The sequence below is a fragment of the Comamonas sp. MYb396 genome, assembly GCF_037479555.1.
In the GTDB taxonomy this organism is placed as follows: domain Bacteria; phylum Pseudomonadota; class Gammaproteobacteria; order Burkholderiales; family Burkholderiaceae_C; genus Comamonas.
This window is the reverse complement of sequence record NZ_JBBGYU010000014.1, coordinates 1-55,964: the sequence shown is the minus strand read 5'-3', so window position 1 is coordinate 55,964 and position 55,964 is coordinate 1. Positions and strand designations below refer to the sequence as shown.

The following is a 55,964-nucleotide window of genomic DNA, read 5'->3' as shown; positions in this document are numbered from 1 at the left end:
ATGCTCCTTGCCGCTCAGCGGGGCTGCGCCTTAGCGCTTGGCCAGCCAGGTGCTGTAAAAGCTCGGGCGCCCCACCGCTTCAAAGCCCACCTCACGCACCCAGGGGGCTGCGGCAAAGGCCTGCGGCTCTTCAAAAATGGGGATCACATAGGCCTGGTCGATCAGGTAGTTCTGCACCTCGGCCGTCAGCGCCAGGCGCTTTTGGGCATCGGTCTGCGCGGCAATCGCCTCCAGCAAGCCATTGAGCTGCGGATCGACAAAGCCCTTGACCTTCTGGCTCACGCCGCCTTGCTGCAGCAGCACATTGCGGTTGGTCGGGTAGTAGTTGCTCTTGATCACATCGGGATCGGCGCGGCCCACCATGCCGGGCGCGACGGGGGTTTTTTCCGGGTCCAGGTTGTCGACGACGCGCACGCCGGCATCGCCGCTCAGCACCTGCAGCTTGACCCCCAGCTTGCCCCACTGCTGGGCCACCAGTTGCAGGGTTTCCTTGTTCTGCGGCTGGGGCAGCGAGTCATAGGCGGCCAGCACCAGCGCGCGGCCGTCCTTTTGGCGGATGCCATCGGGTCCGGGCGTCCAGCCGGCGCTGTCGAGCAGCTGCTGCGCCTTTTGCGGGTCATAGGCCAGCTTGCCCGCCAGGTTGACATAGCCCTGCGCGCTGGCGGCAATCACCGAGGTGGCCTGCGGGTAGTTGTGCGAGAACAGCGTTTGCACGACCTCCTGGGTATTGGTGGCATGCAGCAGCGCCTGGCGCACCTTCAGATCGGCGACCAGCGCGTTGTCGGGGCGGAAGACAATGCTGTTGTTCACGCCCCTTGTGGACGGCGCGTAGATGACAAACTTCTGCTCTTCCACCCGCTTTTCGTCATAGGCCTGCACCTGGCGGATCACACCGGCCTGGCCCGACAGCAGCGCGCCAATGCGCACGCTGTCCTCCGGCGTCACGATAAAGCGCACTTCATCCAGGCGCGCGCGGCCCTGGTGCGCCAGCTTCGCCGGGCCCCAGTTGTAGTCCTTGCGGGCCGACAGCAGCAGCTCCTTGCCCAGCGTTTCGCTTGCCACCACAAAGGGGCCCGAGCCAATGATCTTGGTGGCGTCACCCAGCTCGTCAAACGGGCGCTCCAGCGTCTGCAAAGCAACCAGGCCCGAGCCGATCACCGAGGTGCCTTGCAGGAAGCCCGGCGAGGGCTTGCTGAAATAGAACTTCACCGTCAGCGGGCCCAGCACCTCGCTGCGCTCGTAGTTGTTGATGACCTCGGACACCGGCAGCTTGAGCGCCTTGTTGCCGCGCCCATAGGTGTCAAAGTTCTTGGCCACCGCTGCTGCATCGAGCGGCGTGCCGTCGGAGAAGGTCACGCCCGGGCGCAGCTCGAACGTGAACTCGGTGGCCGTGTCGTTGATGGTCCAGCTCTTGGCAATCCAGGGCTGGATCTCCAGCGTCTTGGGGTCCTGGTAGGTGAGCTTGTCTGTTATCTGGTTAAGCACGCCGCCATTGGGGTAGAAGCCACCGGCTGGCGGGTAGAGGTTGGTATGCGCCTGCTGCTCCAGGTACACCAGCGCGCCACCGCTGGCGGGGCCGTTATCGGTTTTGGCGTCCGCCACACTCTCGGTCTTGGAGCAGGCCGACAGCAGCCCACCCAGCGCCAACCATGCCGCAGTCCATACCGCCAGTTTCTTGAATTTATTTGCTTTCACCACCACACACCACCCTCGCTAACCATCGGGCAACCTTGCCTGCACCGGCGCGCCAACCGCGGCCACCGGCCAGCAGCACCTTTGTTGAAAATGCCGCCATCTGGGTTTGTCATGCTAGGCATTTGGCGCGTGGCGAGAAGGTATTTTTCGGAGCATCGATATGCGCAAACCAAGGAAGCGCGCGGCCACCAGGCCCGCCGCCGCATAGAGGGTTTGCGCATAAGCACATGCGCAGCGGCTGCATATGCACATGCGATCTGCGCAGTTCACGCGCAGGCTCTCAACACCAACAATGGTCTTCGGCATGCATCACCTCCCGCCGATGCAGCACATTTCCAAGAGACTCCATGAGTGCAAGCCCTGCTACCTTGAATGACTACCTGGCTGAAAAGCGCGGCGCCGTGTTGGCCCGCGATGCCCAGATCGATGCCGGCACGGCCCAGGCCACGGCCCTGCGCGCCAGCGTGAGCGCCGAAGGGCGCAGCGGCGTGCGCCGCATCCGCATCCGCGAGCACCAGGTCATCAGCGACAGCCCGCCGAGCTTTGCCGGCTACAACCTGGGCCCCAGCTCGCCCGAGCTGCAGCTGGGCGTGCTGGGCAGCTGCGTCACCCATATCTTTCTGATCCAGGCATCGGCGCAGCAGGTACCGCTGACCAGCCTGGAGGTGGAGGTAAGCGGCGTGATCGACCCGCGCGCCGGCAAGCCCGGCCACGAGGCCACGCCGGTCTGGCCCCATGACATTGCCTACACCGTGCATATCGATTCGCCCGCGCCGCGCGCCGACATCGATGCGCTGTTTGCCGCCGTCGAGCGGACCTGCCCGATCCTGAACCTGCTGCGCCAGCCGCAGACCATCCGCGCTCGCGTTGAGCACAGCGACTCGCTGGCCCAGACGCAGAAGCAAGCGGCTTGACCCCTTCCCTCCCCTTTATCGGATCTATCCCATGGCACTGACACTTGACCACATCGTGATCGCGGTCCACGACCTCGACAAAACCATTGACGACTACGCCGCACTCGGCTTTACCGTTGTGCGCGGCGGTGAGCACCCCGGCCGCCCGACCCACAATGCGCTGGTGGTGTTTGAGGACGGCGCCTATTTCGAGCTGATCGCCTGGCGCAGCCCTGCGCCGCAAGACCGCTGGTGGCAGCTGCTGGACCAGCATGGCGAAGGCATCATCGACTTTGCGCTGCTGCCCCCCAGCACCGCCGAGGTGATTGCTGCGGCCAAAGCGCGCGGCCTGGAGCTGCAAGGCCCGCTGGATGGCGGCCGCCTGCGCCCCGATGGCGAAAAACTGCAATGGCAGACCGGCCGCCCGCACACGCATGACCTGCCCTTCCTCTGCGGCGATATCACCCCGCGCAAGCTGCGCGTGCCGGAGGGCGAAGTGCGCCAGCATGCCAACGGTGCCACCGGTGTGGCGCGCCTGACCGTCGCCGTCAGCGACCTGCTGCAAAGCCTGGAGCGCTACCGCGCGCTGCTGGGCGACAAGGCCCATATCCACGCGGCCGATGGCGGCAGCAGTGCCACCATCGCGCTGGGCAACAGCGTGCTGGAGCTGACGCAAACTGCACCGCAACTGCAAAGCAAGGGCGAAGGTCCGTTCGCGATTGCACTCAAGGGTGGCACGGGCAGCTGGGACCAGGCTGCTGCCCAGCTCGCGCATGGGGCAACCATTGCGTTTGCGAAAACGGAGCTGGCGAGCAAGGCCGACAGCAGCCTGGCCACCGCCTAGGCTTTCTGGGCGGGCCCGGCCTCAATACACATCTCGCCGGTAGCGCCCGGCCAGCGCCAGCGCATCCACCTCCGCGCCGCCCAGCACCTGGCGCAGCACGGCATCCACGCCCTGCGCCATGCCCTGCTGGCTGCCGCAGACATAGATCGCAGCGCCACGCGCCACCCAGTCGCGCAGGCGCTGCGCCTGGCGCTGCAGCAGCTGCTGCACATAGCAAGGGTCGGTGGCATCGCGGGACCAGGCGCGGTCCAAGCGCTCCAGCTGGCCAGCGGCCAGCCACTGCTGCAGTTGCGCGTCCAGCAGCGCATCCTCACCGGACTTGCGTTCACCAAACAGCAACCACTGGTCTGAGCGACCCTTAGTAATGCGTGCGCGGATATGGCTGCACAGGCCCGCCAGGCCGGTGCCATTGCCGATCAGCAGCAAGGGGCGCTCGGCGTTGTCTCCCAACCTGAATCCACTGTGCGCACGCAGCTGCATCGGCAGCACATCGCCCACAGCCATGCCCTCGCACAGCCAGCCCGATGCCAGGCCGGACGTGCCATCGGCACGTGTGCTTTGGCGCACCAGCAATTGCAGGCAGCCATCTTCGGGCACCGAGGCGATGGAGTAATCTCGGCTGCGCTGCGGATCGGCCGGCACCGCCAGCGATACCAGGTCGCCCGATTCCCACAGCGGCAAGGCGCCGGACTGCGGCTGCCAGTCAAGCAGGTACACCGGGCCGCCCTGGCTGCCGGGGTTGAGCAACTGGCGGCGGCGCAGCACCCAGGGCTGGGCGGCTTCCGGCTGGCTCCAGCCAGCGCCGGCCTGGCCGGTCAGCGATTGCAGCAGCTCGGCCGTCTGGCCCTGCCAGGCCAGCAAAGTCGCTTCATCGCCGTTGTCCATGCACAGCACATCGGCCTTGGCGCCCTGCTGCTGCAGCCACTGCTGCACGCGCAGGCCAAAGGCGCAGAAGGCCGCATATTCGCTGTCGCCCAGCGCCAGCACCTGGGCGCTATGCCCGGGCAGCGGCTGCGCCTGCTCCAGCACCTGGCGCACAAAAGGCAGGGCATCATCGGGCGCATCGCCCTCGCCGGTGGTGGACAGCAGCCAGAGGCTTTGCGCGCAGGCCTGCAAGTCGGCCAGGCGCAGCGCCTGCACCGGCCGCAGTTGGACCGCGCAGCCCCCGGCATGCAGCACCCTAGCGGTCTCATGCGCCAGGGCCTCGGCCCGGCCGGTCTGGCTGGCATAGGCCACCAGCACCGGCGCGCCCTGCTGCGTACCCGCTTGCAGCGCCAGCTGCTCCTGGCGCTCGGCCCGGCGCTGGCGCCACAAGCGCCCGGCCACAGCGGCGCACAAGAGCGCATATCCAGCCACCAAGGCGGCGGCACCTGCCACCCGCACAGGGCTTGCTATCCAATCGATCATCACTGCATGCTGCCTGCAAAACGCTGCTGCCAGGCCGGCGTCATACGGCGCAGGCCTTGCGGCTGCCCGGCATCGGGATGGCTGTGAAAGACGGCCGCCAGCTGCTGCTGCAGCGCAAAGCGCCAACCCGCCTCAGGGCCCAGCACCGTGAGCACGGTGGCCAGCGCATCGGCATGCATGCATTCGTCGTGGTAGACGGTGACGCTGGTCAGCGCATGGGCCACGGGCCGGCCAGTGCGCGGGTCCAGGCTATGTGAAAAGCGTTGGCCACCCTGCATGAACACATGCCAGTGGTCGCCCGAGCTGGCCAGCGCGCCATCGCCCAGCGGAACCACCAGCGGTTCATCACCGGCAACGCCCGCCACGGCTACACGCCAAGGCTGGCCGCCGGGTTTCTGGCCCCACGCCCTAATCTCTCCGCCAATCTCCAGCAGCGCATGCTGCCAGCCGGCCGCGCGCAAGCGCTCGGCCACCCAGTCGACGGCATAGCCCTTGGCGATGCCGCTCAAATCCAGCTGCAGGCCACCGGGCTGCAGCAATCGCCGCAGCTGCGGCTGCCACTGCAGGCGCTGGTGGCCGCAAGCCTGCAGCGCGCGGTCAATAGCGGCCTGCGCAGGCGGCTGTCCGCTGTGCGGCGCTTGCGGGTCTGCACGCGGGCCAAAGCCCCAGAGCGACACCAGCGCGCCGATGGTCGGGTCATAGGCGCCATCGCAGGCGCGAGCCCAGTAGAGGGCCGCATCCAGCACCTGTGCCAGCTCGGGTGGCAGCACGTGCCAGCTACCCGCATCGGCGGCATTGAAGCGCGAGAGGCAGGAGTCCGCCTCCCAGTTGCTCATCTGCGCGATGACGGCATCGAGCGTTTGCTGCACCAGCGCCTGGACCGGCGCCAGCGGGGCGTAGTCGGGGTTGACCAGGCGCAGCGACCAGGTGGTGCCCATCGTCGCGCCCTGCAGGCTGTGCAGGCTGCCATCCTGCGCGTGCTGCATTGCAGGCGCCCTCCAGGCTGGGGACGCAAAGGAGCGGCCGGCCGGCGCAGGGCTTGCCGGGGCAGCTTGGCCTTCCCCCCCGGCCTGGGCCTGGGGGATCTGCCAGATGCCGGCGCCATAGTGGATGCGCGGTGCCGTGCTCACAGCGGCTCCGCGTTCAGCCTGGCGCATGTCCGTTTTGCAGTCACCGGCCACTGCGCCTTAAGGCAGCACTTCCAAGGTGGCGACATAGGCCAGGCGGCGTTCCTTGGCGATGGGGGTGGAGGTCTTGTCGTCCTTGACGTCGGCATCCAGCCAGTACATGCCCGCCGTCGGGAACTTGACCTTGACCTGGCCCTGCGCATCGGTCTTGAGCTTGATCTCGTTGACGGCATCGCGGTAGCGCTTGCCATCGGGCACCAGCACCACTTCAACATCGGCAGCCGGCTTGCCATCGACGTGGAAGGCAAAGGTGGCTTCCTCACCGGCGACCAGATCGTTGGGGTGGGTGACAGGCACCAGCTCCAGGCCCTTGCCGCTCAAACGCAGGGGGCTGGGCTTGCCCATGGTCACAAAGGTTTCGATGCGGCTGATGCTTTCTGCCACGCGCACTTCCTTGGCATCGGCGGGGATCTGCTTGGCGATCTCGTCGGCGCTGCCGCGCAGCCGCTTCATCTGGCCGGCTGCATCCTTGTAGGAGCCCATGACGCCGCTGTTGACGATGGCCAGCTGGTAGGTGCCCGCTTGCTCGGGCTTGAGGTCAAACACGCTGCGCAGCTCACCCTTGTGGGCGTTCTTGGGCTCCACCGTGCTGCCATCGGGCGCGGTGATCACCAGCTTGTCCAGGCCCAGCGGGCGGTGGTTGAAGAAGAACATGTCATTGGACACGGCGGCATCGACCGTGACCCAGTCCGCCTTGGACAGCACGGTGCTCGAAGGCTTCATCCAGACGCTGTGGGCCTGGGCACCGAGGGCGGCACAGCTGAGCGCCAGCGCGGCGGCAATACGGGTGGCAGAAAACATGGGGACTCTCCTCAAAAATAGGGGTGTGTTGGATCAGGGCTTGAGTTCGAGCTTGATCTCGCCCAGCTCCGTCTTGCCCTGGGCCGACAGGCTGGTGGCCTGCTTGGCGGGCCACTCAAACGGAATGCTCAGCAGCTCGCGGCCACCGACTTCGCGTGCGGCCTCGATCTGCAGCTTGTACTGGCCCGGCTCCAGCTTGGGCAGCGGGTTGCTGCCTTCGGAGAAGGACAGCGCATGCTTGCCTGCCGGCTTGGTCGGCTGGGTCACGCCATCGATAGGCACGCTCAGCTCGCGGCCTGTGCGGCGCCACCACTGGCGCATGTCCTTGAGCCATTTGGCGCCTTCGGCATCGCGCTTTTTCACCTCGTACCAGACCGACAGGTTGGCGGCCACTGTTCCATCGGCACGCTCCAGCCAGACGGCCACATAGGGGCGGTGGTATTCGGCCACCTCCAGGCGTGGCAGCTCAACGCCGACATTCAGCCCACCGGCAACGGCCGGCAGCCCGGCCACCGCCGTCAAGGCCACGGTGAAACGCGAAACAGTGCTTGTCATGTGCTCTCCTCAGAAAAAGTCGGTGCGGGTGTCGTCAGTGCACCAGCAGCAGCGCCAGCAGCGCCGGGACCAGCAGCCCCAGGCCCACCATGGGCCAGGTCATCGGGCGGCGGCCTGCATGCATCTGCAAAATGAACAGACCGGTGATGCAGAACACCAGGCAGGCGCCCGCAAAAATGTCGATGAACCAGGTCCAGGCCAGGCCCGCATGGCGGCCCTTGTGCAAATCGTTGAAGTAGGAGATCCAGCCCCGGTCGGTGGATTCATGCTCGGCCTGCCCATCGCCCAACGCAATGCGCACCCAGGCATCACCGCCTGGCCGGGGCAAGGCCACATAGACCTCGTCCTCACTCCACTCCACCGCACGCTGGCGGGTGTCGGCGCCCAGCTCTGCGCGCAGCCAGCCTTGCACATCGGCGGGCAGCGCCTGTGCCGTGTCTGCGGCCTCTTTATGGCTTGCGGCCGCCTTTTGCAGGCCCTGCAGCAGCGGCGCGGGCAAGGTCCCCTCGCGCAGTACCACGCTGGGCTTGGCCTCTATCTGCCCGGCATGGTTGAGCGTAAAGCCCGTCACCGCAAACAGCAGCATGCCCACCAGGCAGATGGCGGAGCTGACCCAGTGCCATTCATGCAAGGTCTTGAGCCAGTAGGCCCGCTGCGAGGAGGAAGACGCGTTGGCTTTCATGCGGAGAGAGGCAGGTTTCGGGCCCAGCAGCGGGGAATGCCTACGCCGGGCAAAAGCAGGGATTTTAAGGAAAATAAATGCTAATGACTCTCATTTTCAAATACTTTACCCAGTGGAGACATGGGCAGGGCTCAGGTCTCCGCCCACATGCGCAGCAGGTTGTGGTAGTGGCCCGTCAGGGCGACGGTGTCTTGCGTCTCGCCCAATTGGTTGCGCAGCCGCTGGATGCTCTGGTCCAGTTCAAACAGCATCGTGCGCCGCGCATCATCGCGCACCAGGCTCTGGGTCCAGAAGAACGAGCTGACCCGCTCACCTCGCGTGACCGGCTCAACCCGGTGCAGGCTGGATGAGGGGTAGAGGATCAGGTCGCCCGCGGGCAGCTTTACCTCGTGCATGCCATAGGTATCGACCACCACCAGCTCGCCGCCGTCATAGTCCTCGGGGTCGGAGAGGAACAAGGTCGATGACACATCGGTGCGCAGCCACTGCGCCTGTCCGGCCTCGCGGCGCGCCGCGCCGTCCACATGCAGGCCATAGGTCTCGGCTTGCGCATAGCGGTTGAACAGCGGCGCCATCGTGCGCGCGGGCAGCGCGGCCTGGAAGAACAGCGTATTGGCCGCCAGCGCGCGTTGGATGATGCGGCCCTGCTCCAGCGCCACGGGCGAGGTCTCGGGCAGTTGCCGGTTGCGCTTGACCTGCGCGCCCTGGCAGCCAACCGTGACACGGCCGTCTATCCAGTCGGCAGCGTCGATGGCCGCGCGCATGGCGGCCACCTCGTCGCGCGTGAGTACATGGGGAATGTGCAGCATCATGGTGAGAGCTCCTCCATGAAAAAAAGCCCCGGCAGACGCGGGGCTGGTACCCAAAAAGACGAATTAGAAACTAAAGTTCGCCGTCACGCGCGCCGAGCGTGGAATACCGGGGAAGTAGCGGTAGCCGCTCTTGTTGATGGCCGCCACATAGCGCTTGTCAAACAGGTTGTAGACGTTCAACTGGATATCCACGTTCTTGTTGATGCGGTAGCTGGCCAGTGCGTCAAACACCCAGTAGGACTCGGTAAAGTTGGGCGTGCCCACGGCACCATCGGTGCCGCGCTTGAGGCCGCTGGAATAGCGTGCACCACCGCCGATGGTCAGGCCCGAGGAGAACTGGTAGCTGCTCCACAGCGACAGCGCATTCTTGGGCGTGTAGGTCAGGCCGCTGGATCCGTCCTGCGCCACGTTGGCGCCCGTGGCCACCTTGGTGTTCTGGATGGTGTAGCCCGCAGTCACACCCCAGGCGGGGGTGATCTGGCCGGTGGCACCCAGCTCCAGGCCTTGCACCGTCTTCTTGCCGGTCTGGTTCACCGAGCCATCGGAGTCGGTCACGATCTCGTTGGTGATCTCGGTACGGAACAGTGCGCCGGTCAGCAGCACCCGCTTGTCAAGCAGCTCCCACTTGGTGCCCACTTCGGCCGTCTTGGCCTTTTGCGGGGCCAGGTTGGGATTGCCGGCATTGTTGCCCACCGCAGACAGCGTAAAGTTGCTGCCGCCCGGTGGTTGCTGCGACAGCGCATAGTTCACATACACGCTGCCGTTGGGTGCGGGCTTGTACAGCAGGCCGGCCTTCCAGCTCAGCAGATTGCCCGAGGCCTGCAGGCCATCCGACGTGGTGGGCACCACGGTGCCAGCCGGGTTGGCGCCGCAAGGCTGGGTGGTGGAGGTGGCCGTGCAGACGGCCATCGCGTTGTACTTGGTCTTGTAATGGTCCCAGCGCAGGCCCATGTTGGCCTGCCACTGGTCATTGAACTGCAAGGTGTCAAAGGCATACAGCGCGACGGTGTCGGTCGTGCCCTTGCTGTCCGCACCGTTGCGCGAATAGGAAGGCAGCGACACGCTGGAATCCGGGTTGTAGATGCTGACCGTGGGCACCGTGCCCGTCGTCGCCAGGCCGTAGTTGGTTTGCTCCTCGCGCGTCAGCTCCAGGCCGGTGCTCAGGCTGTGCTTGATCGAGCCGGTCGCAAAAGCCGTGGTCAGGTTGGTCTGGTTGGTCAGGATGCGGTTGACCTGGTCCTTGGTATTGATGTTGCGCGACATCGTCCAGGTGGCGGGATCAGCCGGATTGGGCGTCAGCAAGGAGCCTGGCGTCCAGGCGCCAGTGGTGGCGTTCTGCGAATAGCCGGTGGCCATGAAGGCCGACAGCAGGTAGTTCTGCTTGGTCTGGCCCCAGCGCGTGGTGTTGCGCAAGGTGGTGCCGGGCGCAATGTCATGCTCCAGGCGCAAGGTAGCCATGTCGGCAGTCACATCGTCGTGGTCCGAGGCCGTGCCGTAGAAATTGCTCGAATCCACGCGCGATGCGCTGTTCAAGAAGTTGCGGTAGCCGGGGTAGTTGCTGCGGTCGGGCGCACTGTAGCCGGGCAGGCCCATGGTCAGTACACCGCCATCGGGCACATTGCTTTGCTTGACGTGCAGCAGGTTCAGGAAGACGCGCGTATCGGTGTTCAGACCAAAGGCGAACGATGGCGCCAGGCCCCAGCGGTCGTTCTTGACCTGGTCACGGCCAGCAACCCCGGCATCCTGCACCATCGCATTGAGGCGGAATGCCGTGCCGTTCTCGTGGCTCAGGCTGCGGTTCAGATCGATGGTGCTGCGCTTGTAGCTGCCGCTGCCAAAGCCCAGCGAGCCGCCAAAGCTGTCGGTCATGTTGGGCTGCTTGGTGACCATATTGATCGCGCCGGTGGGCGCGCTGCGGCCGTAATCGGTGCCGGCGGGGCCCTTGGTCACTTCGACCTGGTCAGTGTTGAACACATCGCGCGACAGCGCGCCGACGTCGCGCACACCGTCCACATAGATGCTGCTGGACGTGTCAAAACCGCGCATGTAGATGGCATCGCCCGTGCTGGTGTTGCCGTTCTCGCCCGCGTAGAAAGTGCCCACGCCGGGCACATTGCGCAGTGCCTCGGTCAGGGTGGTGGCGCCCTGCTCCTTCATCACCTGCTCCTTGACCACCGAGATCGTCTGCGTGGTGTTCACCAGGGGCTGGGTGAACTTGGGCGAGGACAGCTGGCTGGGCTCATAGCCGGTCTCACGCGGCGCCTCCACCGTCACTTCTTTCAACGTCACGGTTGGTGCGGGCGCGGACGCGGGTGCGTTCTGCGCCAAAGCCGGCATACCCAGTACCGCGATGGCAGTCGCAGCCACCAGTCCTGCCGTAGGGGCAGGAACAGCAGCTCCATGTTTGCGACTTTTGATATATGTATTTGGTTTTGTCATAAACGAGGAAAGCAAAGTAAAGAAAACGCTTGCAGATCCATCGGCTTGGAGGAAGAAACCCGTCCAGACCGCAGAACATGAGCAAGCGCTAACTCGCAATGATAACGATTCTCGTTATTAATTTCACTTAGCTTTCGCCAAACCCCGCCTTCTGTCGCGATGGGGCAACAGACCGATGACCTGGCATCGCTGCTGACGACGCCAGTCGTTCCATCGCACGGGGGCAGCAGGCGCTGCGGTCGCCGAGGTGCGGCCATGCGAGAATCCCCGGCTGGCTCAGCCCAGACCCTGTCAAAGCCATTGCATGTCCTCCACAATGCCAGTCATTCATCCGGCCCAGGCGTTCTGGCGCGACCCGGCCCTGCCCTTTCTTTGTGGAAAGCCGCCGCGCCAGCCAGAGCCGGGCCTGCTACAAGCCGCACCACCACCCGAGCTTTTCCATCGGCGCGGTCGATGGCGGCCACAGCGTCTTCACCGGCGCGGAGGCCGGCCCCGTCCGGCTGTCGCCAGGCGCCCTGGTCTTTGTGCCGGCCGAGCGTGTGCATGCCTGCAACCCTGCGCCCGATGCCGCCTGGAGCTACCAGATGCTGCACCTCGATGCCGCCTGGCTGCAGGCGCTGCGTGCGGAATACGCCGACCCGGCCAGCATGGCCAATGAGCCAGTGCGCATCGTCAATGACCCGGCCCGCTACCAGCGCTTCTGCCAGCTCAATGCCCAGTTGTTCTCCCAGGCCGACGTGGCCGACAAGGAAGCCAGCCTGGTCGAGTTCATCGGCGACCTCGACAGCCAGCAAGGCCTGCACCTCCACGCCCTAGCGGTACCAACGCAATTGGCGCGGCAGATCCGCCCGGCGCTGGACTGCCTGCGCGCCAGCCCCTGCGCCAGCGTGCCACTGCACCACTTGGCAGCCCTGACAGGCATGAGCCGCTACCAGACCATCCGCGCCTTTCGCAAGGCAACGGGCATGGCGCCCCATGCCTGGCAGCTCAACCAGCGCATCAATCTGGCCAAGCAGCAGCTGCGCGGGCCCGATGGCATTGCGGCAGTCGCGCAACAGCTGGGCTTTGCCGACCAGGCGCATTTTCAGCGGGTGTTCAAGGCGCATACCGGCGTCACGCCAGGCTGCTTTCGCAAGACGCATTAGAGCCGCTAACACAACCCTTGATACGTCGTTGCCTCGCCGGCCGCGCCAAGCCTTGTCGTACTCCTGTACTGCCTGCGGCTTGACGCCTAGTCTCAACCGCAAACCTTCGGTTTGCTGGGTCGTGTTAGCGGCTCTTAGTAGTAGCCCATAGCAAGCGCTGCAATTTCGTTCAATACAAGGCATGCGGCAGCCGCCACCATGCAAGGCCATTCCCCGCCTGGTCCTTTTGCATGCAAGAGTTTTTGCTGATCGCCGCCGCCCATTTTCTGGCGCTGCTCTCCCCTGGTCCTGATTTCTTTCTGATCGCCCGAACCTCGCTGGCCAGCGGTTGGCGCAGCGCCGGCGCCGCCTGCCTTGGTATCGCGCTGGCCAATGGCGTGTTTATCGTCATGGCCTTTGCCGGTGTCGCCGCGCTCCAGCCGGGCAGCCAGTTGTTCACCCTGCTGCAGCTGGCCGGCTGCGGTTACCTGCTCTACCTGGGCCTGCTGTTTATCCGCCATGCGGGTAAATGTGCGCTGGGTGTTGCGGCCAGCCCGGGCCAGGCTGCGCCTGCCCGCACCAGCTGGCGCCGCGCCGCCGGCATGGGTTTTCTCTCCGGCATCCTCAACCCCAAGAATGCGCTGTTCTACGCCAGCCTGGCCGCCATGCTGACGGGCCCGCATGCCAGTGTGGGCTGGAAGCTGGTGTACGGCAGCTGGATGTTCAGCATCGTGCTGCTCTGGGATCTGCTGATTGCCGCGCTGATCGGCAACCCCGCCGTGCTGCGGCACTTTGCGCAGGCACTGCCGTGGCTGGAGCGCATCTCTGGTGGGGTGTTGATCGTGCTGGCTTTGGGGGTGATCGCGGCGCTGGGGCTGGGTTGATGGCAGCACAGCCATTCCAGCTCCCACATTGTTCCGGCCACCGAACATTGAATTCGCGCCTGGCGCGTTGATCGCGCAGAGCGGCGTTCCTAGAATTTCTCCATCGACGGACATCGCCGCCGCAACGAATCTGGGCCTGCATGCAAGCCCACACATTTGGGGCTGGGGTGATGGCCTTTTCCTCACCTTGACCGGTGGTCGCCAGCGGTCCCCGCAACGGACAGCTGCGCGCCGCCCAGGAGCACGCGATGGCGAACGCCCTTCTTGACAACCAACCGGCCGGCTATGTGCCGGACAAAGTCTGGACGCCAAAAAACCAGTACGGCGGCACCTTTGGCAGCATCAACCAGCCGGTATCCGGCGCCCGCTTTGAGCGGGCCCTGCCGGTGGGCAAACACCCGCTGCAGCTGTATTCACAGGGAACGCCCAACGGCCAGAAGATCACCATCCTGCTTGAAGAGCTGCTAGCCGCCGGCCACAGCGGCGCCGAGTACGACGCCTGGCTGATCGACATCTTCAAGGGCGAGCAGTTTGGGAGCGGCTTTGTCAGCCTCAACCCCAATGGCAAGATCCCGGCGCTGGTGGACCAGAGCACCGACCCGGTCACCGAGGTGTTCGAGAGCGGCTCCATCCTCGTCTACCTGGCCGAACGCTTTGGCGCCTTTTTTCCCACCGAGGGCCGGGCACGCACTGCCACCTTCAACTGGCTGATGTGGCAAATGGGATCGGCCCCGTTTGCCGGTGGCGGTCTGGGCCATTTCTATGCCTATGCGCCGCTCAAGATCGAGTATGCGATCGACCGCTATGCGATGGAGGTCAAGCGCCAGCTGCATGTGCTCGATACCCATCTGGCCACGCACGAATACCTGGCCGGCGACCAGTACACCATCGCCGACATGGCCGTGCTGCCCTGGTACCCGGGCAGCCTCTACGGCGTCTACAACACGCATGAGTTCCTCGCGGTGCAGGATTACCAGCACCTGCTGCGCTGGTACCAGAAGCTGTGCGAACGGCCCGCCGTAGCACGCGGCCGTCGCGTCAACCGCCTGTCGGACAAGCCCGGCGAGTTTTTGCGCGAGCGCCATGCCTCCAGCGACTTTGAAGCGCTGAGTCCCAACCCCTAAGCCCGTCGCGGCCTCCCGCTGGATGCAGCCGGTTCGGCACGGGCCATCACCCTCCTCACCCACCCACAGGGTCCATCAGGCCCTGAGGCCGCCGCATGCGCGGGGCTCAGGCCCGGACACCGCTCTCTTCTTTCACGCTACACCACCAAGACATTTATGAAACTGTATTACGCACCCGGCTCCTGCGGCCTGGCCTCGCAAATCGCGATGCAAGAGGTTGGCCAGGCCTATACGCTGGTCAAGGTCGATTTCAAGACCAAGACCACTGCCGAAGGCGACTACCTGAAGGTGTCACCCAAAGGCTTTATCCCCGTGCTGCAGATGGACGACGGCGACCAACTGACGGAGGGCGCCGTCATCCTGCAGTGGATTGCGGACCAGCACCCCGACAGCCAGCTGCTGCCCGCCTTTGGCAGCCGTGCCCGCTACACGGCACTGGAGTGGCTCAACTTTGTGGCCAGCGATCTGCACAAGGGCATGGCGGTGATGTTCTCGCCCTTTCTGGACGAGGCGACCAAGCAGCGTTTTGCCGAGGGCAATTTGCGCAGCAAGTTCCAGTACATCGACGAGCACCTGCGCCAGAACGACTATGTGCTGGGCGAGCGCTTCTCGGTGGCCGATGCCTATCTGTACAACGTTCTGTCCTGGCCGCACCGCGTGAACATCGACATGGCCGGCTACCGCCATATCGCCCGGTTCATGCAGCGCATGGCGCAGCGCCCCAGTGTGCAAGCGGCGCTGAAGGCCGAAGCCCTGGCAGCTCAGGGTTGACACACCGCCACGACGATCCCGAGCAAGCGCAGCAGCGCTTGCTTTTCAACCCTTGGAAAGAGCTACACCATGATGCAAGACTGGAACCACTACCGCGCCTCCCTGCTGGAGCGCGTGGGCGACTTTGCCCAACACAGCCCCGATGTGCTGCGCGGCCTGGCGACCATGGACCATGCGGCCACCAAGACCGGCCAGCTGGCGCCCAAGATCCACGAACTGATCTCGCTGGCCGTGGCCGTTACCAGCCGCTGCGATGGCTGCATTGCCGTGCACACGCAAAAGGCGGCCGAGGCGGGCGCCAGCGTGCAGGAGATTAGCGAAGCGCTCGGCGTAGCCATTGCGATGAATGCCGGCGCCGCGCTGACCTATTCGGCGCGGGTGATCGAGGCCTTCCAGCAGCTGCCGCAAAAATAGCGCTGGGCCATTCAGCGCAAAGTGGCACCGCAGGCAGCACGCCCCAAGGCGCCTGCTGGCTCAGCGCAAGGTGGCATGGTTGGCAAACAGCTGCGCCACCCAGTCGACAAACACACGCACCTTGGCCGACAGGTGGCGGTTCTGCGGGTAGACCACGTGGATGGGCAGCGGCTCATTGGTCCAGTCTTCGAGGATGGACTGGATGCGGCCATCCTGGAGCATGGGTGCGAGCAGAAAGTCGGCCATCTGCACAATACCCAGCCCGGCCAGGCCGGCGGCGGTGTAGGCATAGCTGTCGCTCAGCGCGATATGGCTGGACAGGGCGACCTGGATCTTTTCGCCATCGCGCTTGAAATACCAGTCAAACACCTTGCCGGTGCGCGCCGAGAAGTAGTTGACGCAGCGGTGCTGCGCCAGGTCATTGGGGTGCTGGGGCCGGCCATGGCGCTGGAGGTAGTCCGGCGATGCGCAGGTCAGGTAGTGCATGGTGCCCACGCGGCGCGCAATCAGGCTGGAGTCGCTCAGCTTGCGGCCACCGCGAATGGCGCAGTCCACGCCCTCTTCCATCAAATCCACCTGGCGGTCACTGCAGCCCAGCTCGACCTGGATATCGGGGTAGAGCGCCATGAAGTCCGGCAGCGCCGGGATGATCAGCTCGATCGCCAGGCCGGTCGGTGCATCGATGCGCAGCCGCCCGGAGGGGCTGACCCGCGTTTGCACCAAGCAGTCTTCGGCATCGCGTACATCGGCCAGAATGCGCATGCAGCGCTCGTAGTAGGCGGCGCCTTCGGCCGTCACGCTGACATGCCGGGTCGTGCGGTTGAGCAGTTTGACCGACAGCGAGGTCTCCAGCCCCTGGATCAAGGTGGACACCGTGGCCTTGGGCAGCTTCATGTTCTCTGCAGCGCGCGTGAAGCCGCCGCAGTCGACCACCTGCACAAAGACCTCCATCGCCTGAAACTTGTTCATCTTGCACTCTCCAAAGATCCGCCCTTGGCAGGGCCCTTGTATACGCCAGATGCGATGTTTACCGCGTTGGTGCCAATGATAAATATCTGAACAATGAATTGACTGTTCAACACCGCGAACAATCTGCTCCGCTGTGCAGCAGCGCTGTGCATCTCTGCCCTCTGAATCAGGCTCGATCGGCAGCGCGGTTGCTGCGGGGCCAACCCAGCTGCTCCTGGCTGACCAGTTCGCTGACCCAGTCCACAAAGGCCCGCACCGTGGGCGAGAGGTGGCGGTTTTGCGGGTACAGCACCGACAGCGGGGCCGCCGGCGCCGCATAGTCGGTCAGCACCTGGCGCAGGCGCCCGCTGATCAAATGCTCCCGCACCATATAGCTGCCCGGCCGGATGAGGCCCAGGCCATCAAGGCCGCAGGCCACATAGGCATCGGTGTCGTTGACGATCAGGCTCTCCGCCATGCGGATGAAGCGCAGCTCCCCATCGACCAGAAAGTCCCACTCCAGCGAGCGCGCGGTGCGGGCCGACAGGTAGCCTACCGCATGGTGCCGGGCCAGGTCCTCCAGGGTCTGCGGTGTGCCGTGCTGCTCCAGATATTCCGGTGAGGCGCAGGTCACCCAGTCAAAGGCCGCAATGCGCCTGGCCACCAGCGTGGGCGAGTCTTCCGGCGTGCCAGCGCGGATCACGCAGTCGATGCCCTCCTGCACCAGCTCGACGGTGCGGTCGGATACGGTCAGGGTCAGCTCGATATCGGGGAAGCGCTCCAGAAAATCCTTGATCGCGGGCAGCACCACCAGCCGGGCCAGCGACAAGGTCATGTCTACCCGCAAGCGGCCGCGCGGCCGGGCCGCACCACCGGCAAAGCTGGCTTCGACCGCTTCGATGTCGGCCAGCAGCCGGCGGCAGTGGTCAAAGTAAAGCGTGCCATCGGGCGTGAGGCTGATGTGGCGCGTGGTCCGCTGCAGCAGGCGCACGCCCAGAAAAGCCTCCAGCTCCTTCACAGCCCGTGTCACGCGCGAGGGCGGCAGCGACAGGCTGTCGGCCGCCCGCGTGAAGCTGTGCATCTCGACGACACGGGCAAAGATCTGCATCGATTGAAGGCGGTCCATGGCGCTTGTCCCGGCTGGGGTTTTATTGCATTAAACGCAATAAGTATAAGTTTGCAGGCGAATTAATGGCATGGGCAGTGGGTTTTCAAATCCATGCAGGAACTATTATTCCAAATTAGGCAATAAACTAAACCAGATTTTGGGCTAGATGTTTGGGGGTGCGCAGCCCACACTGCAGGCCGTTCAACTACGGCGAGAAGTCGCATGAAACCCCTGAAAAAGCACCCCTTGGCAGCGCTGGCGTTGGCGGCCATTTCGGTCGCCAGCGCCGGCCTGGTTCTGACCAGACACGGCACACACGCCCACGCCGAAGCGGCGGCCGCGCCACCGCCCACCGTCACCTACAAGCCGGCGCTGCAACGCCCGGTATCGGATGCCCAGGACTACACCGGCCGCCTGGAGGCGGTGGACGTGGTCGATGTCCGCCCCAAGGTGCCGGGCACCTTGATGAAGGTCCACTTCAAGGACGGCCAGCATGTCCGCCAGGGCGATCTGCTGTTCAGCATCGACCCGGCACCGCTGCAGGCCCAGTTGCAGCAGGCACAGGCCAACCTGGCGGGCGCGCAGGAGCGCCAGCGCCTTGCCAACAGCGAGCTGGCCCGGGGCCAACGGCTGATGGAATCGGCCTCGATCGCGCGCCGCGAATTCGATGCCCTCGACAATGCTGCGCGTGAAGCCGCCGCCGCACTCAAGGGCGTGCAGGCCGCCGTGGCCCAGGCGCAGTTGCAGCTGGGCTATACGCAGCTGCGGGCACCGATCACGGGCCGCATCTCGCGTGCGGAAATCACCGCCGGCAATGTGGTGGTGGCGGGCGGCGACGCAACCCCGCTCACCCGTATCGTCTCGGACGGCAAGCTCTATGCCGCCTTCCATGTGGACGAGCAAAGCTATCTGCGCATCATTGCGCCCTCGCTGCGCAGCGGCGCGCAGCCAGCAGTCAGCGTCGGGCTGGCCAACGATGCAGGTTTTCCGCATGCCGCCACCATCGAGGCGCTGGACAACCAGATGGACACCCGCTCGGGCACCGTGCGGGTGCGCGCCCGCATCGCCCAGGCCAGTGCCGAGATGCTGCCCGGACTGCAGGCCCGTGTGCGCCTGCAAGGCGGCGCGGCCTACAACGCCATCATGGTGGACGAGGCCGCCGTCAGCACCGACCAGGACCGCAAGTACGTGCTGATCGTCAATGCAGAGAACAAGGTGGAGCGCCGCTTTGTCGAGCTGGGCGCGCTGCAGGGTAAGGAGCGTGTGCTGCGCAGCGGTGTGCCCGCCGATGCCAAGGTCATCGTTGATGGCGCCTACCGCGCCCCGCCCGGCACCACGGTGACCGCGGTTGCCGCTGATGCCGCTGACGGCCCGCAGGCCGCATCCAGCCCAGCAGCGACGGGAGAGCGGTCGTGAACATCTCCAAGTTCTTCATCGACAGGCCGATCTTTGCCTGTGTGCTGTCTGCGCTGATCTTGCTGGCCGGCATCGTGGCCGGCTTCAACATGCCGGTGTCGGAATACCCGCAGGTCATTCCGCCGTCGGTCGTCATCCATGCGCAGTATCCCGGCGCCAATGCCAAGACCATCGCCGAGACGGTGGCAGCGCCGCTGGAGCAGTCCGTCAATGGCGTGGAAGACATGCTCTACATGGAATCCAAGGCCAGCGGCGATGGCCATCTCTACCTCACGGTGACCTTCAAGCTAGGCACCAACCCGGACCGGGCCCAGCAGCTGGTGCAGACCCGCGTGTCGCAGGCGCAGGCCCGGCTGCCCGAGGATGTGCAGCGCCTGGGCGTGACCGCCGTCAAGAACTCGCCCATCATCACCGTGTCGGTGCACATGGTCTCGCCCAAAGGCACCTATGACAACAACTACATCAGCAACTACGCGATTTTGCATGTCAAGGATCGGCTGGCGCGCATTGCCGGTGTGGGCGAGGTGGCGATCTGGGGACCGGGCGGCTATGCGATGCGCGTCTGGCTCGACCCGGCGGCCCTGGCCGAGCGCGGCCTGAGTGCCAATGATGTCGCCAGCGCGATCCGGCGCCAGAACATCCAGGCAGCGGTGGGCACCATCGGCAGTGCCCCTGCTGCAGCCGACACCGCGTTCCAGCTCAACGTCAACGCGGACGGGCGCCTCAAGTCGCCCGAAGAGTTCAAGAACATCATCATCAAATCCGATGCGCGCGGCGCCATCACCCGCCTGGGCGATGTGGCCCGGGTGGAGCTGGGCGCTGAAGACTATGGCATCCGCGCCACCCTGGACAATGCGCCGGCCGTGGCGGTGACCGTGCAGGAGGCGCCCGGCGCCAACTCGCTGCGCATATCGCGCGAGGTGCACCAAGCCATGGAAGAGCTGGCCAAGGACTTTCCGGAGGATGTGGTCTACCGCATCGTCTATGAACCCAGCCGCGCCGTCCAATCCGGCATCGATGCCGTGGTCAAGACCTTGTTGGAGTCGGTGGCACTGGTGGTGCTGGTGGTGTTTCTCTTTCTGCAGACCTGGCGCGCCTCGGTCATCCCGCTGCTGGCCGTGCCGATCTCCATCGTGGGCACCTTCAGCTTCCTGCTGCTGGCCGGCTACTCCATCAATACGCTGTCGCTGTTTGGTCTGGTGGTGGCTATCGGCATTGTGGTGGATGACGCCATCGTCGTCGTCGAGAACGTGGAGCGCAATATTGCACGCGGCTTGGGCCCGCGCGAGGCCACCTACCAAGCGATGCGCGAGGTGAGCGGCCCCATCATCGCCATTGCGCTGACCCTGTCTGCGGTGTTTCTGCCGCTGGCCTTTCTCAGCGGGTTGACGGGCGAGTTCTACAAGCAGTTCGCGGTGACCATTGCGATCTCGACCTTGATCTCGGCGGTCAACTCGATGACCTTGTCGCCCGCACTGTCGGCGCTGCTGCTCCAGCCCCATGGTGCCGCGCCGGATGCCGTCACCCGCATCACGCAGCGGCTGTTTGGCCGCTTCTTTGCCAGCTTCAACCGCCACTTTGAGCGCGCATCGGAGCGCTATGGCCAAGGCGTGGGCGGCGTGCTCAAGCGCAAGGGCGCCATGCTGCTCGTGTATGCAGCGCTGCTGGCTGCCACCTGGTGGCTCACCGGCCATGTGCCCGGCGGCTTTGTGCCCCCACAGGACAAGGAATACCTGGTCAGCCTGGCGCAGTTGCCCGAGGGCTCGACCCTGGACCGCACCGAGGCCACGATGACGGCGATGAACGAGGTGGCCCTCAAGCACCCGGCCGTGCTGGGCACCTCCAGCTACAGCGGGCTGTCGATCAATGGCGTGACCAAGAGCTCCAGCACCGCGCTGAGCTTTGTGCTGCTCAAGCCCTTCAACGAGCGCCAAGGCTATAGCGCCAACCAGGTCGCCGCCGATCTGGGCCAGGAGTACCGCAAGATCGGCCATGCCTTTACCGGCATCTTCCCGCCGCCTCCCGTCTATGGACTGGGCACGCTGGGCGGCTTCAAGCTGCAGATTGAGGACCGCGCCGACCTGGGCTATGAGGCGCTGTACACGGCCACCCAGGCCTTCATCAAGAAGGCGGCTGAGGCGCCCGAGCTGGGGCCGTTGTTCTCGACCTACACGGTCAATGTACCGCAGCTGAAGATCGACATCGACCGGGCCAAGGCGCAGCAACTGGGCGTCGATACCCCGGCGGTGTTCAGCACCTTGCAGGCCTTCCTGGGTTCCTACTACGTCAATGATTTCAACTTTCTGGGCCGCGTCTACCAGGTGCGCATGCAGGCGGACAGCCCCTTCCGCTCCAAGCCCGATGACATCGGCCAGCTGCATGTGCGCAGCGAGTCGGGGCAGATGGTGCCACTGGCCTCGGTGGCCACAGTCAGCCAGACCTATGGGCCCGACCAGGTCGTGCGCTACAACGGCTTCACCGCGGCCGACATTGGCGGCAGCCCCGCGCCCGGCTATTCGTCCGACCAGGCCATGGCGGCCATCCAACGGATTGCGTCCGAAACCTTGCCACCCGGCATGGGCTTTGAGTGGACCGACCTGACCTACCAGCAGATCATTGCCGGCAACAGCGCGGTCTGGATCCTGCCACTGTGCGTGCTGCTGGTCTTCTTTGTGCTGGCTGCCCAGTACGAAAGCCTGAGCCTGCCTCTGGCCATCATCCTGATCATCCCGATGGGCATTTTCTCAGCGCTGCTGGGCGTCTGGTTGACGGGCGGCGACAACAACATCTTTACCCAGATAGGGCTCATCGTGCTGGTGGGGCTGTCCGCCAAGAACGCGATCCTGATCGTGGAGTTTGCGCGTGAGCTGGAGATGGCAGGCCGATCCACGCTCCAGGCTGTCATCGACGCCTGCCGCCTGCGGCTGCGCCCCATCCTGATGACCTCGCTGGCGTTCATCATGGGCGTGATACCGCTGGTGCTGTCCTCCGGCGCCGGTGCCGAAATGCGTCAGGCCATGGGCATCTCGGTGTTCTTCGGCATGCTGGGCGTGACGCTGTTCGGCCTGTTCCTCACCCCCTTGTTCTATGTGCTCGCCCGGGCACTGGGCAGAGGCCGGCCCCTGCATTCGGCTACGCCCCACTCTGCACCAACACTGGTGCACCACACCGCTGAACTGAAACCTGCGGAGGGCCAGCCATGAGCCGCCTTTTTGCCACCATCCAACACACCGCGCAGCTTGGCACACGCGCCGTGGCCACAGCCATCAGCCTGTTGCTGCTGGCAGCCTGTTCACCGTTGCCCACTGAACATCGCCCGGCACTGGCGATCCCTGCGAACTACCGGGAGGCCAGCGACACATCCGCAGCGGCACTGCCGCCCCCGACCAGCTTGGGCCGCTGGAAGCCGGCCGAGCCCGCCGACCAGCAAGCGCCCTCGTCCTGGTGGGAGGTCTTTGAGGACCCGGTGCTGCTGGCGCTGGAGCAGCAGGCCCTGCAAGCCAACCCCGATGTCAGCATCGCCATGGCCCGGCTGCAGCAGGCCCGCGCGCTGGCATCGCGCAGCGAAGCGGCGCGGACGCCGGAGATCAACGCCAGCGCCAGCTACAGCCGCCAGCGCACACCGGGCGCTGCGGCAGGCCGCGAAGACGGAGCACCCGGCACCAGCCAGTCGCTGTGGCAGGCACAGGCCTCGGTGGCCTATGAACTGGATGTCTTTGGTCGCGTGTCCTCCAGCATTGCGGCCGCGCAGGCGGACAGCGCCCAACAGCAGGCCCTGGCGCACCAGATGCTGCTGCTGGTGCAGGCCGATGTGGCGACGACCTACTTCCGGCTGCGCCAGCTGGAGGCGGAACTGCGCCTGCTGCGCGACACCGTCCAGCTGCGCGAAGACGCCGCAGGCTTGCTAGACCGCCGGCTGAGTGCTGGGGCGGTAGCGCCCTTTGTCGCCGACCAGGCCCGCACCGAAGTGCTGACGGCCCGCGCCGAGCAACTGGCGCTGGAGCAACAGCAAGCGCTGGCACTGCATGCGCTGGCCATCTTGCTGGGCCAGGCGCCGGCCAGCTTTGCGCTGGCGCCACTGCCCCTGGCGCCTTTCAGCGTACAACTGCCGGCGGGCCTGCCATCGGCCTTGCTGGAACGCCGCCCCGATATCGCCGCGGCCGAACGGGCCATGGCGGCCGAGAACGCCCGCATCGGTATTGCCCAGGCCGCGTTCTTTCCGTCGTTCTCGCTGACCGGTGCGCTGGGCTATGCGTCGTCGGACCTGGGCAACCTGCTGCAGTGGTCGCAACGCAGCTTTCTGCTGGGGCCGCTGCTGAGCCTGCCGATTTTTGACGGCGGACGGCGCGAGGCCGAGCTGGCCCGCAGCCATGCGCTGTACGACGAGCGGGTGGCCCAGTACCGCAAGACCGTGCTGCATGCCTTTGGCGAAGTCGAGGATGCGCTGGCCGCGATGCGAACCCTGGACCAGCGTATCGTGCACCAGCACGGCGCCGAGCAGGCCTCGTCGCGCGTCGCCCGATCGGCGCAGTCCCGCTTCAACGAAGGGGATGTTGACTACCTCGTCGTGGTCGATGCCGAACGCACGCGCCTGCGCAGCCGCCAGGCGCTGATCCAGTCCCAAGGCGAACGCGCCCGCGCCACCGTGGCGCTGGTGCGCGCGCTGGGCGGCGGCTGGCAGGCCTCATCGCTGGCCGCCGACGCCAGCGATTGATCCCGCACAGGGGCAGTGCCCGCACAGCCCCTTGCATACGCTACCGCAGCGCAGTGCCTTGTGCTTTGAAGCTTTCACAACCTGGCGCCCCGCACTCTGCGCGGGCGCTCCCCCTTCCCTTACTTTGGAGAATTTCATGTCTATTGCAGAGCTTTTCAAGCCGCTCACGCTGCGGCATGGCCCGGCGATGAAGAACCGCTTCATGCTCGCCCCACTCACCAACCAGCAAAGCGAACCCGATGGCCGCGCCAGCGCCGATGACCTGGAGTGGATACGGCAACTGTCCGAAGGCGGCTATGCCTTGGTACAGACCTGTGCGACCACGGTCGAAGCCGGCGGCATCGCCTTTGCGCGCCAGCTGGGCATTCATGGCAAGGCGCATCTGCCCGGCCTGGCCCAGATGGCAGCCCGCTTGCGGGCGGGCGGCGCCTTGTCTGCGGTGCAGCTGCACCATGCCGGGCACCGCGCCAACCCTTTGCTCGGCGGCATTCCGGCGCCGGCATCGGGCCACACCCTGCCGGGCGTGCGCGCCTTGACCACCGAGGCGGTGCAACGCATCCGCGACAGCTTTATCGCCAGTGCCCAGCGGGCCGAGCAGGCCGGGTTCGACGGCATCGCTGTGCATGGCGCCTTTGGCTGGATCCTGTCGGAGTTCATGTCCCCGCTGCTCAACGACCGCCAGGACCAGTACGGCGGCAGCTTGGACAACCGGGCACGCCTGACGATCGAGGTGATCGAAGGCATTCGCAAGGCCTGCGGCCCGGATTTTCAGATCGGCTGGCGCCTGTCGATCGAGCGCTATGGCCTGCGCCTGGAGGAGCTGCGCGACATCACCGCCGAGATCCTCGACCGAGAACTGATCGACTACCTCGATCTGGCGCTCTGGGATTCAGCCCAGACCGTGCAGGACGGTGCATGGAAAGGCAGGACCCTGCTCAGCTTGTTTACCGAGCTGCCACGCAAAGGCGTGCGGCTGGGCGCTGCCGGCAAGATCATGAGCGCCGAGCGCGCCGGCCAGCTGCTGGATGAGGGCTGCGACTTTGTCTTGGTCGGCCGCGCCAGCATTTTGCAGCGCGACTTTCCAAAGCAAGTGCAGGCCAACCCGCATTATGAAAGCCCGCGCATGCCAGTAACCGCGCAGTACCTGCGGGATCGGGGTCTGAGCGAGCGCTTTATCGACCACATGCGCGGCTGGCAGACCTTTGTGGTGCATGGGTCTCCGTAGTGCTTGGCCTGGGTCCGCTGGTCAGCAGGTTACGTCAGCCAGCACACGGATGCGGACCAGGCCTGTGGCGCGACGGAGCGCTGGGGCGCTCGGGGATCGGTAGCTTCGCAATCTGTGCCAGCAAGACCTCGGCCAGCGCCGTCAACATAAAGCCTGGTCGCAACGCCCACTTGTGGCGCCTATACCCATCAGGCAGCCAAAGACCGCGACCGCAGCGTATCGCAGTAAGCCAGGCATAGAGAGATCCAGCAAGCCGATACGATGCAGGATGCCACGATGTCCGAGAAATAGTGCGCGCCCAGGTAGATGCGACTGAGGCCCACCAGTGCCACGATGCCCATCAGTGCAAAGCCCAGGCATAGACGCGAACTCCAAGCTAAAGAGCTTCTCAGGGTCATGCACAGGGCCCAGCCCACGACAATGCCTGCAGACAGGGTATGGCCGCTCGGGAAACCAAATCCGTGGGCGGAGACCAGCGGCTCCAAAGCTGGGCGCGTGCGGTGGAATGCCGCTTTCAGGATGAAATTCAGCGGCGCAGCGCCAATCAAGAGTGCAGCCGACTCGCCCACCAATCGCCACTGGCGACGGATGATGGGGAAAGCAAGGGCTACCAGCGCCACCAGGACCAGGAGTGGCGTCTGGATCCGATGCATGGCCAGCATGAGCCCATGCAGTTGCGCATTACCGATGCTTCTGAGCTTCTTGATCAGGACCAGTTCTTGCGCCTCTACACCCGGATTGATAACGAATGCGGCCAGGATCAACAGGCTGAGCCCCAAGAGCCCGGACAGGAGCAAGAAACGCTTGGAGGTGGATAAAGCCCCAGGCCACGGAGTCGTGGCGTGGAGGCTTCTATCGGCAGCAGGGAGCTCAAGCTGCATGAGAGGTCCTTTCAGGCCGGAATGTGCAAGGAGCCGGTTCATCCCGGCTGGGTGCCTTGCGCGGCCCGCCCGCCATTCTCTGGACCATCCGAGACGGCCTGATGACTGTCTCGCTCATTTTCGTTGCCAACGACAGCGACAGCTGATCGGCGGTGCCTGATGTGCCTGAGCTTGGTCGCTGAATAGGCCTCAGGTGAAGGTGGCGTCGTGACGCGACGTCGCTCCCGGCTTCGCGTGACGACATTGATGGAAGCGGGAAAAGCCCGAAAAACGAAAAAGCCTCAGAGTATTTCTACTCTGAGGCTTGACGTTTTGGTGCGGCTGGCAGGAATCGAACCCACGACCCCTTGGTTCGTAGCCAAGTACTCTATCCAGCTGAGCTACAGCCGCTAATTATCGATGCTATGGCGGAGAGGGAGGGATTCGAACCCTCGGTACGTTTGCACGTACGCCTGATTTCGAGTCAGGTACATTCGACCACTCTGCCACCTCTCCGCAGCGCCGAAGCTGAAATTATAGCAGGCAATTTGCGGGTCTCGGGAAGAAACGCAGATTTCTTGGAAATTGTGATGTACAAGAGGGTGCCCATCACCAGCACGGGGACCATGGCGGCTGGTGACGGGCACGCACTGCGAAGATGCTCTCCGGTGCCTGGGTCTCTGTAGCTACTACCCTGGCTAGACCAGGGATGGGTGAGTTGGAGGGGTGGAGCTGACGAGTACCACCTGGGACAACGAGCAGTCTCCACCCTCAACAGGTCAGCGCATTCTGGAGCGGCGCAAGCCCATCGCGGTGAAGCCGGCCATAACCAAGGACAGCAGTGCAAGTGCCCATTGGCTGAGCGAAGGCACTGGTGTGGGGATCGCAGTCGGGGTGTTCTGCTTGACGAGCGTGTTTGTGATGGCCAGCGTCAAGTTGCCTCCCAATGGCACAGGCCCAGTCGCTGCGGGCAGCGTGGCAGCTCCCCACCCATAACCACTGGGCGCAGCAGGCAACGCACCCTCTGCTACTGAGCAGGTGCTGCCAGCAGTAACCGTGATCGGATCGGCTGCGCCTGCATTGTTCACGACGGCGATGCTGCCTTGCTGGCTGAGGTCGGGCGAGACACAGGTGAGCGTGAACGGAATGCTGCCACTAAATGCCGGAGCACCCTCAGGGCCCACGACCGTCTTGGACACCTGTACCGTGCCCGTATTAGCCTGGGATTGCAGGTACCAGTTGTTGCCCACCTTCCGCAGTTGATACGCATACTGGCCCGCTACCACCGAGCCTCCTGCCAGTGCAAATGTCCCATCCGAGTTTCCATCAACTTGCACAACCAGTATTCCGTCACCCGTGGTTGCGGCGCCCGTACCGGCTAGGTTGCGCACATCCAGCAGGGCACTACCACTGGTGTCGCCAGTAATGTGTATCTGGTCTGTTGGAGAGCTGGAGTCGCCGAGGGCGGTGTCGAGACGCACAGTGCCGCCGCTGCCCGCGTGCCCGCCATCTACGGTGAAGGTGTCACCGGTTTGCGGCGTAGTGCCGCTGAGGTCCACCAAACCTGAGATATTGTTCACATTACCAATCACGGTACGCGAGGCGCTGGCTGCAGCAAGAGTGCCATTGCCTTCCAAATTCAGGGAGGCTAGTGAGGCGTCTGCAGTCAGGTTCCAAACGGCAGCGTCGGCTAGCGTTACTGTCAGAGCGCTGGCAGAGTCCTGCGCGCTGGTGCCAGTGTAGTTACCACCACTGGCTCGGAAGCTGGGCTGCGCGCCCGTCGCGGCACTCCATAAGGTGGTGGCAGTGACGGTGGCATTTGTCAAATTGGTAGTAGGACTTATGGCGCCTGAATAAGCGAATCCTGTCACCGCCGTCATCGCCAAGCCATTTCCTGCCACCAGTGGCGAAATATGGGCACTGGAGATGCTGACCGCAGTACCTGTCGGATGATTAAGTGCAGAATCCGGACCCATACTAAGGGTCGCGTTGCCTTGGATGTTAGCGGCTGAAGCGCCCCCGCTGCCTACGTCTATACGCAGCCAGCCATTGATCGTAGATTGTGCATTTGCATTGGTGAGAAAGCCCACCGATCCTGCACCATCCACACGAATCTGAGTGTTGCCGGAGCCTAGCAGCCGGGCATCTCCTGTCAGCACGCGGATGCCAGTGGCCCCTGGGTCACTCGGCGCACCTGGATCGGGAGGTGCTGCCGGGCGGGCGCCAAAGTCGATGTTGGCGCTGTTGTATCGAATGGTGCCACCGCCCTCGGCACTCAGGCCCCGATGTGTACCTGCGCCAGTATGGCGAAGCACAGTGTGACCACCAATGACCACGAGCCCGGTTGACCCATTGGCCATGATGGCACGGCGTGTTGCGCCATTGGCTGCCATGGTGACGTTCACATCACCGGCTATGTTGATGGTGCCTCCGGTGCCAGATTGCCCACCTGCCGAGATGCCATAGGAATTGGCTGCTCCCCGCTGCACAACGGTCACTGCGCCCTGCGCCACAATTTGTCCATTGGCTATAGCCGTTACAACTCCTTGCCCGCCACTCGATGCAACGTTGTTTGCATTGGCGACTACGTTGTTGGGGATTGTAAGAATGCTACCTGCATCGTTGGCCAACAAAGTGTTATTGGCGTTGCTGGCACCGGTGTAGCTGCTGCCTGTGGCGATGCAACTGTCGCCCCCCGTGGCTTGCGCCCGATCTGCGTTATCAATGCAAGCAGCTTGCGCCAAGGGCGTAATGAGAACCGTACTTGTAACAATGCTTGCGACACATGAGATAGACCGAAGATGAGAGCGTAGAACAGCGGGCTGAGAAGGCATCGTGCTAAATCCTCTGGAAGTTTATGGACGCAGCACAGTTTAAGATGATGAGAAGAAATTCGAAATCTTATATCGATATACGACTGTTAAATATTCACAATTATTTAGATAAATCTCGTTCTATTTATCCTGCCTCATTCGTTAGCAGCCTTCCAATGAAAAAGTCTTGACCGCAACCAATTAGTAAAAATCGAGTTTCTTGCGAACAGACGCATTGGTCAAGCCATCATCCCGAAGACAGCGTAGGCCTGCGCCTCTCCCGTTTCCCCAGACGATTTTTTGCCCCTCAAGACTGCCGTGACTATGTCCTGCACATTGGCGCGTTCACGAACAACAGCGCGCTTGGGCGTTGTGTTCGGCCTCCCTCAGGCCGCACCAACCTGGTTCTTGTAACACCTGCTCCAGTTAGCTGCCACCCGCACGCCCCTCGCTCCAAACCGAAAAGTACACCTGCCACCTGCGCCACCTGGGGCCCCTACCTCAGCATCGGCTACCAGCCATCGCTTCAAAACAGCTAAAGCACACCTCATGCAAAGCGCTTTGGGCGGAGCCATTCTCCTGGGTACCCATTTGCAATGGTTTGAGCTCGAATTGTTCGAGACGGGTGTTGCTCAGATAGCACTTTCTTGCTTCCCCTCAGATGCTGACGCTGTGGGAGGAAGACTTTAAACAGACCTGAAGACGCGACAAGCATTGACGAGGACCTGGTCATGCCAGATCGCTTGTCCCAGCCGTGACCGCGTTGGCGGAGCTCCGTTCTTATGCTTGCATCCGTCACATGACAATCCCGTGACGCTTTCAAGAGGCTCAGCCCCCACCCCATGACTACGATGAAAAAAACCTTGTTGGCCGTTGCCGCTGCTGCGGCCCTTTCCCTGTCCGTATCGGGCTGCTCCGACAGCAGCGCCTCCTCGCTGCGCTACAACGCCACGCTCGACCAGGCTTCGCAGGCCGAGAAAGCAGCAGTGCTGCAGACGCTGCAGGAGCTGGTCAATATCGAGACGGGTACCAATGACGCCATCGGCATTCCGCAGATGGGCAACTACCTGGAAGCGCGCCTGCAGGCGCTGGGCGCCAATGTGGTGCGCCACAAGGCAGAAGCGGGTGTCGTGGGCGACAACATTGTCGGCACCTTCCAGGGCAGCGGCACCAAGAGCCTGTTGCTGATGGCGCACATGGATACCGTCTACACCCGAGGCATTCTGGCCACGGCCCCCTTCAAGGTGGAAGGCGACAAGGCCTATGGCGCGGGCATTGCCGATGCCAAGGGCGGCATCGCCGTGATTCTGCACAGCCTGGGTTTACTGAAGGCGCAGAACTTCAGCAAGTTCAAGACCATCACGGTGATGTTCAACACCGATGAGGAAAAAGGCTCCTTCGGCTCGCGCGACCTGATCCAGCAGTTGGCCGCGTCACATGACTATGTGCTGTCCTACGAGCCTTCGGGCCTGGAAGAAGGCTTTGGCACCGCTACCTCGGGCATTGCCTATGTGCAGGCGGTGGTGCATGGCAAGGCATCGCATGCAGGCGTGGCGCCAGAGGCGGGCATCAATGCGCTGACCGAGGCCTCGGCCCTGGTGCTGCGCACGCAGGACATCCAGGACAAGGCCAAGGAACGCGGCTTCAACTGGACCACGATGACCGCTGGCGGCAGCGCCACCAACATCATCCCGGACAAGGCCGTGGTCAACGCCGACGTTCGCTATGGCAAGAATGAAGATCTGGATCTGATGAAGGGCATGCTGGACAAGGCCGCATCGGTGCCGCATGTGCATGGTGCCACCATCGATATCAACCTGACCCGGGGCCGGCCCGCCTTCAACGCCACCGACGACGGCGTCAAGCTGATCCAGAAGGCCATCACCATCTATGCCGATGTGGGCGGCAAATCCGAGATGTACACCACGCGCGGTGGTGGTGGATCGGATGCCGCCTATGCCGCACTGTCGGGCAAGCCGGTGATTGAAGGCCTGGGCCTGCCTGGCGCCAACTACCACTCCAACCTGGCCGAGTATGTGCTGACCGAGCCGATCGCGCGGCGTCTCTACCTGTCGGCACAGCTGATCTCCGATCTGGGCCAGGGCATGTAAGCAGCCCAGCCCGCCTCTGCTCTCCAGGCGCCAGCCAACACTGGCGCCTTTTTATTTGTGGCATCCATCGCGAGCAACCACCCTTTGGATGCAGCGCCAGCACTGGCGAAAAAAGACGACGCCGCCGGTGCCTGCCCGCGTACGCGGTAACAGCGTGCCAGGCAGCCACTGCGGACTATCATTGCCAAGTCAGCGGGCAGCCTCGGCATGCATGCAGGCGCTGCCCGCCCCGAGCTTCAGAGGAGTCATGCCATGTTCTCGATGAGTGTTCCGTGGTGGGAGTTTGTGGTGCGCGGCTTTGTCGTTTACGCGTTCCTGCTGGTGTTCTTGCGGCTGACCGGGCGGCGCCAGATTGGCCAATACGATCCCTTCGATCTGATCTTGCTGCTGATCCTGTCGAACGCGGTGCAGAACTCGATGAACGCGGGCGATAACTCGCTGATCGGCGGGCTGATATCGGCCACGACCCTGATCGCCTGCCACTCCATCGTCGCGCAGCTGAGCTACCGCAGCAGGCGGGTGTCGCGCTGGGTCGATGGGATCCCCAAGCGCTTGATCTCCAACGGCCAGGTCAACCGCCAGGTGATGGATGCCGAGCTCATCACCAGCGATGACCTGAAAGCGGCGCTGCGCGGCGCAGGCTGCCTGCACACCTACGAGGTGGAGCAGGCGACGATTGAGACCAATGGGCAGATAACGATTGTGCTGCGCAACCGCGACAGCTCCTCGGGAGCGTCGGATGCAGTCTAGGCCTTGAGCTGTTCGCGCAGTTTGAACTTCTGGATCTTGCCCGAGGGCGTGGCCGGCATTTCTGCAAGCACCACCAGGCGTTCGGGCAGGTAGTGGGGCGCCAGCTTCTGCGTCCGCAAGAAGTCGGTCAGGTCAGCCAGCGCCGGCTCGACTGCGCCAGGCTTGGGCACAATCACCACGCAAGCCCGCTCGCCCAGGCGCTCGTCCGCATAGGCCACCACCGCGGCCTGTGCTACGGCCGAGTGCTTGTAGAGCAGTGCCTCCACCTCCACCACCGGAATGTTCTCACCGCCGCGGATGATCACATCCTTGCTGCGGCCGGTGATGCGGATATAGCCCTGCGCATCCATGCGCGCCTGGTCGCCGGTGTCGAACCAGCCATCAGCAGTGGTGGCGTTGAGATGCGGGCGTTTGAGATAGCCGCCAAAGTTGGAATTGGCCCGCACCCACAACTGGCCGATCTCGCCGCGTGGGCGCTCCTGGCCCAGGTCGTCCAGCACCTTGACCTCGGCGCCGGGCAAGGGCAGGCCATCGGTCTCCACCGCGCGCTGCGCGCCATCGCCGGGCAAGGTGGTGGTGACGGCGCCATTCTCCGACATGCCCCAGGCCGAGATGATCTGCGCGCCCAAGGCGGCTTGCGCCTGCTCCACCAAGGGGCCGGGGATGGGCGCGCCGGCACACAAGAATGTGCGCAGGCTGGGCACCGCCCCGCTGGCAGCCACTTCGCGTGACAGATCGGCCAGAAACGGCGTCGATGCCATCGTGAACGTACAGCGCCATTGCCGGATCAGCTGGGCGGCGGTGGCGGCGTTCCACACGTCCAGCAGCACCGCCGTGGCGCCCAGCATCACCGGCATCATCAGCCCGTACATGAAGCCGGTCTGGTGTGCCATGGGCGATGCCATCAGCACCACATCGTCACGCCCCAGCGCCAGGCGCTCGGCATAGGCATGGATATTGGCCATCAAGGTATTGGACGAATGCATCACCCCCTTGGGCTCACCCGTGGTGCCACTGGTGTAGATGAGCTGGGTGATGGCATCGGGCAAGGCCCGGTGTGAGCCCAGGATCTGCGCGGCATCGGCATCGCGCTCCCACGCAGGCTGGGTCAGCAACGCCTCAAAACTGTCTGCGCCGGCACCACCGATGGCGACCACGTGCTGGAGCTGGGGTAATTGGGGCTGAATGCCTTTGAGCATCGCCTCGTAATCGACATGGCGAAAGTCCTTGAGCACCACGACCAGCTTGGCTTCCCCGTGGCCCAGCATGAACAGCAACTCGCGCTCCCGAAAAATGGGCATCAAGGGATTGAGCACCGCGCCGATGCGTGCGCATGCCAGGTACAGCACCGTGAACTGCCAGACATTGGGCAACTGGCAGGCCACCAAATCGGCAGGCCGCACACCCAGCCGCCACAAGCCGATGGCCACCCGGTCGGCCATGCGCGCCAGCTGCGCGTAGTTGAAGGACTGCGCAGCGCCCTCGCCCGTGCGCTGCGCCACCAGCGCGAGCCGGTCGGGCCACTGCTGCGCCGCCTGGTCCAGCGCATCGTTGATGGTGGTGTCACGCCACCAGCCCTGGCTGCGCATCTGCGCACGGCGCGGCGCCAGCAATACGGCATCAAATTGCATGCTTGTCTCCTGTGGGTTGGGGCTCCGCGCTTGTTGGCTGCGCTTGGGAGCGAATCACGAGGCTATGCCGGCACGGCCTGCCTGCCCGCCCGGTCGCGGGCAATGATGGTCTTCATGATCTGGGCCGTGCCATCACCGATCTGAAAGCCCAGCACATCGCGCAGGCGCTGCTCCATCACGCCCCGGTCGTAGCCGCCATGGCCCAACATTAGGAGGCACTGGTGGATGCAGTCATAGGCCAGCTTGGGGGCCCACCATTTGCACATGGCCGCCTCGGCGCTGTGGGGCCTGCCCTGGTCCTTGAGCCACAGCGCCTGCAGGCACAAAAGGCGCGCGGCGCTGACCTGCGTATCAAAATCCGCCAGCGGGTGCGACACCCCCTGAAACGCCGACAGGGGCTTGCCAAAGGCCTGGCGCTGGGTGACGTGCTGCCAGGCATCGTCGAGCGCCGCACGCGCCACGGCCAGCACCTGCAGGCCGATCAGCGCGCGCGAATAGTCAAAGCCCTGCATCACCTGCACAAAGCCCTGGTTCTCATCACCCAGGCGGTGCGAGAGCGGTACACGCACGTTGTCGAAGAACAGCGAGCCTCGGCCAATGGCGCGCTGGCCATGGCAATCAAAGCGGCTGCGCGTGATGCCAGGTGCATCCATGGGCACCAGCAACGCTGTCACGCCATGCGCGCCCGATTCCACCGTGCCGGTGCGGCCAAATACCACGGCGATATCGCACTGGTCTGCGGCAGAGATCGAGGTTTTCTCACCATTGAGCACATAGCCCTCCGCATCCCGCTCGATGCGCAGGCGCAGGCTGGCGGCGTCGGAGCCGCCCCGGGGCTCGGTCAGCGCAATCGCGCACAGCGCCTCGCCCGCCACCATTTTTTGCAACCAGGGCCCCGCCACATCCGGCTGGCCATGGGCGGCCAGGATCTGCGCATTGAGCGATGCCAGCAGTGGCACATAGGACATGCTCAGATCGGCACGTGCCAGCTCCTCATGCACCACGCCAGCGGCCAGGCAGCCCAGGCCCTGGCCGCCCAGCTGCTCGGGCAGCTCAGGGGCAATCAGGCCCATCGCGCCCATCTCGCGCATCAGGCTGCGGTCCAGCACCCGGGTGCGGTCGCGCTCCAAAAAGCCCGGCGCCACGCGCGCATCAGCAAACCGGCGCACCGATGCCGCCAGGCTCATCAAGTCATCGTTCAGGTACGGATTCATGGGCACCTCTTGCGGCAGGCTGCGTTACTTGGCGTGTTTGCGGAAATCGGGCTTGCGCTTCTCCCTGAGCGCAGCCACGCCTTCGCGCGACTCATCGGTGTCGTAATACAGCTTGAGCGCATACATGCCCATGCCGGCAATGCCCGCCTGGTGCGCGGTGTCCATGTTGAAGCTGCGCTTGGCAATCGCAATCGCGGTGGGGCTGCGCTCGCAGATGGTCTCGGCCCATTCCTGCACGGTGGCATCGAGCTGCTCTGGCGCCACGCAGATATTGGCCAGGCCCATGGCGACCGCCTCCTCGCCCGAGTAGCGCTTGTTCAGGTACCAGATCTCGCGCGCCTTTTTCTCGCCCACCACGCGCGCCAGGAACGCCGTGCCATAGCCCGGGTCCACCGAACCCATCTTGGGGCCCACCTGGCCAAAGACGGCCTTGTCCGAGCAGATCGTCAGATCACAGATGGTGCACAGCACATTGCCGCCGCCAATCGCATAGCCCTGGACGCGAGCGATTACGGGCTTGGGCACATTGCGGATGGCGTCGTGCAGCTCTTCCATCGGCAGGCCGATGGTGCCACGGCCATCGTAGTTGCCATCGTGGGCCGACTGGTCGCCACCGGTACAAAAAGCCTTGTCGCCCGCGCCGGCCAGCACGATGCAACCCACGCTTTTGTCATAGCCCGCCTTGTTCAGCGCGCGGATCAGCTCGTCGCAGGTGGTGCCGCGAAAGGCATTCATCTTCTCGGGCCGGTTGATGGTGATCCAGGCCACATGGTTGCGCACGTCGTAGAGGATGTCTTCGAATTCCATACCAGTCTCCTTGTGATTGTTGGGGGCCTTCAACCTGCCATCGTCAGGCCACCCGATACGCTGATGACCTGGCCGGTCACATAGGCGGCATCGGCGGAGGCAAAGAACAGGATCGCGCCGGGCAGGTCCTCGGGCCGGCCGATGCGGCCCAGCGGAATCGCACGGGTAAAGGCCTCGAGCAGCTTGTCGGGGTTGCCCGCGCCCTCCTTGTAGCTGGCGAACAAGGCCGTGTCCGTGGGGCCGGGGCAGACCACGTTCACGGTGATGTTGTGGCGGGCATGCTCGCGTGCCAGGGTTTTGGACAGCGCCACCAGCCCGCCCTTGCAGGCGGCATACACCGCCTCGCCCGAGGAGCCCACGCGCGCCGCGTCAGACGCGATGTTGACGACACGCCCCGCCTTGCGCTCTGCCATGCGCGGCAGCACCGCATGGTGCATGTGCAAGGCGCCCACCAGGTTGATGGCAATCAGCTGCTGCCATTCACTCTCATGGGTCTTGGTGAAGGGCTTGAACACATCCCAGCCAGCGTTGTTGACCAGCACATCAATCGCAGCCCATTGCTCGGCCTGCTGCACGGCGGCATCGACGCTCGCCCGATCGGTGATGTCGCAGGCCAGCGCCTGCGCCAGACCGCCGGCCGCTGCAATCGCATCGGCCACCGCCTGCGCGGCGCCCAGCTGCTTGTCGAGCACGGTCACCCGGGCGCCTTCGCCGGCAAAGCGCTTGCAGGTGGCCCCGCCAATGCCGCCACCGCCACCGGTTACTACAACATGTTGCCCATCAAAACGTGCCATGATTCCACCTTTCTTACGCATTGCATCGTTTAATTAGACAATATATTTACACAAATGCCAGGCCATGGCAATATCCCGATCATGAGCAAAACCGCCAAAACACCTAGAGAAAACCCGAACCAACTGCGCACCGATCTGGCCAATCGGCTGTACTTCAAGCTCTACCAATGCGCCAACATGTTGCATAAAACAGGGACCAAGGCGGTCGAGGCCCAGGGCCTGACCACACAACAGTGGGCGGTGATGGGCGCGCTGTCGCGGCCCGAATCCGCGCAGGGCATGGGCATGGGCGACCTGGCCCGCTACCTGTTGGTGAGCCGCCAGAACCTGACCGGCCTGCTCTCACGCATGGAGGCCGCCGGCTATGTGCACAGCGTGCCCGACCCGGCGGACAAACGCTCCCGCCTGGTGCAATTGACGCCAGCCGGGCAACAGGTGTGGCAGCACGATGCGGCTGAGTCGATTGGCCGCTATTACGAGCAGGCGCTCGAAGGGTTCTCGAGCAATGACATGGTCCACACCCTGCACTACCTGCTCAAGCTGCTGGACAACATGAAGGCGATTGATGCGCAGCAGAATGCGGGTAAGGAAGAGAGCTGAGCGCCGAAATACCCGAACCCGCGCAGCTTCAAACACCGAGGCCGCCTATGCCGTACAAAACAGCTCGACCGCATGGCACTAGCCTGATTTTCAATAACCAGTACCGCTGACAGTGCCCTCACTCCAATACCCAATTCGATAACGCTCTGCCTGGGTGATTGATAAATCAACAATCAGTAACCATCGCAATGAACAATAACTGCCATCTCGCCATAGCCACATGCCACACTCGCGGGTTGTCAAAATCCATGAGGGATGGAATACATGCTCGGAAAAATAGAAAGTGCGCTGCTGTACCTGATGCGCCTGGTGATGGTGGTACTGGTGTTGTTCACCTTGTTCAACTTTGCGCTGTGGAGTTGGGAGGCTGCGCACAAACCCACACCGGGTACTGCCGCCGAAGATATGCACCCAAACCGTGACTGGGCTGCGCTCAAAATCAGCGAAGAAGAACTCAAGAAGATTACCTATTCTGACTTTGGCTATGACGATACCAACCAGACCCTGAGCGATGCCAAACTGGCCGCCGACCCTGCGGTAGTAGCGGCCTTTGCCGAGGTAGACGCGGTATTGCGTGCCGCGATCGAGCGCGACCCTGCGCAGCGTAAAAAGCTGGAGCGTGATAACGACGAGCCAGGCCTGGCACCCGTGCAGGCACTACCCGCGCTGGTGGAAACCATGCAGGCCAAAGAGCGGGCCAGCCAGGAGATGGACGCGGTAGACGCGGCGGCGGCAGCCACTGCAGCGGCCTCGGATGCGGCCGACAGCGAAGGCTGGAAACCCCAGCCCACCAGCATCGGCGAGGTGCTGCTGCAGCAAACACGCAGCATTATCAGCAGCTATGGCTATGAGGCAGGCCGCTCGTTCACGCTGGGCGCACCACAGGCGCTCAAAGCCCTGCTGGCCGACCCGCAAGTGCAAAAGGGAATCAACAAGCAAACCACGTCGATGGTGGTGACGAATCTGCTGCTCAACTATGGCATTGTGTTCAGCGCCAAGGCGGGTGAGAGCGAGATGTCAACAGCCAAGCCCAGCTGGCTGGAGCGCCTGATCGAGCCCAGCAATCTGCTGGTGTTCACCGTGCTGCTGTGGTCGTTCGTGTTCTTGATGATGATCGTGGTCTTCCTGCGCGTGGAACGTCATCTGCGCACCATGTCGCAGGACGGTAAGGCACTGGCTCAGCGCTCGTCCTAGACTAAAACGCCATTGTCCGCCAGCGACCACCCGTCAACCGGCGCACACTGAGACGGAAGAATCCTGGAGAGCGCAAGCTCTCCTTTTTTCTGGCGACCTTAATTGGGTGGGAGAACTGCCACTCCGGGTACCGAAAAGAAGTACATGGCGGAGACTCCGGTGCGCCGTCCAAGCGCAGGGTTGCTGCGGCCTGGAGATAACGAGCAATACAAAAAGGCTCGATACCATCGAGCCTTTTTAAGCATACGCACAGAAGGCGCTTGACGCGCTTTATCACTTTTGCTGCGGTAGCTTCTCTTTCAGATAGGGGCCATCAAGCAGTGCATTCTGCCCGGTCCGCAGCGCCATGCTATTGGCCTGTATTGTCAGCGGCATGTAGTTGGGCGCGGCACGGGCAATCGCTGCGCTGACCAACATCCCGATCAAGCCACCGTTGGAATTGTTCGGGGAATATTGCATGCGCTGCGTGTTTTTCCAGAGCTCTTCACCGGTTTTACTGACAAGCCGGTACTCAAAGTCCACCGTCACTGTCGTCGACAGAATGATGTACTGCGCATCCCACTGGTTGATGGTCACAAACAGCACCGCATCGGCCCCAAACATCTTGGCGATGGTCTCGGGCGGTTGCTCATGCACGCGCTCAGGCTCGTAGAAGCCCTCCTGCTCCAGCACCATCTTGGTCGTGTTCACCGGAAAGACGTAGTAGCCTTTTTCCGCAATCGGCACGGGCAATGCGCTCAGCACATAGTTGGGTGCATCCACATCCAGCGACTTGTTGACGATCGGCACGACGACGATCGAGCGCGGGTTGGCGGCTTCATAGGCGGCCAGATCGCGCTTGGGCGCTGTGGTTTGGCAGCCTACCAACAAAGCGCTGCTTGCAAGCAGCAGCAAGGTGGAGATTCGAGAGATGAGACTCTTCATGATGTGACTTCCCCGTTCGCCTTTTTGTCGCTGGTTGCCGGGGTCGCTTTGGAGCGGCTCTCCAGCGTCTTGATCATCGAATCCATCAGCGTGCGGCTTTCCGGCCAGAGTTCGCGCTCCTTGTTGTACTGCGCGATGGCCTCATCGGTCTTGCCTGCCTGCAGGTAAAGCGATCCCAACTCGGCATACAGACCTGGTGCCACCTTTTGCTTGGCCTGCGCCATCGCAGCGATATGGGTTTCCAGCTTGGTTTGCAGCTCTACCACCGTCTCTGGGCTCTTGTAGGTGCTGTAGAGCGCGGCATCGTAGCCACCCCACTCGTACAGATTCTGATTGGTTGCGCAACCCGTCATCAACGCGAGCGCCGCTCCCGCAGCCGCATACCGGGCAGCGGATCGCAGCCCTTGAACATGCTTGTCGAAAAACTTCATGTGTACTGACTCTTAGCGAATGTCGAACGTCTTGGTCACACCGTCACCCACGTAGAACTTCTCGTTGATGAACGTGTTGCCACTGCCTTGCACCACGAGCTGATGCGTTCCGGGCTCTACTTGCAGGGCCGCTTGCCCTGCCTGGAACTGACCTGCCGTGCCGACCTGCAGACCGTCCAGCACCACGGCTGCATTGCCCAAGCTTTCATGGGCCAGACGGAAAGTGATCTGTGGCTTGAGGGACACCACACCCTGTTTTTCGGTGGGCATCTGAACACAGGCGGTGAGGCTTGCGCCTGCAATCAGTGCACCTAGCACCAGCGTGGCTCCACGCAATCCCTTGAACATCATTTTCACTTTCCTCCCTCATGCAACACGACCAGAGAATTGGCTGGGTGCTTGCCCAGATCGCCCGAGACCACACTGGTGACGGCACCTTCGTTGAGTTCGTTGTCACCAAACAGCGCATCCACACGCAGCTGTGCAATCTTCTGACCTGGCAAGGTGATGATGGCACCGGTCTGCGGCGACTTGATCTGCTCACCAGCCGTCTGCACCGCCAGCGTCATGCCCGGTTGCAGCCCCTGGCTCTTGCCACCGCTGATGTAGATACGGCCGCCTTCCACCTTGAGAATTGCAGTCGACCAGGGGCGGCGATTCATTTCAGTGGAGAGCTTGCTCACCGCTTCAGATACAGCCTGACGGATGGCAGCATCATTGAGCGTGCCGTCATAGCCGGCCCGCGAGCCAAAACCAAAAGTGGACGACACCTCATTGGATGCTTCGCCCGCACCGGATGTGGCAAAAAATACATGGCCCGTGCGCGTATCCACCAAACGGATATCGACCTTGGCAAATGCCACCTGCTTTTTCGAAGCCGATGCAAAGCCAGAACTGCCAACCGTCTTGCGCCCGAACTCGGAGAGGGAGCCGACAATCAGAGCATCAACGCCAATCAAGTCGAGCTTTTGCTGGACCAACTGGCTTTCTGCCTGGACCTTGCTGATGTCTGGACGTTCAAACACCAGGTAAGCACCCGATTCCGTCAACGCCTTGCTGAACAGATCCGTCACCTGCTTGCCCAACGGATCTCCATCCTTGTCGCGCAGCAGGGACTGGCCATAGGCCGTTTCATTGGACAAACGTCCCAAGGCGACCTTGCGCTTGAGCGTTGGCGTAGCCGTTGCCTGCGCAAGGGTGCTGGCTTGCGCTGCTTTTTGCTCAGTCTGCGATTGTGGCGCCTGCTTGGTCTCGATCGGCGCTTGCTGCGTGGCGCACCCTCCCAAGCTCAGCAATACTGCCACTAGTGCACCTGAAGTACCCGCTTTTAATGCAAATCGCATTTCTCTTCCTTTTGCGTTCAATCCCATAAATCAGCTTTGGTGTCAGAATCCGGACGACTGTCTTTGCGCATAGAGATGCCAGACCTTTGTCCTGCCAAAAATAAATCACTGGAGCGAGTGCCCAACTATAGGTTAAGTTTTATTGCTTTTGTGACAGGCAGTAATTGTATGGTCTACGCGGCTGCATCCCACTCCATGGAGAAAACCGTGAATGCCCAGTCGCCATCGCTCGATAGAGACTGGAATTCGCTCGGTCACCCCATGTGTAGCAGCGGAGGCTGAGACCCGATCCGTCGCCATGCATCATAGAAATATGAAGACGCTGCAAGACCGGAGTTGACAAATTTTAAGATTTGAACAACCACACTCTCGCCAAGCCGTTCCACCTGCACAACACTGCCACTGAACTGCAGCGGCAAACTACTCTCTATTGGACGACTTCAAAAATCTCTGTACCTATGCACCCATTACTTGGACACAGCCTGCTGCTCTCAGGCATTGCCTTGGCAATACTGGCCCAGCTTGGAATGGCTATTTTTGTGTTCAGATCTCAACCCTTAAAATTTCTGCTCTGCTTATTGGTCCCGTTTTATACCGTTGTCTGCGCTCAAAAAACACCGACAGGAAAGCGCTTTCTGGCAGCTTGGTACGCAGGGATAGCGATTTTTGCCATAGGAGGTGTACTGTCCAGTTAAGCAACAGGGGGTATGCATAGTGGCCAGAATGGCAAGGCGCTTGCTCAGCGCGCCTCTTGGATTCAAGCGCCGTATTTCTTATGCGCCGGCTCAATTTTCCTGTGGTCGCAGTCAAAGAAGAAATACGCCGACTTCACTCCCGCCTCACCCTGGGCTCAACGTCGCCACACAGGGGATTTTTAGTATGGAGGAATGAAACTTCCAAAGCCCTCCTCCCGAGCTCAAGCAGCTGGCCTCATCATCGGCGCACTGGCTCTAGCCAACATCCTGACCACATGGGTGCTAATCAGCAACCTGGATGCGATGCTCTACCCCGTCGAGGCCGACGCCATCATGATTCCCATAGCCAACAACTTTCTCAATTCGCTGCATCTCTTGCTCTGGTCAAGCCTGGGCATCGTCCTGCCCAGGCATCACATCGGATGGCGCATCGCGAGTCGTATTCTGGTTGGGGTAGCCGCCATGTATGCCCTGGCGTTGGTGGTGTATTGGTGGTACCCGTTTCACTATTTCGCGGGTGCATCATTTCTGCCGACCGTGGTGGCCTGTACATGGACTCTCTGGTTGCCCCTATCCAAACCGCAAGATCGGCCCACTCCCCATGCCTCAGATCCTAGGGGTGATGCGCCGGCTGGTAAAGGCAGCGCAGCCCAGCAGCCCCATCGATAACAGCACCAACATTCCATCTGACAGCCCAGGAACGGGAACGGCCACAGAAGGAGGAATAACCACAGGCGCAGCAGCCTCCCCGTCGTCATTGGCAATCTGAATGGAAGCCACCGATGTGCCCGCCAGCAAGCTGTAGTCGCCAGGGTTGGCCGCTGGTGCGATGGCAACCGACACGGTGACCTGGCCATCGCCTCTCACGGTATTGGCGGTGGCCGTGATCGTGCAGCTCGCCGTGCTGGCGCCCACTGCAATCTCCAGCGGACCGGCGCAACCACTGTAGCGCGCAGCGTCCCCCGAGGTGCTCAGCCCCACGGTCAGCGCAGTCTCTGCAGGCCGGCTCAAACTCAGGGTGCAGCTAGCAGTCTGCCCCTCGGAATCCAACAGCTGCGCCTTATCGCACTGGATGGAGGCCGTAGGCGGCACCACTTCGAAGTTGGCCGATACCGAGGCCAGTGGCCCGACCACTTCGATATTGTCGATAGTACCCACAAAGCCGCTGGAGCCATTGCCGGCGCCACCCTCGATTGCAAAGACCACCATGTCGGCAAAGCGCGGGTCGGCCTGGAAGTCCGAAAATGGCCGTCGGATGTTGGGATCAAAGCCACCTTGCGCCGCACTGCGCCCTTGCCAAACGATGCCGTGGAGCATATCGGCGGTGGTCCATTGGCCCAGTCCCACACCGTGCACGCCGGCGATGTCCGGGGTGTAGACCAGGGTCTGCGTATGCACCCCTTGCGCATTGCGCAGGTACAGCCGCAGCACGGGCGCCTGGTCCACCACATCGGTGCTGTGCACCAGCCATTGGTAGGAGACGGTGGTCAGCTCCGACAGCTTGCCAAAGGTCGCCGCAGGGTAGTAAGCCAGTCCCGCCTTGGACGAGGTGACGGGCAAGTCAAGGCGCAGTGAGCCATTGCCGCTGTTCGGGAAATCGGTAGTGACCTGCGCCAGGCCCGCGCCTGTCAGTCCCACCTGCCCCCACTGGTTGGGGCCACTGCTGCCCCATTGGAATGTCGCCTCCGGCACCACATCCGCTGCAGCCACCACGGCAGCGCTCGCGCCCTGTGCCCATAAGCATGCCCAAAACCAGACCGCGCCCACTGAACAGATGCGAAACAACAGCTTCATAGTCACTCCAAACGTTGGAACGCATTGTTGTTTCTAGATGTAAACAAGTCCAGCGTTTTATTATTTATTTCTATCGCACTGATGTTTTTTGGGGATGTGTGGGGGTGCCAGCAGCAACGGTGTCAGCACCAGAGCTGCGGTCATTCCGCTGTTTCACGATGCCAGCGCAGGCTCAAAAAGCCCAGCACCAGCGCAAAGACCGTCAGCAGCACCAGCACCAGCCCGCCCAGCTTGGGAGCGGGTCTGGACAGGACGCCAGACGCTTGCTCGGTCACGGCCTCCATGCTGTGCCGCACGCGGTGGTACACCGTCTCATCGTCTTGCACTCGCGTACTGGCCGCCGCATGCATGTCCGTACCGGGCAAGGCTACCCCTTGCGCCCATGCGCTGGCCAGCCGTCCTGCGTAGGCCCCTTGGCTCTCTGCCGCCGTGTGCTGCGACACCAGGTTGTAGTCCGCCGACATGTCTCGGGACGAGACAGCAGTGGGCACGGCATGCGCGAGCAAGCAGCCCGATGCCATCCACCACCCCAGGATCAAACGCCTGCACAACCTCATTTCAGCAGCCATATACAGAAATTAACAATGTTGCTAACTATCGGACCGGGCCCGCTCACGGTCAATCCCCAAAATTAGTGAATATGTACTACGGCTGTCCTGCGCGTTGCAGGCTAGTGCTGGTGCCCGTCTGCGTCTCCAGTCACGCGGTAAGACCGCCCGATTTGGATGCCGCAAACGCTTCCCGGCCTTCTCAGCGATCCCATCAGATCAAAATACCAGCACCATCTAAAAATTGCGTGCTATAATCGACGGCTTAGCGGCTGTAGCTCAGCTGGATAGAGTACTTGGCTACGAACCAAGGGGTCGTGGGTTCGATTCCTGCCAGCCGCACCAAACGTAAAGCCTCAGAGTAGCAATGCTCTGAGGCTTTTTCGTTATTGGGTATTGGGCAGTGCCTGGCTCTTTCACACCCATCCATGAAAAAAGCCGATTTCCATGGCGGAAACCGGCTTGTGGTCAGCACAGCGCCTACGCGCTGATTGCTTATTTGCTTGGGCGAATCAGCACATACTGCGTCCACTCACCCCGGCGGAACAGCACATTGACGGGCTTGGACTTGTCGGCCTTGGCCACGGCAGCGTCAAACTGCTTGACGTCATTGATCTCGGTATTGGCAATCCCCAGGATCACATCGCCTTGCTTGAGACCAGCACGGGCAGCAGCCTCATCGGCCGACACAATCTGCACGCCCCCCTTGAGGTGCATGGACTTGCGCTGTGCATCGGTCAGATCCGTGACGACCAGGCCCAGCTGCTGGGCAGCGGTGGAAGGCTTGGACTTCTCTGGCTCCTTGCTGGTGGCCGCCGCATCTGCAGCGGCATCTGACGGAATCTCGATGATGGTGATCGGCAGGTCCAAGGTCTTGCCACGGCGGAACACCGTGACGGTGCTCTTCGAGCCTGGCTTGGTATTGCCCACCCAGCGCGGCAGATCCGCGAGCTTCTCCAGCGGCTTGCCATCGAACTTGGTGATGATGTCGCCCGCTTCCACGCCGGCCTTCTCCGCAGGCGAGCCGCTTTCCACACCCGTCACCATCGCGCCCTGGGCCTTGCCCAGACCGATGGATTCAGCCACATCCTTGCTCACGGTGGAGATTTGCACACCGATCTTGCCGCGCACCACGCGGCCGGTCGCGCGCAGCTGGTCGCTCACGCGCACCGCTTCATCGATAGGAATCGAGAACGAGATACCCATGAAGCCGCCCGAGCGCGAATAAATCTGGCTGTTGATGCCCACCACTTCGCCGCGCATGTTCAACAGCGGGCCGCCCGAGTTGCCGGGGTTGATGGCCACATCGGTCTGGATAAAGGGCAGGTAGTCACCGGTATCGCGCTGCTTGGCCGAGACAATGCCGGCGGTCACCGAGTTTTCCAGGCCAAAGGGCGAGCCAATCGCCATCACCCACTCGCCCACACGCAGGCGGTTCACATCGCCAATCTTGACGGCGGGCAGGCCGGTGGCGTCGATCTTCACGACGGCCACATCGGTGCGCTTATCGGCGCCCACGATCTTGGCCTTGAACTCGCGCTTGTCGGTCAGCGTCACGATCACTTCATCGGCGCCATCGACCACATGCGCATTGGTCATCACATAGCCGTCAGCCGTCAGGATAAAGCCCGAGCCCAGGCCACTGGGCACCTCATCGCCATCGGCGCCAGGTCGCTGGGGGCGTTGCTGCTTGGGAATGCTGGGCACCGGCAGACCAAAGCGCTTGAAGAACTCCAGCATCTCGGGGTCGAGGCCGCTTTGGCTTTGGCGGTTGGACACCTTCTCCATCGTGCGGATATTGACCACCGATGGACCCACCTGGTCGACCAGGTCGGTGAAATCAGGCAGGCCACGCACCACGGCAGGTGCGGGGGTCTGGGCTGCTGCCGGCAGCATCATTGCGCTGCTGACGGACAGGATGGCCGCCAGCGCACTGATCTGAAAAGGCTTCCAACGCTTTAGAGACATATCACTCCTCAATTTGACAATATGGCGGCAGCGCATGCGCAGCGGTTCAAACGCTTTGCCCATGGTGCCGTGCCGCAATTGGAGGGGCAATAGGCCTCAAGGTTCCAAGCGTGCATCACCATCAGATAGGCGGTAAACCACAGGTTTCAAGCCTCGGTGCGCGAAAGGCATAAAAAAACACCTGCCAGACAGGTGTTTTTCAAAGGGTTCAGCGCATCATCAGCACAGGCGCGATGCCTTGTCGGCGCAGCCATCGCTGCGCTTTTCGGCATTGAAAGTCGCATTGCGCAAGAAGCCCGCTGGCATCTGCAGATTGGCGGTGCCGCCAATCTGGCCGCGTGCCGCCAGCAATTCATCCAGGCGCGGATCACGCAGCATGATGCTGGAGTTCTGGCCCACCGTCACTTGCTGCTGCACCAGGCCTTGGGCATTGGACGCCGCTGGCCTTGGCGATGCAGCCGATGCAACCACCTGCGGCGCAGCAGCACCTGCCATCTGCTGGCGTGCCTCTTGGCCGGCGCCACCCGAGAGCAAGCCGATACTGTTCCAGCCCACCATCGCCACAGCGGCCACGGTGGCAAAGCCGGCCACCATCTTCCAGCGGAAAACCGAGTGGTTGGCGGCATCCTGCGCGCCAGCAGCCGGCTTGACGGCCTGCACAGCGGCTGCGGCCACGGCCGGCACGGCGACCGCGCCTGGCGCGGGCTGGCCCTGGGCCACCAACGGCGGCTCCAGCGCCAGCTTGGCATTGAGCGCATCCAGAAATGCCAGGCTGTCGGAGCACGGCGCATGCGCCGAGCGCATCAGATCGCCAATGACCTGGTAGGACTGCACCGAGGCGTAGCAGGCCTCGTCCTGGGCCAACTCCGGCAGCTCGGCCAGCAGCTGGCTGAGCGCCTGGTCGTCCAGCTCACCATCGACCCAGGCGGACAGCTGCTCACAGGCTGCCTGCGTGCTCTTGTTCGATGCTTGGTTTTCGAGATTCATAGCCATATTCCTAGCGGGCCCCAGGCCCTTGCAGCCAGTCATCACACTCATATCAGCTACCAACGCTTGCCAGACTGGCGTTCAAGCATGGGCTTTACCTTGGCGGAAATCGCCTCGCGGGCGCGGAAAATACGCGACCGTACCGTACCGATGGGGCAATCCATCGCAGCGGCAATGTCTTCATAAGACATGCCTTCAATCTCGCGCAGCACGATAGCCTGTCGCAGGTCCTCGGGCAGCGCGTCCATCGCCGTGTTCACAGCCTGGGCAATTTCCTGGGCGGCAATCACCGTTTCTGGCGTCTCATCGGTCGTTAGTTCACGCCCGGGCACATAAGTTTCATCGTCATCGTCTTTTCCGCGCAGCGCACTCTCGGTCATCACCGGATTGCGGCTGAGCTCGACCATCGCCTTCTTGGCGGTATTGACGGCAATCCGGTAGAGCCAGGTGTAGAACTGCGCGTCGCCCCGAAACTGCGGCAGCGCGCGGTAGGCACGCAAAAAGGTCTCCTGGGCCAGATCGGGCACCAGATCCACATCGCGCACCATGCGCCCGATCAGGCGCTCGATGCGGCGCTGGTACTTGAGCACCAGCAGGCCATAGGCTTTTTGATCTCCTGCCACCGTGCGCTGCACCAGGTGCAGATCGCTGTCATTTGCATTCGGGGTACTGGCCGTTGGCGTTCCCGTCATAAAAGAGGCCCTCTTGGCGCTACAAGCTTGCAGCTATTGTTGTGGTTGTTCAGCTGTAGGCTTACACCTGATGGATGTTCTGCGGTTCAGCGGCAAGCGACGAGTATAAAACCCGACGAATATCCGGCCAGCGCTCTGGATTAGCGGCTTTCGCCACAAGCAGCCACTGACCGGGACCCCGGCTTGGCAGCCCCTGGGCCTGCAGCAATATCCAGGATTGCCCATCCATCAGCACAGCCAGTTGCGCAAGCGCATGGCGCTGCTCCAGCGCCAGCGGGCCCTGCCCAAGGCACCACTGAGAGCCGGTCCAGCACAAACAAGTTCCCCGCGGCCACAGCGGCATGCGCCAGACCACGCCGATGGCCAGCGCCAACACCAGCACCGCCAGCGCGCGCGGCAGCGCCGAAGGAGCTGCTGCATGCATCCAGACCAGGCACAGCACCGTGACCAGGCACACCCAGCCGGCCAACAGCAGGCGGACGCGGCTTGGGCCCACCAGCGCAAAGGACTGCAGGGCCATCAAGGCAGCTGGGCGATGCTGGAGCATGGCTGGGCGGCTATTGACAGAGGCATCACCCCATTTTGCAATGCAGCCATCAGCGATCCCGCAGGGCAAACCCCGTGTTGAAGCTCCAACACCGTGTTGACCGGGGCAGCGCAAAAACAACAAAGGCCTCTGTCACAGAGGCCTTATCCAAGCGTGGCTGGGGCGGCGCACCAGGCGCCAACCCGCATCAAACCCGTTTGAACACCAAGGTGCCGTTGGTGCCGCCAAAACCAAAGTTGTTCTTGACGGCGATGTCCAGCTTGGCGTCGCGCGCGGTGTTCGCGCAGTAGTCCAGGTCGCATTCCGGATCCTGGTCCACCAAGTTGATGGTCGGGGGAATCTTCTGGTCCTTCAAGGCCATCACGGTAAAGACGCTTTCCAAACCGCCAGCACCACCGAGCAAATGGCCGGTCATGGACTTGGTCGAGCTGACCACCAACTTCTTGGCGTGCTCGCCCATGGCAGCCTTGATGGCATTGGTCTCATTGAGGTCTCCCAGCGGCGTGGAAGTGCCGTGGGCATTGAGGTAGTCCACCTGGTCGGCGTTGACACCTGCATTGCGCAGAGCGGCCAGCATGGCGCGGCGCGGGCCGTCCATATTGGGCGCGGTCATGTGACCGGCGTCAGCGCTCATGCCATAACCCAGCAACTCGGCATAGATCTTGGCACCACGGGCCTTGGCATGCTCGTACTCTTCGAGCACCACGATACCGGCACCCTCACCCAGCACAAAGCCATCACGGCCCTTGTCCCAGGGGCGCGATGCCGCCTTGGGATCGTCATTGCGTGTGGACAGCGCGCGCATGGCTGCGAACCCCCCCACACCCAATGGAGAAACAGTTGCTTCGGTACCACCTGCAATCATGACGTCGGCATCGCCGTACTCAATCATGCGACCGGCTTCACCAATGCAGTGCAAACCTGTCGTGCAAGCAGTCACCACCGACAGGTTCGGGCCCTTGAAGCCAAAACGCATCGATACATGACCTGCGACCATATTGATGATGGACGCGGGAACAAAGAAAGGCGTGATGCGACGCGCACCACGGCGCTCATATTCACCGTGCGTGTTCTCGATCAGTGGCAGGCCACCAATACCAGAACCAATCACACAGCCAATACGAGTTGCGAGCTCTTCATCCAGTGCCTCGCCCAAAGGCAGGCCGGCGTCTTTCACTGCCTCTTGGGCAGCGGCAATGCCGTAATGAATGAAGGAGTCCATCGTGCGTGCTTCCTTGGCACTCATATAGGACTCAAGATCGAAACCTTTGACCTCACCTGCAATCTTGCAGCTGAAATCGGTGGTGTCGAACTTGGTAATGAGGTCAATGCCGGATTGACCGGCCAAAATGTTGGACCAGGCTTCAGCAACCGTGTTACCCACGGGGCTGATGCAACCCAGACCAGTCACGACGACGCGACGGCGACTCATGCGTTACAACTTTCTTGTTGATCTCTCGGAAGATTGGCAGCAAGACACTTGCGCCACAAGGGCGCCAAGTGCATGCGCAATCAATTAAGCCTTTTGGTGGCTGTTGGCGTAGTCGATGGCGTTCTGCACCGTCGTGATCTTCTCTGCGTCTTCGTCAGGGATCTCGATCTCGAACTCATCTTCCAAAGCCATCACCAGTTCCACGGTGTCCAGCGAGTCAGCGCCCAGGTCGGCTACAAAAGCCTTTTCGTTCGTTACTTGAGACTCTTCCACGCCGAGTTGCTCGGCGATGATTTTCTTGACACGTGCTTCGATATCGCTCATGGTTTCCCTCTGGGGGTTGTGAATGAACCCGCGATTCTAGCTGCTTCAGCAATACCTGAGTGCAACTTGCCGTCGCGAGGAAACGGCATTCAACTTTCGTCAAATCTACATATACATGCCGCCATTGACATGCAACTCCTGCCCGGTCACATAACCGGCGCCATCTGAGGCCAAATAGACCACAGCGTTGGCAATGTCTTGCGGCTGTCCCAGCTTGCCCAAGGCAATCTGCGACTGCAGTGCTTTCTTCTGCTCTTCGGGCAACTGGGCCGTCATATCGGTCTCGATGAAACCAGGCGCCACGCAGTTGACCGTGATGCCACGGCTGCCCAGCTCCTTGGCCAGCGAGCGCGTCATACCTGCCACACCCGCCTTGGCGGCCGCGTAGTTGGCCTGACCGGCATTGCCCGATGCACCCACCACACTGGTGATGCTGATGATACGGCCAAAACGCTGCTTCATCATCGGACGGATGGCGGCGCGGCTGGCACCGAACACGGCCTTCAGATTGGTGCCCAGCACGGCATCCCAGTCCTCGTCCTTCATGCGCATGGCCAAGGTGTCGCGGGTGATACCGGCGTTGTTGACCAGCACATGCAGACCGCCCTGGGTCTTGACCAGACTGTCAATCAGCGCGTCAACGGCAGCGCCATCGTTCACATCCAGTGCCACGCCACGCGAGCCGGCAAAGGCCGACAGCGCTTGCGAGATCTTGGCAGCGCCGTCTTCGGTGGTTGCCGTGCCGATCACCTGGTAGCCGGCAGCGCCGAGTGCCTGGGCAATGGCGGTGCCAATGCCGCGCGATGCGCCAGTAACGAGGGCAACTTTGGCGATTGAGGTGGTTTCCGTCATGCAATGGCTCCTTTGGTTTCTTGCAAAGTGGCGGGATCATACAGGGCCACACCCACGAGTTCGGGGTCGATGCGCTTGGTCATGCCGGTGAGCACCTTGCCCGGGCCGCATTCGACCAGGTGGGTGGCGCCCAGCGCACGCAGGCGCTGCACACACTCAACCCAGCGCACAGGGCCAAAGGCCTGGCGGTAGAGCGCATCACGGATGGCATCGGCATCGGTAGGCAGCGCCACATCGATGTTGTTGAGCACAGGAATCTGGGGCGCAGCCAGTTGCAGCTCTGCCAGCGCCAGCTTGAGCTTTTCAGCGGCGGGCTTCATCAGGCTGGAATGGAAAGGCGCAGACACGGGCAGCGGCAGCGCGCGCTTGGCACCGGCTTCCTTCACGGCCAGGCTGGCCGCTTCCACCGCAGCCTTGGAGCCGGCGATGACCGTCTGGCCAGGGTCGTTGAAGTTCACCGCCTCGACCACTTCAGCGCCGCCCAGCTGGGCCGTCACCTGGGCGCACACGGCCTTGACCTTGTCGGCATCCAGGCCCAGCACTGCCGCCATGGCGCCAGCACCCACAGGCACGGCCTCTTGCATGGCAGCGCCCCGCAGGCGCACCAGCGGCGCGGCCTGGCTCAGGGTCAGCACACCGGCAGCCACCAGGGCGGAATACTCGCCCAGCGAGTGGCCAGCAACCGCTATCGGCATGGGGCCGCCTTCGGCTTGCCAGACACGCCATGCCGCCACACCAGCGACCAGCATCACGGGCTGGGTGTTGGCGGTCAGCGCCAGCGTTTCTTTGGGGCCGTTCTGGATCAGCGCGCCCAGGTCTTCGCCCAGCGCATCCGAGGCCTCTTGCAGCGCCTGGACAACGGCGGGGTGGCCACCCCAGGCATCGAGCATGCCCACGGACTGCGAGCCTTGGCCCGGAAATACAAATGCAAAAGCGCTCATGTCTCGGTTCAATCAGTTTTTTATCAATCAGCGGATGACAGCGGTCTCGGCAACGCCGAGACTTGCTACATCGTCAGCAGCACCGCACCCCAGGTGAAGCCACCGCCCACGCCTTCGAGCATCACATTCTGCCCGGGCTTGACCTGGCCGCTGCGCACGGCGTGGTCCAGCGCCAACGGGATCGAGGCCGCCGAAGTATTGCCATGCTGGTCGACGGTGACGACGACCTTCTCCGGCGCGAGTTTGAGCTTGCGCGCCGTGCTCATCATGATGCGCAGGTTGGCCTGGTGCGGAATCAGCCAATCGATATCGGCTTCCTGCATGTTCGCCTTTTCCAGCGCGGCGCGTGCGGCCTTGTCCAGCACACCGACGGCGAGCTTGAACACCGCCTGGCCATCCATGCGCAGCAGCGGCGAGCCAATCACCTGGCCACCCGAGACATTGCCCGGCACGCACAGAATGTCGACATGGCTGCCATCGGCATGCAACTCGGTGGCCAGGATGCCGGGCTTGTCAGACGCCTCCAGCACCACAGCGCCGGCGCCATCGCCAAACAGCACGCAGGTGGTGCGGTCATTGAAGTCCAGAATGCGGCTGAATACCTCGGCACCCACCACCAGCACGCGCTTGGCGCTGCCGGACTTGATCATCGAGTCCGCCACCGTCAGTGCGTAGACAAAACCGCTGCACACCGCCTGCATGTCAAACACCGGGCAGCCATTGGCAATGCCCAGCTTGTGCTGCAGGATCGCGGCGGTCGAGGGGAAGACCATGTCCGGCGTCGAGGTTGCGACGATGATCAGGTCGATATCGCTGGCCTGGATATTGGCGGCCTGGAGCGCGTTCTTCGAGGCCTCCAGCGCCAGATCGCTGGCTACGACATCAGGCGCTGCAAAATGGCGCGCCTTGATACCGGTGCGCTCCACAATCCACTCGTCGGAGGTTTCCAGACCGCGCGTGGCCATCTCAGCGGCCAACTCATCATTGGTGACACGACGTGGCGGCAAGTAGCTGCCAGTGCCGATAATGCGGGAATAAATACTCATCGAATTCAGGTAGGAGACGTCACGGTTTTGGCAGCAGCATTGCTGTCTGCCGACATCAGCAGGGGCGCTGCCGTCTGAATCTTGGTCTGCACACGCCCCAGCAAATCATTGCGGGCGGCATCATAGGCGCGCCGCAAGGCATGCTCATACGCCACCGCGTCGGCCGAGCCATGGCTTTTGAAAACCAGGCCGCGCAATCCGAGCAATGCAGCCCCATTGTAGCGGCGGTGGTCCACCCGCTTCATCAAGCGCGCCAGCACCGGGTAAGCGATCACTGCGGCGATCTTCGTGAGCAGGTTGCGCTTGAACTCTTGTTTGAGCCCGTTGCTGATCATGCTGGCCACGCCTTCGCTGGCCTTGAGCGCGACATTGCCGACAAAGCCATCACAGGTCACGATATCGACCGTGCCCTTGAAGATGTCATTGCCTTCGACATTGCCGTAAAAATTGAGGTAACCCGACTGGCCAGCGGTGCGCAGCAGCTCGCCGGCGCGCTTAATGACCTCGCTGCCCTTGATGGCTTCTTCACCAATATTGAGCAGGCCAACGGTGGGGTTTTCTTTGTTTTCCAGGGCGCTGACCAAGGCCGAGCCCATGACGGCGAACTGCAGCAGATGCTCTGCACTGCAATCCACATTGGCGCCCAGGTCCAGCACCGTGGTGGCGCCGCCCTTGGCGTGGGGAAGTTGGGTGGCGATAGCCGGACGATCGATGCCCTCCAGCGTCTTGAGCACATAACGGGCAATGGCCATCAGCGCCCCGGTATTGCCCGCCGACACGGCTGCCAGCGCGGCGCCTGTCTTCACCTGGCTGATGGCCACCCGCATCGAAGAATCCTTCTTCTTGCGCAGGGCCACTTCCACCGGGTCATCCATAGTGACCACTTCGCTTGCAGGCACGATGGTGGCACGCTCGTGCTGAAAAGACTGCAATGCCTCAGCCTGCCCGACCATCAACAGATGGGCATCAGGGTGGCTATCCAAAAACTTCTTGCATGCGGGTAGCGTGACACGGATACCTGCGTCCCCACCCATGCAATCCACGGCCAGTGTGATCATTCGTTCGGTAATTCTTTGACGTTGTTCGCACCGAGTTCCAGCTCGGCGCGCAGCGCGCCGCAAACTGGCAAGAAATAAAAAAGGCCCGCGCTACTATGTAGCTGCGGGCCTTTTTTATACAGCTATGGCTTAGGCTTCCGACTTGTTCTTCAGCACTTGGCGGCCACGGTAGAAACCGTTGGGGCTGATGTGGTGACGCATGTGGGTTTCACCGGTGGTGGGTTCCACAGCGATGCCAGGCACGTTCAGTGCGTTGTGCGAACGGTGCATGCCGCGCTTGGAAGGGGATTTCTTGTTTTGTTGAACAGCCATGATGGCTCCTGAGTCTTGAAAGGGTTGGTGACATGGCCTGCGCAATCACAAACGCATGCCCGAAATTTACGCGACTAGCCCATTAAAGACACGAGGGATTCGCGCGAAGCCTCAAATTATAGCAAAGATCGCAAGCAGGCTTCAAGCCACCCGAACTAGGATTGGTTTTTATCGATGCGCAGCGATGCCAGCGCCGCGAAGGGATTGGCTTTTTCCGCAGGGCGGTCGTCAAAATCCTGGGTGGCGGACTCCAGCTTCACATCGACGGGGCAGACTTCGTGCATCGGCACCATGGGCAGGGCCATCAGCAGCTCATCCTCGATCAGCTCCAGCGCATCGATCTGGGGCGCCAGCACCAGCACATCCTCTTCGCTCTCGTCATCGAGCGCCGCCGCCGTGGCCTCGTCCTTCACAAAGCGGAAGGAGCGGCTGCTCTCCACCGCCACATCCACCGGGCGCATGCAGCGCTGGCACTGCAACTGCACCTGGGTTTCGGCATGCAGATGCAGCCAGGCCTGGCCGGGGCCGCCGGTCGATTCCACCCATTCACCATCGAGCACCCAGCGCACGGGCTCGGCCGCAGCGGCCTCGCCGCGCTGGTCTTCGGCCAGCAAGCGGGCCAGCTGCCCCAGGGGCAACTCGCCTTCCAGCGAAGCGTTTTGGTGGGCAAAAGCCTTGATCTCAAGGCGATTGACTGAAAATTCCTTTGTCATGCGCGCCAGTGTAAGAGAATCTGGGCATGTCTGAATCCCTGATGCCCCGCGCCCTTGTACTGGGCTCCACCTCCCGCTACCGGCGGGAGCTCCTGTCGCGCTTTCGCCTGCCCTTCGAGACCGCCTCGCCCGATGTGGATGAAACCCCACAGCCCGGCGAAAGCCCGGCCGCGCTGGCGCTGCGCCTGGCGCTGGCCAAGGCCCATGCGGTGGCCGCCCAGTACCCCGATGCCATCGTGATCGGCTCAGACCAGGTCGCCGACCTGCACGGCCAGCCGCTGGGCAAGCCGATGGTGCATGACAAGGCCGTGGCGCAGCTGCGTGCGATGAGCGGGCAAAGCATGCAGTTCCACACCGCCGTGGCCGTGGTCTGCCAGGCCACTGGCTTTGCGCAGGCCGATACCGCTGTGGTGCGCACCGTGTTCCGCCCGCTCGAAGACGCTGAGATCGAGCGCTATCTGTTGGCAGAAACGCCCTATGACTGCGCCGGCAGCGCCAAGAGCGAAGGCCTGGGCATCACCCTGCTCGACGCCATCGAGAGCGACGACCCCACCGCCTTGATCGGCCTGCCCTTGATCCGCACAGCCCGTTTGCTGCGCGCTGCCGGACTGGTGTTGCCATGAACCAACAAACGACCAAAGGGCGCCTGTTCCTGGTGCCGACCCCCCTCGATTTTGGCTGCGCCACCGAGGCGCCGCTGACCGATGTGCTGCCGCTGCACACCGTGCAAGCCGCCGCCCGCATCACCCACTGGGTCTGTGAGAACGCCAAAAGCTGCCGCGCCTTTCTCAAGCGGGTGGATGTGGTGGCGCCCCTGGCCCTGCCGCTGCAGCAGCAAAATATTACCGAGCTGCCGCGCGAAGCCCATAAAAAAGGCGACCACCTCCCGCAGACCAGCGCTGGCAGCGACAGCAGCAGCCTGATTGCCGCTGCGCTGCAAGGCCATGATGTGGGCCTGGTGAGCGAAGCGGGCATGCCCGCGATTGCCGACCCCGGCAGCTCGGTGGTGCGCGCCGCCCATGACGCGGGCATCGACGTGGTGCCGCTGGTCGGCCCCACCTCGCTGCTGCTGGCACTGGCCGCCAGCGGCCTCAATGGCCAGAACTTTGCGTTTGTCGGCTATGTGCCCAGCGACGCCTCCGACCGCAGCGCCCGCCTGCGCGAGCTCGAGCAACTGGCGCTGCGCCAGGGCCAGACCCAGATCTTCATCGAGACGCCCTACCGCAACCAGGCGCTGCTGGGCGCCTTGCTGCAGACCCTGCAGCCCAACACGCGCCTGTCCATCTCCAGCGGATTGACCCTGGAGAGTGCCAACACGCAAAGCCGCCTGGTCAAGCAGTGGAAACCGCTCAACACCCACCTGGACAACCGCACCCCCATGGTGTTTGCCATTGGCCGCTAAGCCTTGTTAATGGCTGCAGCCGTTGCGGCACACCCATGAAAAAAGCGGTGCCTGGGCACCGCTCAGGTTGCTGATAAACCCCCGTTTTTTCAAACGGGGGTTTTTTCTTGTCAGTTTGCAAGCCGATGTGCAGACCTT

At 62.9% G+C, this 55,964-nt stretch carries 54 protein-coding genes and 3 tRNA genes; 20 read left to right on the top strand and 37 right to left on the bottom strand.

Annotated elements, in window-relative coordinates:
- Positions 1–30: 30 nt before the first annotated feature.
- Positions 31–1,695, bottom strand: coding sequence for a TIGR04028 family ABC transporter substrate-binding protein (locus WH265_RS23680; protein ID WP_445228575.1), 1,665 nt, complete (start codon positions 1,693–1,695; stop codon positions 31–33).
- A gap of 114 nt (positions 1,696–1,809) precedes the next feature.
- Complete coding sequence (locus WH265_RS23675; RefSeq protein ID WP_339559863.1) at positions 1,810–2,001, bottom strand: hypothetical protein; 192 nt, start codon at positions 1,999–2,001, stop codon at positions 1,810–1,812.
- Positions 2,002–2,042: 41 nt separating this feature from the next.
- Between WH265_RS23675 and WH265_RS23670 the strand changes: the two genes are divergently transcribed.
- Both WH265_RS23670 and WH265_RS23665 read left to right on the top strand, forming a co-directional pair.
- Positions 2,043–2,609: an OsmC family protein gene (locus WH265_RS23670; RefSeq protein WP_021025282.1), complete on the top strand. Its 567-nt coding sequence runs from the start codon at positions 2,043–2,045 to the stop codon at positions 2,607–2,609.
- 31 nt (positions 2,610–2,640) lie between these two features.
- Positions 2,641–3,432, top strand: coding sequence for a VOC family protein (locus WH265_RS23665; RefSeq protein WP_339559862.1), 792 nt, complete (start codon positions 2,641–2,643; stop codon positions 3,430–3,432).
- A 21-nt stretch (positions 3,433–3,453) separates the two neighbouring features.
- On the opposite strand, the gene WH265_RS23660 is transcribed toward WH265_RS23665, so the two are convergent.
- The 7 genes from WH265_RS23660 to WH265_RS23630 all read right to left on the bottom strand — a co-directional run bounded on the left by WH265_RS23660 (position 3,454) and on the right by WH265_RS23630 (position 11,315).
- Entirely contained in the window at positions 3,454–4,839 is a 1,386-nt protein-coding gene (locus WH265_RS23660) for a sulfite reductase subunit alpha (RefSeq protein WP_445228574.1), read from the bottom strand.
- Complete coding sequence (locus tag WH265_RS23655) at positions 4,839–5,825, bottom strand: FAD:protein FMN transferase (protein WP_445228576.1); 987 nt, start codon at positions 5,823–5,825, stop codon at positions 4,839–4,841. The genes WH265_RS23660 and WH265_RS23655 overlap by 1 nt, the downstream gene beginning before the upstream one ends.
- A gap of 201 nt (positions 5,826–6,026) precedes the next feature.
- Positions 6,027–6,827: a DUF4198 domain-containing protein gene (locus tag WH265_RS23650; RefSeq protein ID WP_021027981.1), complete on the bottom strand. Its 801-nt coding sequence runs from the start codon at positions 6,825–6,827 to the stop codon at positions 6,027–6,029.
- A 33-nt stretch (positions 6,828–6,860) separates the two neighbouring features.
- Complete coding sequence (locus tag WH265_RS23645) at positions 6,861–7,382, bottom strand: DUF2271 domain-containing protein (protein WP_339533709.1); 522 nt, start codon at positions 7,380–7,382, stop codon at positions 6,861–6,863.
- A gap of 34 nt (positions 7,383–7,416) precedes the next feature.
- Positions 7,417–8,064, bottom strand: a complete 648-nt coding sequence (locus WH265_RS23640) for a PepSY-associated TM helix domain-containing protein (protein ID WP_339559859.1) — start codon at positions 8,062–8,064, stop codon at positions 7,417–7,419.
- A 131-nt stretch (positions 8,065–8,195) separates the two neighbouring features.
- Positions 8,196–8,876 carry a Fe2+-dependent dioxygenase gene (locus WH265_RS23635; RefSeq protein WP_339559858.1) on the bottom strand — a complete coding sequence of 227 codons (681 nt, stop codon included), beginning with the start codon at positions 8,874–8,876 and terminating at the stop codon, positions 8,196–8,198.
- A gap of 63 nt (positions 8,877–8,939) precedes the next feature.
- Entirely contained in the window at positions 8,940–11,315 is a 2,376-nt protein-coding gene (locus WH265_RS23630) for a catecholate siderophore receptor Fiu (protein ID WP_339520188.1), read from the bottom strand.
- A gap of 374 nt (positions 11,316–11,689) precedes the next feature.
- Between WH265_RS23630 and WH265_RS23625 the strand changes: the two genes are divergently transcribed.
- The 5 genes from WH265_RS23625 to WH265_RS23605 all read left to right on the top strand — a co-directional run bounded on the left by WH265_RS23625 (position 11,690) and on the right by WH265_RS23605 (position 15,632).
- A complete protein-coding gene (locus WH265_RS23625) occupies positions 11,690–12,460 on the top strand; it encodes a helix-turn-helix transcriptional regulator (protein ID WP_339559857.1) in 771 nt (256 codons plus the stop codon).
- 230 nt (positions 12,461–12,690) lie between these two features.
- Positions 12,691–13,323 carry a LysE family translocator gene (locus WH265_RS23620; protein WP_339559856.1) on the top strand — a complete coding sequence of 211 codons (633 nt, stop codon included), beginning with the start codon at positions 12,691–12,693 and terminating at the stop codon, positions 13,321–13,323.
- A 248-nt stretch (positions 13,324–13,571) separates the two neighbouring features.
- Positions 13,572–14,447 carry a glutathione-dependent disulfide-bond oxidoreductase gene (gene yghU / locus WH265_RS23615; protein ID WP_339559855.1) on the top strand — a complete coding sequence of 292 codons (876 nt, stop codon included), beginning with the start codon at positions 13,572–13,574 and terminating at the stop codon, positions 14,445–14,447.
- Between the two features lie 156 nt (positions 14,448–14,603).
- Positions 14,604–15,218 (top strand): glutathione transferase GstA, encoded by a 615-nt coding sequence (gene gstA, locus WH265_RS23610; protein WP_339559854.1) that lies wholly within the window; start codon positions 14,604–14,606, stop codon positions 15,216–15,218.
- A gap of 69 nt (positions 15,219–15,287) precedes the next feature.
- Entirely contained in the window at positions 15,288–15,632 is a 345-nt protein-coding gene (locus WH265_RS23605) for a carboxymuconolactone decarboxylase family protein (RefSeq protein ID WP_339559853.1), read from the top strand.
- 60 nt (positions 15,633–15,692) lie between these two features.
- On the opposite strand, the gene WH265_RS23600 is transcribed toward WH265_RS23605, so the two are convergent.
- Positions 15,693–16,601, bottom strand: coding sequence for a LysR family transcriptional regulator (locus WH265_RS23600; protein ID WP_339559852.1), 909 nt, complete (start codon positions 16,599–16,601; stop codon positions 15,693–15,695).
- A gap of 166 nt (positions 16,602–16,767) precedes the next feature.
- A complete protein-coding gene (locus tag WH265_RS23595) occupies positions 16,768–17,706 on the bottom strand; it encodes a LysR family transcriptional regulator (protein ID WP_339559851.1) in 939 nt (312 codons plus the stop codon).
- 204 nt (positions 17,707–17,910) lie between these two features.
- Between WH265_RS23595 and WH265_RS23590 the strand changes: the two genes are divergently transcribed.
- From WH265_RS23590 to WH265_RS23575, 4 genes are all read left to right on the top strand, one after another.
- Complete coding sequence (locus WH265_RS23590; RefSeq protein ID WP_339559850.1) at positions 17,911–19,104, top strand: efflux RND transporter periplasmic adaptor subunit; 1,194 nt, start codon at positions 17,911–17,913, stop codon at positions 19,102–19,104.
- Positions 19,101–22,307: an efflux RND transporter permease subunit gene (locus WH265_RS23585; RefSeq protein ID WP_339559849.1), complete on the top strand. Its 3,207-nt coding sequence runs from the start codon at positions 19,101–19,103 to the stop codon at positions 22,305–22,307. The genes WH265_RS23590 and WH265_RS23585 overlap by 4 nt, the downstream gene beginning before the upstream one ends.
- Positions 22,304–23,818, top strand: a complete 1,515-nt coding sequence (locus WH265_RS23580) for an efflux transporter outer membrane subunit (RefSeq protein WP_339559848.1) — start codon at positions 22,304–22,306, stop codon at positions 23,816–23,818. The genes WH265_RS23585 and WH265_RS23580 overlap by 4 nt, the downstream gene beginning before the upstream one ends.
- 136 nt (positions 23,819–23,954) lie before the next feature.
- Entirely contained in the window at positions 23,955–25,043 is a 1,089-nt protein-coding gene (locus WH265_RS23575) for an NADH:flavin oxidoreductase (RefSeq protein WP_339559847.1), read from the top strand.
- Positions 25,044–25,231: 188 nt separating this feature from the next.
- Here WH265_RS23575 and WH265_RS23570 read toward each other — a convergent pair whose 3' ends face one another.
- The 4 genes from WH265_RS23570 to WH265_RS23555 all read right to left on the bottom strand — a co-directional run bounded on the left by WH265_RS23570 (position 25,232) and on the right by WH265_RS23555 (position 28,647).
- Positions 25,232–25,924: a phosphatase PAP2 family protein gene (locus WH265_RS23570; RefSeq protein ID WP_339559846.1), complete on the bottom strand. Its 693-nt coding sequence runs from the start codon at positions 25,922–25,924 to the stop codon at positions 25,232–25,234.
- Between the two features lie 313 nt (positions 25,925–26,237).
- A tRNA-Arg gene (locus tag WH265_RS23565) sits at positions 26,238–26,314 on the bottom strand.
- 15 nt (positions 26,315–26,329) lie between these two features.
- Positions 26,330–26,419, bottom strand: a tRNA-Ser gene (locus WH265_RS23560).
- Positions 26,420–26,682: 263 nt separating this feature from the next.
- On the bottom strand, positions 26,683–28,647 hold the full coding sequence (locus WH265_RS23555; protein ID WP_339559845.1) for an IPTL-CTERM sorting domain-containing protein: 1,965 nt from the start codon (positions 28,645–28,647) through the stop codon (positions 26,683–26,685).
- Between the two features lie 911 nt (positions 28,648–29,558).
- Between WH265_RS23555 and WH265_RS23550 the strand changes: the two genes are divergently transcribed.
- Together WH265_RS23550 and WH265_RS23545 are read left to right on the top strand one after the other, a co-directional pair.
- Entirely contained in the window at positions 29,559–30,827 is a 1,269-nt protein-coding gene (locus WH265_RS23550; RefSeq protein WP_339559844.1) for a glutamate carboxypeptidase, read from the top strand.
- Between the two features lie 252 nt (positions 30,828–31,079).
- Positions 31,080–31,577, top strand: a complete 498-nt coding sequence (locus WH265_RS23545) for a DUF421 domain-containing protein (RefSeq protein WP_021027972.1) — start codon at positions 31,080–31,082, stop codon at positions 31,575–31,577.
- Here WH265_RS23545 and aliA read toward each other — a convergent pair.
- From aliA to WH265_RS23525, 4 genes are all read right to left on the bottom strand, one after another.
- On the bottom strand, positions 31,574–33,208 hold the full coding sequence (aliA, locus tag WH265_RS23540) for a cyclohexanecarboxylate-CoA ligase (RefSeq protein ID WP_339559843.1): 1,635 nt from the start codon (positions 33,206–33,208) through the stop codon (positions 31,574–31,576). The genes WH265_RS23545 and aliA overlap by 4 nt on opposite strands.
- Positions 33,209–33,270: 62 nt before the next feature.
- A complete protein-coding gene (gene aliB / locus WH265_RS23535; protein WP_339559842.1) occupies positions 33,271–34,422 on the bottom strand; it encodes a cyclohexanecarboxyl-CoA dehydrogenase in 1,152 nt (383 codons plus the stop codon).
- 24 nt (positions 34,423–34,446) lie between these two features.
- Positions 34,447–35,229: a 2-ketocyclohexanecarboxyl-CoA hydrolase gene (gene badI / locus WH265_RS23530; RefSeq protein WP_021027969.1), complete on the bottom strand. Its 783-nt coding sequence runs from the start codon at positions 35,227–35,229 to the stop codon at positions 34,447–34,449.
- Positions 35,230–35,258: 29 nt separating this feature from the next.
- Complete coding sequence (locus WH265_RS23525; RefSeq protein WP_339559841.1) at positions 35,259–36,023, bottom strand: SDR family oxidoreductase; 765 nt, start codon at positions 36,021–36,023, stop codon at positions 35,259–35,261.
- An 81-nt stretch (positions 36,024–36,104) separates the two neighbouring features.
- Here WH265_RS23525 and WH265_RS23520 point away from each other — a divergent pair, with 81 nt between their 5' ends.
- Positions 36,105–36,623: a MarR family winged helix-turn-helix transcriptional regulator gene (locus WH265_RS23520; RefSeq protein WP_312988412.1), complete on the top strand. Its 519-nt coding sequence runs from the start codon at positions 36,105–36,107 to the stop codon at positions 36,621–36,623.
- 264 nt (positions 36,624–36,887) lie between these two features.
- Complete coding sequence (locus tag WH265_RS23515) at positions 36,888–37,817, top strand: hypothetical protein (RefSeq protein WP_339559840.1); 930 nt, start codon at positions 36,888–36,890, stop codon at positions 37,815–37,817.
- A gap of 273 nt (positions 37,818–38,090) precedes the next feature.
- Here WH265_RS23515 and WH265_RS23510 read toward each other — a convergent pair whose 3' ends face one another.
- Genes WH265_RS23510 through WH265_RS23495 form a run of 4 tightly spaced genes read right to left on the bottom strand, consistent with a single transcriptional unit; the run spans position 38,091 to position 40,542 of the window.
- Positions 38,091–38,741 carry a DUF799 domain-containing protein gene (locus WH265_RS23510; RefSeq protein WP_339559839.1) on the bottom strand — a complete coding sequence of 217 codons (651 nt, stop codon included), beginning with the start codon at positions 38,739–38,741 and terminating at the stop codon, positions 38,091–38,093.
- Positions 38,738–39,172: a DUF4810 domain-containing protein gene (locus WH265_RS23505; RefSeq protein WP_339559838.1), complete on the bottom strand. Its 435-nt coding sequence runs from the start codon at positions 39,170–39,172 to the stop codon at positions 38,738–38,740. Before WH265_RS23505 ends, WH265_RS23510 begins: the two co-directional genes overlap by 4 nt.
- Before the next feature lie 12 nt (positions 39,173–39,184).
- Positions 39,185–39,523, bottom strand: a complete 339-nt coding sequence (locus WH265_RS23500; protein ID WP_116927115.1) for a hypothetical protein — start codon at positions 39,521–39,523, stop codon at positions 39,185–39,187.
- Positions 39,524–39,525: 2 nt separating this feature from the next.
- Positions 39,526–40,542 carry a CsgG/HfaB family protein gene (locus WH265_RS23495; protein WP_339559837.1) on the bottom strand — a complete coding sequence of 339 codons (1,017 nt, stop codon included), beginning with the start codon at positions 40,540–40,542 and terminating at the stop codon, positions 39,526–39,528.
- A 326-nt stretch (positions 40,543–40,868) separates the two neighbouring features.
- Here WH265_RS23495 and WH265_RS23490 point away from each other — a divergent pair, with 326 nt between their 5' ends.
- Together WH265_RS23490 and WH265_RS23485 are read left to right on the top strand one after the other, a co-directional pair.
- Positions 40,869–41,210: a hypothetical protein gene (locus WH265_RS23490; RefSeq protein ID WP_339559836.1), complete on the top strand. Its 342-nt coding sequence runs from the start codon at positions 40,869–40,871 to the stop codon at positions 41,208–41,210.
- A gap of 192 nt (positions 41,211–41,402) precedes the next feature.
- Complete coding sequence (locus WH265_RS23485) at positions 41,403–41,879, top strand: hypothetical protein (protein WP_339559835.1); 477 nt, start codon at positions 41,403–41,405, stop codon at positions 41,877–41,879.
- Here the strand turns inward: WH265_RS23485 and WH265_RS23480 are convergent.
- On the bottom strand, positions 41,817–43,004 hold the full coding sequence (locus WH265_RS23480; protein WP_339559834.1) for a hypothetical protein: 1,188 nt from the start codon (positions 43,002–43,004) through the stop codon (positions 41,817–41,819). The genes WH265_RS23485 and WH265_RS23480 overlap by 63 nt on opposite strands.
- A 140-nt stretch (positions 43,005–43,144) precedes the next feature.
- The gene (locus WH265_RS23475; protein WP_339559833.1) at positions 43,145–43,495 is read right to left on the bottom strand and encodes a hypothetical protein; all 351 of its coding nucleotides are present in this window, start codon (positions 43,493–43,495) and stop codon (positions 43,145–43,147) included.
- Between the two features lie 325 nt (positions 43,496–43,820).
- Here WH265_RS23475 and WH265_RS23470 point away from each other — a divergent pair.
- A tRNA-Arg gene (locus WH265_RS23470) sits at positions 43,821–43,897 on the top strand.
- 150 nt (positions 43,898–44,047) lie between these two features.
- Here the strand turns inward: WH265_RS23470 and WH265_RS23465 are convergent.
- The 12 genes from WH265_RS23465 to WH265_RS23410 form a co-directional block, all read right to left on the bottom strand.
- The gene (locus WH265_RS23465; RefSeq protein WP_043341130.1) at positions 44,048–45,520 is read right to left on the bottom strand and encodes a DegQ family serine endoprotease; all 1,473 of its coding nucleotides are present in this window, start codon (positions 45,518–45,520) and stop codon (positions 44,048–44,050) included.
- A gap of 219 nt (positions 45,521–45,739) precedes the next feature.
- On the bottom strand, positions 45,740–46,507 hold the full coding sequence (locus tag WH265_RS23460; RefSeq protein ID WP_339559832.1) for a sigma-E factor negative regulatory protein: 768 nt from the start codon (positions 46,505–46,507) through the stop codon (positions 45,740–45,742).
- Positions 46,508–46,563: 56 nt separating this feature from the next.
- Positions 46,564–47,199 carry an RNA polymerase sigma factor RpoE gene (rpoE, locus tag WH265_RS23455; protein WP_182343191.1) on the bottom strand — a complete coding sequence of 212 codons (636 nt, stop codon included), beginning with the start codon at positions 47,197–47,199 and terminating at the stop codon, positions 46,564–46,566.
- Positions 47,200–47,260: 61 nt separating this feature from the next.
- Positions 47,261–47,719, bottom strand: coding sequence for a hypothetical protein (locus WH265_RS23450; RefSeq protein WP_339559831.1), 459 nt, complete (start codon positions 47,717–47,719; stop codon positions 47,261–47,263).
- A gap of 214 nt (positions 47,720–47,933) precedes the next feature.
- On the bottom strand, positions 47,934–49,178 hold the full coding sequence (gene fabF, locus WH265_RS23445) for a beta-ketoacyl-ACP synthase II (protein WP_021027955.1): 1,245 nt from the start codon (positions 49,176–49,178) through the stop codon (positions 47,934–47,936).
- Positions 49,179–49,262: 84 nt separating this feature from the next.
- Complete coding sequence (gene acpP / locus WH265_RS23440; protein WP_021027954.1) at positions 49,263–49,502, bottom strand: acyl carrier protein; 240 nt, start codon at positions 49,500–49,502, stop codon at positions 49,263–49,265.
- A gap of 105 nt (positions 49,503–49,607) precedes the next feature.
- Positions 49,608–50,354 carry a 3-oxoacyl-ACP reductase FabG gene (gene fabG / locus WH265_RS23435; RefSeq protein WP_339559830.1) on the bottom strand — a complete coding sequence of 249 codons (747 nt, stop codon included), beginning with the start codon at positions 50,352–50,354 and terminating at the stop codon, positions 49,608–49,610.
- The gene (gene fabD, locus WH265_RS23430; protein WP_339559829.1) at positions 50,351–51,295 is read right to left on the bottom strand and encodes an ACP S-malonyltransferase; all 945 of its coding nucleotides are present in this window, start codon (positions 51,293–51,295) and stop codon (positions 50,351–50,353) included. The genes fabG and fabD overlap by 4 nt, the downstream gene beginning before the upstream one ends.
- Before the next feature lie 65 nt (positions 51,296–51,360).
- A complete protein-coding gene (locus WH265_RS23425; RefSeq protein WP_312988766.1) occupies positions 51,361–52,341 on the bottom strand; it encodes a beta-ketoacyl-ACP synthase III in 981 nt (326 codons plus the stop codon).
- A gap of 5 nt (positions 52,342–52,346) precedes the next feature.
- A complete protein-coding gene (gene plsX / locus WH265_RS23420; protein ID WP_021027950.1) occupies positions 52,347–53,399 on the bottom strand; it encodes a phosphate acyltransferase PlsX in 1,053 nt (350 codons plus the stop codon).
- Positions 53,400–53,528: 129 nt separating this feature from the next.
- On the bottom strand, positions 53,529–53,711 hold the full coding sequence (gene rpmF, locus WH265_RS23415; protein ID WP_021027949.1) for a 50S ribosomal protein L32: 183 nt from the start codon (positions 53,709–53,711) through the stop codon (positions 53,529–53,531).
- A gap of 155 nt (positions 53,712–53,866) precedes the next feature.
- On the bottom strand, positions 53,867–54,424 hold the full coding sequence (locus WH265_RS23410) for a YceD family protein (protein WP_339518259.1): 558 nt from the start codon (positions 54,422–54,424) through the stop codon (positions 53,867–53,869).
- Positions 54,425–54,450: 26 nt separating this feature from the next.
- On the opposite strand from WH265_RS23410, the gene WH265_RS23405 reads away from it, so the two are divergent.
- Entirely contained in the window at positions 54,451–55,047 is a 597-nt protein-coding gene (locus WH265_RS23405; protein WP_339518261.1) for a Maf family nucleotide pyrophosphatase, read from the top strand.
- Positions 55,044–55,826, top strand: a complete 783-nt coding sequence (locus WH265_RS23400) for an SAM-dependent methyltransferase (RefSeq protein WP_339559828.1) — start codon at positions 55,044–55,046, stop codon at positions 55,824–55,826. Before WH265_RS23405 ends, WH265_RS23400 begins: the two co-directional genes overlap by 4 nt.
- The last annotated feature ends 138 nt before the right edge of the window (positions 55,827–55,964 follow it).

Excerpts from the sequence above, each read along its gene's own strand:
- WH265_RS23675 (WP_339559863.1), bottom strand. The coding sequence starts at position 2,001 with ATGCCGAAGACCATTGTTGGTGTTGAGAGCCTGCGCGTGAACTGCGCA.
- WH265_RS23670 (WP_021025282.1), top strand. The coding sequence starts at position 2,043 with ATGAGTGCAAGCCCTGCTACCTTGAATGACTACCTGGCTGAAAAGCGC.
- WH265_RS23665 (WP_339559862.1), top strand. The coding sequence starts at position 2,641 with ATGGCACTGACACTTGACCACATCGTGATCGCGGTCCACGACCTCGAC.
- WH265_RS23660 (WP_445228574.1), bottom strand. The coding sequence starts at position 4,839 with ATGATCGATTGGATAGCAAGCCCTGTGCGGGTGGCAGGTGCCGCCGCC.
- WH265_RS23655 (WP_445228576.1), bottom strand. The coding sequence starts at position 5,825 with ATGCAGCACGCGCAGGATGGCAGCCTGCACAGCCTGCAGGGCGCGACG.
- WH265_RS23650 (WP_021027981.1), bottom strand. The coding sequence starts at position 6,827 with ATGTTTTCTGCCACCCGTATTGCCGCCGCGCTGGCGCTCAGCTGTGCC.
- WH265_RS23645 (WP_339533709.1), bottom strand. The coding sequence starts at position 7,382 with ATGACAAGCACTGTTTCGCGTTTCACCGTGGCCTTGACGGCGGTGGCC.
- WH265_RS23640 (WP_339559859.1), bottom strand. The coding sequence starts at position 8,064 with ATGAAAGCCAACGCGTCTTCCTCCTCGCAGCGGGCCTACTGGCTCAAG.
- WH265_RS23635 (WP_339559858.1), bottom strand. The coding sequence starts at position 8,876 with ATGATGCTGCACATTCCCCATGTACTCACGCGCGACGAGGTGGCCGCC.
- WH265_RS23630 (WP_339520188.1), bottom strand. The coding sequence starts at position 11,315 with ATGACAAAACCAAATACATATATCAAAAGTCGCAAACATGGAGCTGCT.
- WH265_RS23620 (WP_339559856.1), top strand. The coding sequence starts at position 12,691 with ATGCAAGAGTTTTTGCTGATCGCCGCCGCCCATTTTCTGGCGCTGCTC.
- yghU (WP_339559855.1), top strand. The coding sequence starts at position 13,572 with ATGGCGAACGCCCTTCTTGACAACCAACCGGCCGGCTATGTGCCGGAC.
- gstA (WP_339559854.1), top strand. The coding sequence starts at position 14,604 with ATGAAACTGTATTACGCACCCGGCTCCTGCGGCCTGGCCTCGCAAATC.
- WH265_RS23605 (WP_339559853.1), top strand. The coding sequence starts at position 15,288 with ATGATGCAAGACTGGAACCACTACCGCGCCTCCCTGCTGGAGCGCGTG.
- WH265_RS23600 (WP_339559852.1), bottom strand. The coding sequence starts at position 16,601 with ATGAACAAGTTTCAGGCGATGGAGGTCTTTGTGCAGGTGGTCGACTGC.
- WH265_RS23595 (WP_339559851.1), bottom strand. The coding sequence starts at position 17,706 with ATGGACCGCCTTCAATCGATGCAGATCTTTGCCCGTGTCGTCGAGATG.
- WH265_RS23590 (WP_339559850.1), top strand. The coding sequence starts at position 17,911 with ATGAAACCCCTGAAAAAGCACCCCTTGGCAGCGCTGGCGTTGGCGGCC.
- WH265_RS23580 (WP_339559848.1), top strand. The coding sequence starts at position 22,304 with ATGAGCCGCCTTTTTGCCACCATCCAACACACCGCGCAGCTTGGCACA.
- WH265_RS23575 (WP_339559847.1), top strand. The coding sequence starts at position 23,955 with ATGTCTATTGCAGAGCTTTTCAAGCCGCTCACGCTGCGGCATGGCCCG.
- WH265_RS23570 (WP_339559846.1), bottom strand. The coding sequence starts at position 25,924 with ATGCAGCTTGAGCTCCCTGCTGCCGATAGAAGCCTCCACGCCACGACT.
- WH265_RS23550 (WP_339559844.1), top strand. The coding sequence starts at position 29,559 with ATGACTACGATGAAAAAAACCTTGTTGGCCGTTGCCGCTGCTGCGGCC.
- WH265_RS23545 (WP_021027972.1), top strand. The coding sequence starts at position 31,080 with ATGTTCTCGATGAGTGTTCCGTGGTGGGAGTTTGTGGTGCGCGGCTTT.
- aliA (WP_339559843.1), bottom strand. The coding sequence starts at position 33,208 with ATGCAATTTGATGCCGTATTGCTGGCGCCGCGCCGTGCGCAGATGCGC.
- aliB (WP_339559842.1), bottom strand. The coding sequence starts at position 34,422 with ATGAATCCGTACCTGAACGATGACTTGATGAGCCTGGCGGCATCGGTG.
- badI (WP_021027969.1), bottom strand. The coding sequence starts at position 35,229 with ATGGAATTCGAAGACATCCTCTACGACGTGCGCAACCATGTGGCCTGG.
- WH265_RS23525 (WP_339559841.1), bottom strand. The coding sequence starts at position 36,023 with ATGGCACGTTTTGATGGGCAACATGTTGTAGTAACCGGTGGCGGTGGC.
- WH265_RS23520 (WP_312988412.1), top strand. The coding sequence starts at position 36,105 with ATGAGCAAAACCGCCAAAACACCTAGAGAAAACCCGAACCAACTGCGC.
- WH265_RS23515 (WP_339559840.1), top strand. The coding sequence starts at position 36,888 with ATGCTCGGAAAAATAGAAAGTGCGCTGCTGTACCTGATGCGCCTGGTG.
- WH265_RS23510 (WP_339559839.1), bottom strand. The coding sequence starts at position 38,741 with ATGAAGAGTCTCATCTCTCGAATCTCCACCTTGCTGCTGCTTGCAAGC.
- WH265_RS23505 (WP_339559838.1), bottom strand. The coding sequence starts at position 39,172 with ATGAAGTTTTTCGACAAGCATGTTCAAGGGCTGCGATCCGCTGCCCGG.
- WH265_RS23500 (WP_116927115.1), bottom strand. The coding sequence starts at position 39,523 with ATGATGTTCAAGGGATTGCGTGGAGCCACGCTGGTGCTAGGTGCACTG.
- WH265_RS23495 (WP_339559837.1), bottom strand. The coding sequence starts at position 40,542 with ATGGGATTGAACGCAAAAGGAAGAGAAATGCGATTTGCATTAAAAGCG.
- WH265_RS23485 (WP_339559835.1), top strand. The coding sequence starts at position 41,403 with ATGAAACTTCCAAAGCCCTCCTCCCGAGCTCAAGCAGCTGGCCTCATC.
- WH265_RS23480 (WP_339559834.1), bottom strand. The coding sequence starts at position 43,004 with ATGAAGCTGTTGTTTCGCATCTGTTCAGTGGGCGCGGTCTGGTTTTGG.
- WH265_RS23465 (WP_043341130.1), bottom strand. The coding sequence starts at position 45,520 with ATGTCTCTAAAGCGTTGGAAGCCTTTTCAGATCAGTGCGCTGGCGGCC.
- WH265_RS23460 (WP_339559832.1), bottom strand. The coding sequence starts at position 46,507 with ATGAATCTCGAAAACCAAGCATCGAACAAGAGCACGCAGGCAGCCTGT.
- rpoE (WP_182343191.1), bottom strand. The coding sequence starts at position 47,199 with ATGACGGGAACGCCAACGGCCAGTACCCCGAATGCAAATGACAGCGAT.
- WH265_RS23450 (WP_339559831.1), bottom strand. The coding sequence starts at position 47,719 with ATGGCCCTGCAGTCCTTTGCGCTGGTGGGCCCAAGCCGCGTCCGCCTG.
- fabF (WP_021027955.1), bottom strand. The coding sequence starts at position 49,178 with ATGAGTCGCCGTCGCGTCGTCGTGACTGGTCTGGGTTGCATCAGCCCC.
- acpP (WP_021027954.1), bottom strand. The coding sequence starts at position 49,502 with ATGAGCGATATCGAAGCACGTGTCAAGAAAATCATCGCCGAGCAACTC.
- fabG (WP_339559830.1), bottom strand. The coding sequence starts at position 50,354 with ATGACGGAAACCACCTCAATCGCCAAAGTTGCCCTCGTTACTGGCGCA.
- fabD (WP_339559829.1), bottom strand. The coding sequence starts at position 51,295 with ATGAGCGCTTTTGCATTTGTATTTCCGGGCCAAGGCTCGCAGTCCGTG.
- WH265_RS23425 (WP_312988766.1), bottom strand. The coding sequence starts at position 52,341 with ATGAGTATTTATTCCCGCATTATCGGCACTGGCAGCTACTTGCCGCCA.
- plsX (WP_021027950.1), bottom strand. The coding sequence starts at position 53,399 with ATGATCACACTGGCCGTGGATTGCATGGGTGGGGACGCAGGTATCCGT.
- rpmF (WP_021027949.1), bottom strand. The coding sequence starts at position 53,711 with ATGGCTGTTCAACAAAACAAGAAATCCCCTTCCAAGCGCGGCATGCAC.
- WH265_RS23410 (WP_339518259.1), bottom strand. The coding sequence starts at position 54,424 with ATGACAAAGGAATTTTCAGTCAATCGCCTTGAGATCAAGGCTTTTGCC.
- WH265_RS23405 (WP_339518261.1), top strand. The coding sequence starts at position 54,451 with ATGTCTGAATCCCTGATGCCCCGCGCCCTTGTACTGGGCTCCACCTCC.
- WH265_RS23400 (WP_339559828.1), top strand. The coding sequence starts at position 55,044 with ATGAACCAACAAACGACCAAAGGGCGCCTGTTCCTGGTGCCGACCCCC.